Annotated in this window: 38 protein-coding genes (2 of these 38 only partly in view); 20 read left to right on the top strand and 18 right to left on the bottom strand. The window is 65.9% G+C overall.

What is annotated here, in order from left to right:
• On the top strand, positions 1–1700 hold part of the coding region annotated (locus tag ACUXVH_RS14810; protein WP_445495232.1) for an amino acid adenylation domain-containing protein (this coding region is incomplete at its 5' end). Its footprint begins 9222 nt before the window's first position; 1700 of 10922 annotated nt are visible.
• A 508-nt stretch (positions 1701–2208) separates the two neighbouring features.
• On the opposite strand, the gene ACUXVH_RS14805 is transcribed toward ACUXVH_RS14810, so the two are convergent.
• Both ACUXVH_RS14805 and ACUXVH_RS14800 read right to left on the bottom strand, forming a co-directional pair.
• Entirely contained in the window at positions 2209–4683 is a 2475-nt protein-coding gene (locus tag ACUXVH_RS14805) for a TonB-dependent siderophore receptor (protein ID WP_065363172.1), read from the bottom strand.
• 95 nt (positions 4684–4778) lie between these two features.
• A complete protein-coding gene (locus ACUXVH_RS14800) occupies positions 4779–6431 on the bottom strand; it encodes a cyclic peptide export ABC transporter (protein WP_019094654.1) in 1653 nt (550 codons plus the stop codon).
• A gap of 200 nt (positions 6432–6631) precedes the next feature.
• Here ACUXVH_RS14800 and ACUXVH_RS14795 point away from each other — a divergent pair, with 200 nt between their 5' ends.
• Positions 6632–7495 carry a formyltransferase family protein gene (locus tag ACUXVH_RS14795; RefSeq protein ID WP_065363173.1) on the top strand — a complete coding sequence of 288 codons (864 nt, stop codon included), beginning with the start codon at positions 6632–6634 and terminating at the stop codon, positions 7493–7495.
• A 54-nt stretch (positions 7496–7549) separates the two neighbouring features.
• Here ACUXVH_RS14795 and pvdO read toward each other — a convergent pair whose 3' ends face one another.
• The 3 genes from pvdO to pvdM are packed head-to-tail and all read right to left on the bottom strand — an operon-like array spanning position 7550 to position 11181.
• The gene (gene pvdO / locus ACUXVH_RS14790) at positions 7550–8443 is read right to left on the bottom strand and encodes a dihydropyoverdine dehydrogenase (protein WP_011062370.1); all 894 of its coding nucleotides are present in this window, start codon (positions 8441–8443) and stop codon (positions 7550–7552) included.
• A 47-nt stretch (positions 8444–8490) separates the two neighbouring features.
• Positions 8491–9786, bottom strand: coding sequence for a pyoverdine-tailoring periplasmic protein PvdN (gene pvdN, locus ACUXVH_RS14785; protein WP_065363174.1), 1296 nt, complete (start codon positions 9784–9786; stop codon positions 8491–8493).
• Between the two features lie 21 nt (positions 9787–9807).
• Positions 9808–11181 carry a pyoverdine-tailoring dipeptidase-like protein PvdM gene (gene pvdM, locus ACUXVH_RS14780; protein WP_065363175.1) on the bottom strand — a complete coding sequence of 458 codons (1374 nt, stop codon included), beginning with the start codon at positions 11179–11181 and terminating at the stop codon, positions 9808–9810.
• 207 nt (positions 11182–11388) lie between these two features.
• On the opposite strand from pvdM, the gene pvdP reads away from it, so the two are divergent.
• Positions 11389–13017, top strand: coding sequence for a pyoverdine maturation tyrosinase PvdP (pvdP, locus tag ACUXVH_RS14775; RefSeq protein ID WP_065363176.1), 1629 nt, complete (start codon positions 11389–11391; stop codon positions 13015–13017).
• A gap of 10 nt (positions 13018–13027) precedes the next feature.
• Here pvdP and ACUXVH_RS14770 read toward each other — a convergent pair whose 3' ends face one another.
• From ACUXVH_RS14770 to ACUXVH_RS14750, 5 genes are all read right to left on the bottom strand, one after another.
• Positions 13028–13465, bottom strand: coding sequence for an SMI1/KNR4 family protein (locus ACUXVH_RS14770; RefSeq protein ID WP_065363177.1), 438 nt, complete (start codon positions 13463–13465; stop codon positions 13028–13030).
• Positions 13466–13483: 18 nt separating this feature from the next.
• Positions 13484–13783, bottom strand: a complete 300-nt coding sequence (locus tag ACUXVH_RS14765; RefSeq protein WP_011062365.1) for a DUF3349 domain-containing protein — start codon at positions 13781–13783, stop codon at positions 13484–13486.
• Positions 13784–13883: 100 nt separating this feature from the next.
• Positions 13884–15275 (bottom strand): efflux transporter outer membrane subunit, encoded by a 1392-nt coding sequence (locus ACUXVH_RS14760; RefSeq protein WP_065363178.1) that lies wholly within the window; start codon positions 15273–15275, stop codon positions 13884–13886.
• A 7-nt stretch (positions 15276–15282) separates the two neighbouring features.
• A complete protein-coding gene (locus ACUXVH_RS14755; protein ID WP_019094663.1) occupies positions 15283–17256 on the bottom strand; it encodes a MacB family efflux pump subunit in 1974 nt (657 codons plus the stop codon).
• On the bottom strand, positions 17257–18429 hold the full coding sequence (locus ACUXVH_RS14750) for an efflux RND transporter periplasmic adaptor subunit (RefSeq protein ID WP_011062362.1): 1173 nt from the start codon (positions 18427–18429) through the stop codon (positions 17257–17259). It lies immediately after the preceding gene.
• Positions 18430–18754: 325 nt separating this feature from the next.
• Between ACUXVH_RS14750 and ACUXVH_RS14745 the strand changes: the two genes are divergently transcribed.
• From ACUXVH_RS14745 to ACUXVH_RS14725, 5 genes are all read left to right on the top strand, one after another.
• Positions 18755–19237, top strand: coding sequence for a sigma-70 family RNA polymerase sigma factor (locus ACUXVH_RS14745; protein WP_026020154.1), 483 nt, complete (start codon positions 18755–18757; stop codon positions 19235–19237).
• Between the two features lie 149 nt (positions 19238–19386).
• Positions 19387–20724, top strand: a complete 1338-nt coding sequence (locus ACUXVH_RS14740; RefSeq protein ID WP_011062360.1) for a lysine N(6)-hydroxylase/L-ornithine N(5)-oxygenase family protein — start codon at positions 19387–19389, stop codon at positions 20722–20724.
• A 638-nt stretch (positions 20725–21362) separates the two neighbouring features.
• Entirely contained in the window at positions 21363–24128 is a 2766-nt protein-coding gene (gene mgtA, locus ACUXVH_RS14735; RefSeq protein ID WP_011062359.1) for a magnesium-translocating P-type ATPase, read from the top strand.
• A 204-nt stretch (positions 24129–24332) separates the two neighbouring features.
• A complete protein-coding gene (locus ACUXVH_RS14730) occupies positions 24333–25049 on the top strand; it encodes an MgtC/SapB family protein (RefSeq protein ID WP_015636409.1) in 717 nt (238 codons plus the stop codon).
• Between the two features lie 327 nt (positions 25050–25376).
• On the top strand, positions 25377–25823 hold the full coding sequence (locus ACUXVH_RS14725) for a response regulator (protein WP_445495224.1): 447 nt from the start codon (positions 25377–25379) through the stop codon (positions 25821–25823).
• 76 nt (positions 25824–25899) lie between these two features.
• Here the strand turns inward: ACUXVH_RS14725 and dkgB are convergent, their stop codons facing one another.
• Positions 25900–26703, bottom strand: coding sequence for a 2,5-didehydrogluconate reductase DkgB (gene dkgB / locus ACUXVH_RS14720; RefSeq protein WP_065363181.1), 804 nt, complete (start codon positions 26701–26703; stop codon positions 25900–25902).
• Between the two features lie 221 nt (positions 26704–26924).
• A complete protein-coding gene (locus ACUXVH_RS14715; protein WP_174395614.1) occupies positions 26925–27833 on the bottom strand; it encodes a LysR substrate-binding domain-containing protein in 909 nt (302 codons plus the stop codon).
• 97 nt (positions 27834–27930) lie between these two features.
• On the opposite strand from ACUXVH_RS14715, the gene ACUXVH_RS14710 reads away from it, so the two are divergent.
• From ACUXVH_RS14710 to ACUXVH_RS14700, 3 genes are all read left to right on the top strand, one after another.
• Positions 27931–28806, top strand: a complete 876-nt coding sequence (locus tag ACUXVH_RS14710) for a pirin family protein (protein ID WP_103290772.1) — start codon at positions 27931–27933, stop codon at positions 28804–28806.
• A 146-nt stretch (positions 28807–28952) separates the two neighbouring features.
• A complete protein-coding gene (ycaC, locus tag ACUXVH_RS14705) occupies positions 28953–29579 on the top strand; it encodes an isochorismate family cysteine hydrolase YcaC (RefSeq protein ID WP_011062354.1) in 627 nt (208 codons plus the stop codon).
• A gap of 133 nt (positions 29580–29712) precedes the next feature.
• Positions 29713–31155, top strand: coding sequence for a mechanosensitive ion channel family protein (locus tag ACUXVH_RS14700; RefSeq protein ID WP_019094668.1), 1443 nt, complete (start codon positions 29713–29715; stop codon positions 31153–31155).
• Positions 31156–31478: 323 nt separating this feature from the next.
• On the opposite strand, the gene ACUXVH_RS14695 is transcribed toward ACUXVH_RS14700, so the two are convergent.
• Positions 31479–32243, bottom strand: coding sequence for an AraC family transcriptional regulator (locus ACUXVH_RS14695; protein WP_041119235.1), 765 nt, complete (start codon positions 32241–32243; stop codon positions 31479–31481).
• Positions 32244–32342: 99 nt separating this feature from the next.
• Here ACUXVH_RS14695 and ACUXVH_RS14690 point away from each other — a divergent pair, with 99 nt between their 5' ends.
• The 3 genes from ACUXVH_RS14690 to ACUXVH_RS14680 all read left to right on the top strand — a co-directional run bounded on the left by ACUXVH_RS14690 (position 32343) and on the right by ACUXVH_RS14680 (position 35703).
• Positions 32343–33476 (top strand): MFS transporter, encoded by a 1134-nt coding sequence (locus ACUXVH_RS14690; RefSeq protein WP_019094670.1) that lies wholly within the window; start codon positions 32343–32345, stop codon positions 33474–33476.
• A gap of 149 nt (positions 33477–33625) precedes the next feature.
• Positions 33626–34699, top strand: a complete 1074-nt coding sequence (locus tag ACUXVH_RS14685; protein WP_053152835.1) for an NAD(P)-dependent alcohol dehydrogenase — start codon at positions 33626–33628, stop codon at positions 34697–34699.
• A 92-nt stretch (positions 34700–34791) separates the two neighbouring features.
• Positions 34792–35703, top strand: a complete 912-nt coding sequence (locus ACUXVH_RS14680; RefSeq protein ID WP_011062349.1) for a universal stress protein — start codon at positions 34792–34794, stop codon at positions 35701–35703.
• Positions 35704–35717: 14 nt separating this feature from the next.
• On the opposite strand, the gene ACUXVH_RS14675 is transcribed toward ACUXVH_RS14680, so the two are convergent.
• Together ACUXVH_RS14675 and ACUXVH_RS14670 are read right to left on the bottom strand one after the other, a co-directional pair.
• Complete coding sequence (locus ACUXVH_RS14675; protein ID WP_011062348.1) at positions 35718–36455, bottom strand: Crp/Fnr family transcriptional regulator; 738 nt, start codon at positions 36453–36455, stop codon at positions 35718–35720.
• Between the two features lie 68 nt (positions 36456–36523).
• Positions 36524–45211, bottom strand: coding sequence for a GH36-type glycosyl hydrolase domain-containing protein (locus ACUXVH_RS14670; RefSeq protein ID WP_445495218.1), 8688 nt, complete (start codon positions 45209–45211; stop codon positions 36524–36526).
• A 490-nt stretch (positions 45212–45701) separates the two neighbouring features.
• On the opposite strand from ACUXVH_RS14670, the gene ACUXVH_RS14665 reads away from it, so the two are divergent.
• From ACUXVH_RS14665 to ACUXVH_RS14650, 4 genes are all read left to right on the top strand, one after another.
• Positions 45702–46085 carry a DUF2946 family protein gene (locus ACUXVH_RS14665; protein ID WP_053152829.1) on the top strand — a complete coding sequence of 128 codons (384 nt, stop codon included), beginning with the start codon at positions 45702–45704 and terminating at the stop codon, positions 46083–46085.
• A gap of 118 nt (positions 46086–46203) precedes the next feature.
• Entirely contained in the window at positions 46204–48372 is a 2169-nt protein-coding gene (locus ACUXVH_RS14660) for a TonB-dependent receptor (protein WP_053159557.1), read from the top strand.
• A gap of 53 nt (positions 48373–48425) precedes the next feature.
• Entirely contained in the window at positions 48426–49904 is a 1479-nt protein-coding gene (locus tag ACUXVH_RS14655) for a PepSY domain-containing protein (RefSeq protein ID WP_401402958.1), read from the top strand.
• Positions 49905–50038: 134 nt separating this feature from the next.
• Positions 50039–50569 (top strand): DUF3087 domain-containing protein, encoded by a 531-nt coding sequence (locus ACUXVH_RS14650; protein WP_011062343.1) that lies wholly within the window; start codon positions 50039–50041, stop codon positions 50567–50569.
• A 25-nt stretch (positions 50570–50594) separates the two neighbouring features.
• Here the strand turns inward: ACUXVH_RS14650 and ACUXVH_RS14645 are convergent, their stop codons facing one another.
• Complete coding sequence (locus ACUXVH_RS14645) at positions 50595–53195, bottom strand: hypothetical protein (protein ID WP_445495215.1); 2601 nt, start codon at positions 53193–53195, stop codon at positions 50595–50597.
• A 332-nt stretch (positions 53196–53527) separates the two neighbouring features.
• On the opposite strand from ACUXVH_RS14645, the gene ACUXVH_RS14640 reads away from it, so the two are divergent.
• Positions 53528–54310 carry a sulfite exporter TauE/SafE family protein gene (locus tag ACUXVH_RS14640; protein WP_011062341.1) on the top strand — a complete coding sequence of 261 codons (783 nt, stop codon included), beginning with the start codon at positions 53528–53530 and terminating at the stop codon, positions 54308–54310.
• 16 nt (positions 54311–54326) lie between these two features.
• Here ACUXVH_RS14640 and ACUXVH_RS14635 read toward each other — a convergent pair whose 3' ends face one another.
• Positions 54327–54947 (bottom strand): LysE family translocator, encoded by a 621-nt coding sequence (locus ACUXVH_RS14635; protein ID WP_015636393.1) that lies wholly within the window; start codon positions 54945–54947, stop codon positions 54327–54329.
• 203 nt (positions 54948–55150) lie between these two features.
• Between ACUXVH_RS14635 and ACUXVH_RS14630 the strand changes: the two genes are divergently transcribed.
• A complete protein-coding gene (locus tag ACUXVH_RS14630) occupies positions 55151–57598 on the top strand; it encodes a PAS domain-containing protein (RefSeq protein WP_445495212.1) in 2448 nt (815 codons plus the stop codon).
• A 9-nt stretch (positions 57599–57607) separates the two neighbouring features.
• Here ACUXVH_RS14630 and ACUXVH_RS14625 read toward each other — a convergent pair whose 3' ends face one another.
• On the bottom strand, positions 57608–57671 hold the final stretch of the coding sequence (locus ACUXVH_RS14625; RefSeq protein ID WP_011062339.1) for a hypothetical protein. It continues 632 nt past the right edge of the window; 64 of the gene's 696 nt are visible here — the last part of the coding sequence; its start codon lies beyond the right edge, outside the window; the stop codon is at positions 57608–57610.

Here is a 57671-nt window from a genome sequence, read left to right as displayed (position 1 = left end):
TTCCACTGGGCAAGGCCCTGCCGGGCCGTTCCATCTACCTGCTGGACAGCAGCGGCAACCTGCCGCTCAACGGTGTGATTGGCGAGCTGATGATCGGTGGCGACCTGCTGGCCCGGGGTTACCACGACCGCCCAGGCCTGACTGCCGAGCGTTTCATTCCCGATCCGTTCAGCAGCGATGGTGGGCGCCTGTATCGCTCCGGCGATCTGGCCCGCTATGACACCGAAGGCGTGATCGAATACGCCGGGCGCATCGACCACCAGGTGAAGATCCGCGGTTTCCGTATCGAAATGGGCGAGATCGAAGCGCGGCTGCTGGAGCTGACGCCAGTACGCGAGGCGCTTGTACTGGCCCAGGACGGCGCGAGCGGGCCACAACTGGTGGCTTATGTAGTGCCAGCCGCGCAGGTGGCGGCCGATACGCCGCAGGCCCAGGCGCAACTGCGCGAGCAATTGAAAGCGGCCCTCAAGGAGGTGCTGCCGGACTACATGCTGCCGGCGCACCTGCTGTTCCTCGAAGCGCTGCCGTTGAGCCCCAATGGCAAGCTGGACCGCAAGGCCCTGCCCAAGGCCGATGCCAGCCTGTTGCAGCAGGCCTACATCGCTCCACAGAGCGAGCTGGAACAGCAGGTCGCCGCCCTCTGGAGCCAGGTGCTGGGCGTCGACCAGGTGGGCCTGGACGACAACTTCTTCGAGTTGGGTGGGCACTCCCTGGATGCCTTGCGCCTGATCGGCGCCATCAACCAGGCACTGGCTGTGCAACTGAGCATCAATGCGCTGTTCACGGCGCCGACCGTGGGGCAACTGGCTGGTGTGATCGCAGCCGGTCAGCCCGACAGTGCACAGAATGTCATCGCCCTGGGCGGCTCCGGCCAGCCGCTGTTCTGCTTCCACCCGGCGGGGGGCAGCGTGTATGGCTACCTGCCGTTGGCGGCGCAGTTGCGCGACCGTTGCGCGGTGTATGGCGTGCTGCACCAGGCCTACCTGCAAACCGACTGGAGCGAGGTTTCATGGCAGGCCATGATCGAGCGCTATGTCGCCAGCATCCGTCAGGTACAGCCGACAGGTCCTTACTACCTGGCAGGCTGGTCCCTGGGCGGGTCCATTGCCATGGACGTGGCCAGCGAACTGGAGGCGGCGGGAGAGACGGTGCGTTTCCTCGGCCTGCTCGACCCGACACCGCCTCAGGGCGCCGGGGTCGATCAGATCCAGACGCAGGAGATGCCAGTCACTGTGACGGCCGAGTCCGAGTGGCAGGCGATCATCGACAAGCTCTGCCAGCAGTTCCCGGGCAGTGCAGGGATGATCGAGAGCCGCTTGAGGCGCGAAGCCGAGCTCGATTGGCAGAGTATCCATGGCTGGGTGGCTGGCAATATCCCCCTGGCTCCCGGCGAGCTGGATCGGGTGGTGGGGCTGTTCAAGGCCGAGTTCGACGCCTCGCTGGTCAGCGCGGTGTTCAATGACTTGAGCGCCTTGTCTGCGGCCTATGCCTATCGCCCCCTGCGGGTTGCGCCGCGGCTATGGTGGTCCAGTGACTACACCCCGGAGCGGATCCAGGTCATGGAGCAGGCCATGGGTCGCGAGGTGCAGGGTGGCGAGATAGCCGCTTCATATCATATCGAAGCCCGCCATGAAGCCATGGTGGACAGCCGAGCCTTGCTGGAGAGCTTCACAGAGCAGTTGCTGACCTGCTTGAACTGAGACACCGACAAAGGCCTGGACCGGCAACGGTCCAGGCCTTTGTCGTTTTCGTCATAAGCAAATCAACGGCTCGCCCTCGCTCTATAGGAGCTGGCTTGCCAGCGTAGGCGTCACCCGGGGCGCTGCATGACTTGCGGGCCTCTTCGCCGGCAAGCCGGCTCCTACGGGGATCTGCACCGTGCATCTGACTGCTGTAGGAGCTGGCTTGCCAGCGTAGGCGTCACCCGGGGCGCTGCATGACTTGCGGGCGCCTTCGTCGGCAAGCCGGCTCCTACGGGGATCTGCACCGTGTATCTGACTGCTGTAGGAGCTGGCTTGCCAGCGAAGACGTCACCCGGGGCGTTGCATGACTTGCGGGCGCCTTCGTCGGAAAGCCGGCTCCTACGGAAGGGGATGTGGGAGGGGAGGGGAATTCATCGCGTTGCAGGATCTGGCTTGCCAGCGAAGGTGCGCGAGTCTCAAGGGCGCCTTCGCCGGCAAGCCGGCTCCTACAGGGGGAGGGGGTGTTTCACAGAGACCAACTGACCGTGACCATGGCGTTGCGCGGGTCGCCGTAGAGGCTGGTGCCGTAGTCGGTGTTGGTGCCGATGCTCTGGTAGTAGCGCTTGTCGAAGAGGTTGTTGACGTTGAGGCGAATGTTCACATTTTCCGAGGCCTTGTAGCTGGTCATCAGGTCCACCAGGGCGTAGGACTTCTGTTCGATGCGGTAGTCGAAGGTGCTCAGGTAGTCGTTGGTGCCCTTGTTGTAGATGGTGTTCTGGCCATAGATCCCGCCGCCGATGGTCCAGCGGTTCAGGTCGCCGGGCAGTTGGTAGGTGGTGAAGGCCTTGAACACGCTGCGCGGGATGTCGGTGTCGAACAGGCGGCCGACGTTGGCTTCGTTGGAGTCCTTGGTGTACTTGACCGAGGCATAGGTGTAGCCCGCCCCCAGTTCCCAGCCCGGGGCCAGGATGCCGTTGATTTCCAGCTCGATACCTTCACTGCGCACCTGGCCCGCGGCTTCGTAGCAGGTGCTTCCCACCGGGTTGCACTGGTTGGGGTTGAGTACCTTGGCACGGTTTTCCTGGTCGATGCGGAAGATCGCCGCACTGGCATTGAGTTTGCCGTCGAAGTACTCGCCCTTGATGCCCAGTTCGTAGTTCTTGCCTTCGATCGGCTTGAGCGCGCCGTTGGAGGCGTCGAGTTCGGTCTGCGGCTTGAAGATATCGGTGTAGCTGACATAGACCGAGTGGTTCTGGTCCAGGTCATAGATGGCCCCGGCATAGCGGGTCAGGTGCCGTGTCACTTTGTTCGGCAGGCTGGAGGCGGAGGCCTTGCCGTTCCAGGTGGTGGTTACGTCATAGTCGTACCAGTCCAGGCGGCCGCCCAGGATCAGCTTCAGGTCATCGGTGATGCTCAGACGGGTGGTGACGTAGGTGCCTTCCAGCTGGCTGGTACGGCGTTGTGTCCAGGGGTTGGCACTCATGTCCGGCTTGGGAATGCCGCTGGGCTTGTAGATGTTGGTGTGGGTCTCAAGGTCGATGGGCAGGCCCTTGCCTTTGAACGTCAGGTCGCGCCGGCTGGCGCCCACCACCAGTTCATGGGTACGCCCGAACAGGGAGAAGGGACCGGTGACGTAACCGTCGTAGCTGTTTTGCTGGTCTTCGTAGTCGTAGCGACCGATGTTCTGGCCGAACTCATCGTAGTTGGCGCCCATGCGTTCCGGAATGGAGCCGAGCATGTTCAGGTCCGACCAGCTCTTGCTGGCGGACAGGAGCATTTTCCAGCTGTTGGCGAAGCGATACTCCAGGCGGCTGAACGCCGTGGTGTTGTTCTGATCCCAGTACTCCCACTTGCTGCCCAGGTAGGTCGAGCGCTTGAGGTGCAGGTCGCTGCCGTCGGCTGCAACCGGCAGGCCACCCCAGGAAGTGTTGTTTCTGCCGCTCTGGTTGGAGACGCCAAAAGTGAAGGTGGTGTCTTCGTTCAGGTCGGCCTCGGTGATGCCGTAGAACACGTTGCGTTCACTGCTGACGAAGTCCTGGAAGCTGCCCTTGCTCTGATAGGCGGCGACCACCCGGCCGCGCAGGGTGCCGCTTTCGTTGAGGGCGTTGGAGGCGTCGATCTCGGTGCGGTAGTCGTCCCAGCTGCCGGCGCTGCCGGTGACGGTGACCCGCGGTGTGGCGGTGGGGCGCTTGCGCACCATGTTGATCGCTGCCGACGGGTTACCTGCGCCCTGCATCATCCCGGTGGCGCCACGCACCACTTCCACATGGTCGAAGATCGCCATGTCAGCCGAGGAGTTCATGTCCCGGCTCAGGTAGTGGGTCAAATCGTTGGGCAAGCCGTCGGTCATCAGGTTTTCGACGGCAAAACCACGGGAGTAGAAGGTCGGCCGCTGCGGACCGTCCTTGGTGATGGAAATGCCGGGGGTGGCCTTGAGCACATCCTCCAGGGACCTCATGTTCTGGTCATCCATGCGCTGGCGGGTGATGACCGTGACCGACTGCGGGGTTTCCCGGGCCGTCAGCGACAGCTTGCTGGCGGTCTGCATGGCCCCGGTGGTGTAGGAACCTGTGTCCTCGGTGGTGGTGCCCAGGCCCTGGCCGCTGATGGTGCTGGTCCCCAGTTCCAGCGAGCCGTTGCCACCATGGTTGCGGATAGTGACCGAGTTGTCCTTGAGGGTGTAGGCCACCCCCGTGCCATTGAGCATGGCCGCGATGGCCCGCTCCGGCGAATAGCTGCCGCTGAGGGCGTTGCTGCGCTTGCCTTGCACATCGTCAGGGTTGTAGAGCACCTGCATATTGGCCTGGCGCCCGAACTCCTGCAGGGCCGCAGACATGGACTGCGAGACGATGTTGAAATGGATTTCCTGGGCCTGGACCTGAGCCATCAGTGGCAGGGTCAGGGCCAGGCCCAGGGTGCGGGAAGCCAGTTTTGGCGAGAAGGCCTGGCGAAGCAGCGCTTTCGTCAAAGGGGTCAGTCGGTGTTGTGCGGGCATGCTCATATGCTCTTATAGATCCGGCAGATGTAGTGACTGTTAATGGTATTAATTCTCAGTTCTGTCTGTATGACGCATCAGCTGCCATAAACCGGAAACAATCACGCCGGTTGCAGTTCAGTCAGGACTCGTCCGGCCTTCATGCGCACCAACTGGTCGGCAATGTCGAAGTAGCGATCGTCGTGGCTGATCACGATGATGGTCTTGCCCAGGCGCTTGAGATCGGGCAGCAGCTCGGTGTAGAAAATCCGCCGGAAGGCCGGGTCCTGGTCGGCGGCCCATTCGTCGAACACCAGCACCGGGCGCTCTTCCAGCCAGGCATTGACCAGGGCCAGGCGCTTGCGCTGGCCGGTGGACAGGTCGGTGGTGGTGAAGGCGCCATCCTTGACGCTGACCTTGTGGGCGATTTCCAGGCGGTTCAGGTACTGGGTGGCGACGTCCAGCGACTTGCCGGCATTGCCCTGGACCAGGTCGTCGAACAGGTAGTAGTCGGCAAATACCGTGGTGAACAGCTGCCGGTAGTCATCCCGGGCCCGGTCGGTCACCGCTTCGCCATTGAGACGGATCTCCCCGGACTGGGGCTGGTACAGGCCCAGCAACAGCTTGATCAGGGTGGTCTTGCCGCAGCCGTTCTCGCCGACGATGAAGACGATGTCGCCCTGCTTGATGTTCAGGTTGATCGGGCCCAGGTGGAACGGTTCGCTGCCTTCCACCGGCGGCGGGCTGTAGCGCACCTCGCGCAGTTCCAGGCTGTGCACCACCGCTTGCGGCGCTTCGCTGTCGTCCATCAGCAGGTGCGGCTCGGGAGAAGAGAAGCGTTCGGACAGTTCGCTGATCCGGGCGAAGGCGATCTTGGCCTTGCCGACGATGGGCAGGTAGCCGACCACGTGTTCCAGCGGGCCCTTCATGTACAGCAGCACCAGCACGAAACCGGTGATCACCGCGGGGTCCGGGTTCGGGTAGTAGGCCTGCATGGCCAGGGCCAGGCCGATGACCACGAAGAACAGCATCGAGCCGAAGCTCTTGGCCAGGATGTAGATGTTCACCGAGCGCACCTGGATATCGCTGATGCGATCCGCGGTTTTCTGGATGCGCTGGGTATTCATGCGAAAGCGTCGGGGCCGGTGGATACGCAGTTCCTTGGCACCGGAGGCGATCGCGTTGTAGTAGCGCTGCAGCTCGTCCTCATGGTCGCGAGCCTCATCGAAGCCCTTGATGCCCTTGCCGCCGGCCACCAGCTGCACACTGGTGCCGATGATGATGGCCACCACCATCATCAGGAACATCGGCACCGAGAGGTACGCCAGGTAGCCCAGGCAGCCCAGGGTGACGGTGGTGGCGATGGCCAGGGGAGTGAAGGCGAAAGAGAAGTCGCTGATGGTGTCGACGTCGTGGGTCAGTACCGGGATCAGGCGGTGGGAGCGATAGCGCTCGATCTGGGTGATGGGCGCCGAGAGTACTTTTTCACCCAGGTCCTTGCGCAGGGCGGCAATGATCCGTTGTCCCACATAGTTGGTGCCGATGTCCGAGACGATGGAACTGATCAGGGCCAGCACGCACAGGGCGGCGAAAGTCAGGACCACGCCCTGGGTCATGCCGGTCGCCGAGTGCAGGGCGTTGTTGATGGTGGCCAGCAACAGGGTGATGGCCAGGCCGCCGGCCATGCCCAGGGCAACGGAGATCACCACGATGGTGCGAAAGGGCCTGAGCAATGCGAGCAGACCGTTGAAGGCGCCGCGCTTGGGGTCGGTCATAAGTACTTCCCAGAGAGTGGATAGAGGGTCGTAGCACGCAGACCCTTACCCCTGACAAACGAAGCGCCGACGCCAGTATTTAGCTCGGCATGCCAGCCCGGCGGGCACTGCGGATAAATTGCCCTGCCTGTGGTTCGTTCTTGTTCTGTGGGCGCACGTGTATCGACGCAGTGCCTGAACCATTGAGCGAGAGCGAGCAAATGACAAAGAAGAATCTGGTGTATGTCTGGTCCCTGCGAAATGCCGCCGCCGACAAGGCCGGGCAGCCGGTGGCTTACAAGGACCACGAGCGCTACATGAAATCGGTGCTGGAATTTCTGGTCCAGACGCTGAACCAGACGCCCCTGGGCGAGGCCTACGAACTGGTGGGCGTGGTCTACGACGATGACGAGCAGTCGCCACGGGACCAGCAGTTGGTCAGTGACTACGGCTTTGCCTACCAGCCGGGCCGCCAGTGGCTGTACCCGGCGGACCTGGAAGTGCAGGGCAAGCGGGTCAACGACTTGCTGCTGAGCGTGCCGTCCACCTATCGCCGCCATCCCCGCGGCAGTGCCGAACACATCGCCGGCAAGCAGGATTTCGAACGCCGCCTGCACGACACCCTGGTGGAGCTCAAAGCCGATATCGTGGTGCTCGACGGCCTGCTGGTGATCCTCGATGAACTGGTGCGCCCGGGAGCGCCTTTCGCCCGGCGGATCATGAACATCCACCCGGGCATCACCCGCATCGAATCGCCCTATGAGCGTCGCGGGGCCTATGCCACCTGGAATGCCCTGTACGGCGCCCGTGGGCAGAAAGTAGTGGATTGGGCGACGAAGGAAACCGAGCCGACCGCGCCGCTATACCTGACCGGGGCGTCGTTCCACTACGTGGACAACGGTATCGACTCCGGCGAGGTGCTGCATGACGTGCTCAACACCGAAATCGGCCCCGAGGACACCATCCTCGAACTGCGTTGGAACAACTTCAACAACAGCCTGTTCCCGGCCTTGCGCCAGGGCCTGTGGCTGATGCTGGAGAACCTTCGCCAGGCTCAGGCCGGCAAGTCCCGGGACGTCGCCTGATACTGCCAGTGGCCCGGTGCGGTTGTTGCCCCGGGCCGCTGTTCATCGGGGTGTCTACTTGTGGCTGGCGCCGGGCTGTTCCAGCTCACGCACGACCCGGAAGCTCAGCCAGTCCCCGCGCACTTCGCGCTTGCGGCTGTTGCGGTTGCCCGAACGCGAGAATACCGGTGCCTCGCCCCAGTCGTTGCCGCGAATCTGGGCATCCAGGCACACCCCTTCCGACTCTTCCATCCAGGCCCGGCCATCGGCAGGCGCGCCCACGTAGTCGGGGTGCCAGCAGTCGGCGACCCATTCATAGACGTTGCCGTGCATGTCATACATGCCGAAGGCATTGGGCGGATAGCTGCCCACCGGGGCGGTGAAACTGAAGCCGTCCTTGGGGCCGTAGGTGTTGGCGTGCTTGGTGATCTGGTACTGGCCTTCCTCGTCGAAAGGGAAGGGGAAGGAACCGGTGCTGCCGGCGCGTGCGGCGTATTCGCGTTCCGCCTCGCTGACCATCCGGTAGTGCTTGCCGGTTTTCTTCGATAGCCACTGGGTATAGGCCTGCACGTCGGCGTAGTCGACGCAGACCGCCGGCTGGCGCGGCCCCTGTTCATAGCGTGGCTTGCTGGCCTGGCACAGGCGGCCGGGGCGGTCGTCGCCGTCCTTGATCACGGTACCGGTTTCGCGGATGTAGGCATCAAGCTCGGCGGCAGTGACATGGAAGCGGCTCATGGCGAAGGCGTTCTTGAAGGTCACGGTGTGCTGCGGGCCTTCATCGGGCTCGCGGCCCACTTCGTCTTCCGGGGTGCCCATGACAAAGCTGCCGGCCGGCAGGACCACCATTTCCGGGCAGTTCTTGCAGTCCTTGAACACGCTGCCGGGCTTGGGCGGTTCTACCGCGTGTGCGTTGAGGCTGATCAGGCAACCGGCCAGGGCGGCCAGGGAGGAACAGGCGATGGGTTTCATCAGTCAATAGCCTTGTGCAATGTGAGTTCAGGGGGCGTGGCAACGGCTCAGGCGGTCTTGCTGCTGCGCAGGCGCTTGCCCAGCAGGTCCATGGTCCGGTCGATATCCGCCTCGCTGTTGAGCAGGCCGGGGGCCATGCGCACTACCGGCCCGGCATCGCGGTCCACCGCGTCCACCAGGATGCGGTTCTCGATCAGCCAGGCGGCGGTGGCGTCGGTGTCCAGGTTCTGGCCGCGGAAGAAGGTGAAGCCGGCGGAGTGCTCCGGGCTCAGGGGCGTGACCAGTTCGATGCCCGGGTGCTCCTGCAGGCGCTGCTTGAGGTAGCTGTTGAGTTCATGGATGCGCGACTGGATGTTGGCCTTGCCCAGCTGCATGTGCAGGTCGAAAGCCTGGTCCACAGCCCAGCGGTGCTCGAAGCTGTGGTAGCCGCCGGGGGTCATGGTGGTGGCGAAGTTCTGGTTTTCGGAGAAGGTCGCCACCATCGGCGTCAGGTGTTCGAGTTGTTCCGAACGTGAGCAGAAGATCCCGGTGCCGCGCGGGCCGAACATCCATTTGTGGGTGCCGGCGACGAAGAAGTCGCAGTTCAGGTCGGCAAAGGTGATGTCCTCCACCCCCAGCCCGTGCACACCATCGACGCAGTAGAGAATCCGCTCGTGCTCATCGCGATTGCGGTTGTGCTGGTCCACCAGCTTGCCGATCTCGCCGATCGGCAGTTTCACGCCGCTGCCCGACTGCACCCAGGTCATGCCCAGTACGCGGGTGTTGGCGCGGATGCTGCGGTCGATGTTGCCCAGCACTTCGTCGGTGGACATCCTGTGGGGCGACTTGAACAGTTCGATGGTGCGCACCTGGGTGCCGTCGCGCTGGGTGCGGTACTTCAGCGCGTTGCGGGTCGAGTAGTGCTCGTGAACCGTGGTCAGGATCTCCTGTCCGGGGCGCACGTGGAGGCCGCCATACATCAGGGCCAGGCCTTCGGTGGTGCTGCCGGTCAGGGCCACCTGGCCGGGCTTGATCTGCAGGTAGCGGCCGACACTTTCGCGCACCTGGGCCTCGCGCTTCCAGGTGTACTGGGTGTCGTAGTCCATGGCCATGGCCGGGTTGCGGTCGAGCACTGCGCGGTATTTTTCGATGGCCTCGCGCACCGGCCTCGGGTGCGAGGTGATGAGGAAATTGGCCAGGTGCACGTAGTCCGGGTCGAGGTCGAACAACTGGCGCAATTGGGTCCACTGCGAAGCACTGGCGGTGGCACTGTCGGCCCGGGCCTGGCTGATGGCGAGGTTGCCCAGGGGCAGGGCGGCGGCCAACAGGCCTGCTTGTTTGAGGAATGTCCGACGGTTGGTCACAGGAAGGCTCGTGGTCATGGGTTAGCCGGCGATGGCGGGTTGAGGGGCGGGTTTTGCAGGCTTGGCCAGTTTCTGCACCTGTTCCCAGACGCGCAGATAGTTCTCGCCCCAGAGCTTGGCGATCTCGATATCGCTGTAGCCACGCTGGATCAGCTCGGCGGTGACGTTGCGGTTGTCCGCCACGCTCATCCAGCCATTGACGCCACCGCCCTCGTTGAAGTCCGAGCTGATGCCGACGTGGTCGATGCCGACTTTCTTCACCGTGTAATCGATGGCGTCGACATAGTCCTTGAGGCTGGCCTTGGGTTCCTCATCGAGGATGCCGTACAGGGAGCTGGCGTATTCGCCAAAGCGCTGTTCCGGCCAGATGGTGATCACGGCGTCGCCGGGCATCAGTGCGTTCTCCAGGCCTTGCAGTGGCCCGAGGTCGAAGCGCTTGCGCAAGGCATTGAGCTTGTCCAGGGTCGGCTGGCTGAGGGGGCGCAGGTAGGTGGAGAAGCCCACGACCTGGATCACCCCGCCGGTGGCCTTGATCTGTTGCATTTCCTGGTCGCTGAGGTTGCGCGGGATATCCACCAGCGCCCTGGGGGCGGAGTGGGAAGCCACCACCGGTGCCCGGGTCAGGCTCGCAACGTCGTCCAGGGCCTTGCTCGACATCTGCGAGACGTCGATCACCACCCCCAGGTCATTGAGCCGCTGCACCGCCTGCTTGCCGACGGGCGAGAGGCCGCCGAGGGCGTCCCGGGTGTCATTGAAGAAGGGCAGCGGGCGCGACGAGTCGGCCCAGTCGTTGTTACCCACATAGCTGAAGCCGAACAGGCGCATGCCCCGTGCGGCCCACTGGTCCAGCTGGTCCAGGTCGTCGCCCATGGCGTAGGCATTGAGCAGGCTGATCACCACCGCCACCTTGCCTTCGGAGGCAATGCGGCGCAGGTCGGCGGGGGTGTAGGCGATGGCGGCCTGGTTGGGGAAGTCACGCACCATGCCCTGGATGATCCGGTAACGGGTCTCGCGCTGGTGGCGGGCTTCCTCGACGAAGCCAGCGGTGGGGCGGTGCGGCGCGTTGGGGCCGTTCCACATTTCCGGCCAGGCCAGGATGCTCAGGGCGGCGCCGGACATGCGGCCGCGACCGGCCTTGACCAGGTCGAACTGGCGAGAGGTGTCCTTGTCCGCTTCGCTGCCTTCGGTGCCGAAATCCAGGGGCACGGTGATGTGGCTGTCGAAGGAAATGATGCGCTCCTGCAGGTCGTTGGCGTGCTTGACGATCTCGTTGGGGTAGGACACCCGATCCTTCCAGTAGTAGTGCCAGGCCGCGCCGGCACCGACGCCGACGGCGGCGATGATAAGTATCAGCAGGCTCAGATAGAGGGTTTTCTTACCAGATATTTTGATCATTGCTATCCCAGTCGCAGGCGGGCTGATGACGGGGTCGGGCCCTGGGGTTCAGTGCTGCCGGGTCCGACCTTTTGTGCACATCTATCCGCGATAAACGAGCTGGCCGAGAGCAAATTTAGCGTCGCGGCAATCGCTGGCCGGTAAATTTCCCTGCAAATCCAACGTTCTAGCTAGATGCGTGACGCGCCACTGGATAAAGGTAGAGCGATGAGGTTTTCGAGAAGAGGATTTTTGACCGGTCTGGCGGTGACGGGAGCGGCTATCCCTGTGGCGTACTACACCCAGAAGGAGTTGCTGCGTCAGGATGTTCGCCGCAAGGAAGAGCAGGAGATCACCCCCGGGGAAGCCAAGCTGGAGGTGGCCCTGGACCCTGGTGTGCGCCTTGCCGATCACCTGCGGGGCATCTGGGATATCGAGTTTCTCGACGCCAACGGACCGCAATCCCTGCCTCGTAAAGGTTGTGAGTTGTTACTGGATGCCGGCCCCACCGGGCGCGGCTTGCGTGGCCTCCTGGGGCGTGCGCAGAGCCTGCGAGGCGACGGCCCGGTGGAGTTCATGGTGCAGGGCGACCTGGCGTCGGTGGACGCCGCCAGGTTGCGCTGGCGCTTGTTTACCGGTGGCCGCATCGCCGGTGCCCCCAGCCATGAATGCCAGGTGGTGCTCGATGAGGTCTGGGCCAGTTGGGGCAATGCCGGCAGCGGCACCCTCAGTGGCAGCCTGCAGTCGCTGCAGGCGTCGCCACTGGCGCCGGTATCCGCGGCGCGTTTTGTGGCGCGCAAGCGAGTCTTTCCTGCCGCCCGGGACCAGAGCGGGCTGAGCCCCGCCTTGCTGGCGTGGCTGGTATCGCCGCAGCACCGCCTGTTCCATCAGCTCTGGCACGCTTCGCGGGACCGTTGGCACACCCTGCCCAAGGACAAGCGCAACAGCCTGCGGGGGCTCGGCTGGCAGCCGGGCCCGGTCAAGCATGAACGTGACGCCCGTGGGCGGCGCAAGCACCGCAATGCCTCGGGCATCGATTTTCTGTTCATGCACCGGCACATGCTCCTGCACGCCCGCTCGTTGCAGCCGGACCTGGTGTCCTGGCAGCAGTTGCCGCTGCCCTGTGCCCGCCTTGAGCAGGATCGGCAGGCCTTTATCCGCTATTACGAAAACCGTGACGGCTGCTCGGTGCCGCCGGCCTGGGTGGCCGACGACGATGAAGAGTTCACCCAATGGCTGCACGGGCTGAAAAGTGATGCGGCGTTCTATGGCAACTTCCAGGTCTGGGAGTCGCAGTACCAGGACCCCGAGTACCTCAGCCGCCTGACCCTGGGCCAGTTCGGGTCCGAGGTCGAGCTGGGCCTGCACGACTGGCTGCACATGCGCTGGGCGGATGTCGCCCGCGATCCTTCCAACGGCATGCCGGTGATGGAAGCGCGCCTGTCCTCGGACTTCGCCGGGCGCTGGTACCAGCCGCAGAATGACTTTCTCGGCGATCCCTTCTCGTCCCACGTGCACCCCATGTTCTGGAAATTCCATGGCTGGATCGATGACCGGATCGACGACTGGTTCCGGGCCCACGAGCGCTACCACCCCGGCGAAGTATTGCGCCGCGAGGTCAATGGCGTGCCCTGGTTCGCCCCCGGGCGTTGGGTCGAGATCGACGACCCGTGGCTGGGGGCCTCGACCCATGGCTGCGGCCCCCTGGGCAATGCCCCGGGAGAAATGTCCCTGGAGATGGATCAGGAGGTCATGAAGCTGGCCTTGCGCATCGCCCTGAGCCGCGACGAAGAGGTGCCGGACCTGCTCAAGCGGGCACCGCGCCGGCCCTGGTATGCCCAGCACTTGAAGCTCTGAGGCGAGGGATTCAGTTGCTCAGGGCCACTTCGGCGAGGAAGCTCAAGAGCCCGTTGTATCGGTTGGTTTGCCATTGCCCGCAGCTGTGGTCGAAAAACTCGACCGGTGCCAGGCAGTGCCGGTTCTCGATCCTGAACCCGTAGAAGTCACCGCAACCGTTCTCTGAAAACAGCAGGTGACGGCCGGTGATGGCCGGGTGCGCCCGGTTGATCTGCACCAGGTGGAAATCACTGCTGCTGTCCAGTGAGTAGAGCGTGCCCAGGGCAAAGTAGCCACCGCCGCACTCCTTTAGGAACCAGGCGTATTCGGCTGGCAGTTGCAGCCCCAAGGCCTGCTGCGCCTCCAGGATCTGGGTTTGGCTGGCAAGGCGGTCCGACGGCAGTTCGAACCAGATCGGATGGCTGCGCTTGCGCTCGTCCAGCAGTTGCTTGAAGTCCTCGACGTTCATTGTTTGCTCCTTGCGCAGTCAGTCGTCCGTCAGGAGGGCCCGGGCGCCGTGCCGCTCCAGTAGCGCCTGCAACGCTTCCAGCTCTGCGGCGGGCGGCGGCTGGCCGGTCACGGCGGCGTAGAGGTCGTTGAGAATGAGGTCCGCGTCCCTGTGGGTGAGCTGCGCCATCAACTGTGCCAGATTGCGGTCGCACAAGTGCGGGTACAGCAGCACCAGAAGGCGCTTGTAGTCGCGGTTGTCGAGCCCGTTGGGGTAGACCTTGCGCAGCAGGGCCAGCAGGTCTGCCAGTGGGTCGTGCGGCACATTTTCGAGGGACATGGGGTTCTGTTGGCGGTGGGGCGGGAGGGGATTCTAAGCGATTTCACGCTCGACCGCTGCGCCGGGCGCGGGAGTGAACGGGCCGGCCACTCCCGCCGTGTCAGTGGCTCCAGCCGCCCCCCAGGGCCTTGTACAGGGCAATGCTCGACTGCAGGCGCGACAGCCGCAGTTGCACGTTCTGGTCCTGGGCGGTGTACAGGGTGCGCTGGGTTTCCAGGACGGTCAGCAGGTCTTCGGCGCCGGCCTGATAGCGGCTCTGGGCGATCTCGAAGGCGCGCTGCGCCTGGTTCAGTTCTTCGCTCTGCCACTGGCGCTGCTGGTCCAGGCCGCGAATGCTGTTGAGGGCTTTCTCCACATCGGCAAAACCATTGATGATCGCCCCGCGATAAGTCTCCAGCAGCTCTTGCTGGCGCGCTGTGGTCCTGTCCCGTTCGGCGCTCAGGCGCCCGTTGTTGAAGATCGGCGCCACCAGCCCGGAGGTGAGGTTGTAGAAGGGATTGCGCAAGACATTGCCCAGCTTGTCGGCGTTCGAACCCAGGTTGGCGGTCAGGGTCAGGGTCGGCAGCATGGCCGCCCGCGCCACTTTGACATCGGCCTGGGCCGCCGCCAGCCGGGCCTCGGCACCGGCGATATCGGGACGGCGGGTCAGCAGTTCGCTGGGCACCCCGGCATCGATGGTCGGCCAGTTCAATTGGGCAAAGGGCTGGTCGTTCAGTTTCAGGCTCTGTACCGGCCGGCCCAGCAGGGTGGCGAGGGTGATCTGCGCCTCTTCGGCCTGCTGTTGTACCAGGGGCACCTGGCGTTGCTGGGCGGCCACCAGGCTTTTCTGCTGGGCCAGTTCCAGGGCGGTGGCCGAGCCGGAGTCATAGCGGGTCTGCACCAGTTGCAACACGTTCTGCGCATTGGCCAGGTTGAGTTCGGCGATACGGCTCTGTTCGCGCAGGGACAGGACCTGGGCATAGCTGTTGGCCACGCCGCTGAGCAGGGTCAGCTCAACGGTGGCCTGGTCGAATTCGCTGGCCTGGACTCCGAGCAGGGCGCTGTCGTAGGCGGCGCGGCGACCACCCCAGAAGTCGACTTCATAGGTGGCGCTCAGGCCCGCGTCGAACGAGTTCGTGACCTTGCTGTTGCTGCTGGAATCGAGCTGGCTGGAGTCGTTGCCCCGCAACTGTTTTCTGCGGCTGGCGTTGAAGGTGCCATTGACGCTGGGCAGCAGCGGTGCCCCGGCGACGATGGCACTGGCCTGGGCCTGGCGGACCCGGGCCATGGCGGCGGCCAGGTCATGGCTGCCGGCCCGGGCTTCGGCGATCAGTTGGTCCAGCTCCGGGCTGCCGAAACGGGTCCACCAGCGCAGGTCTTGCTGCCGGTCGCCCTGGCTGGCGGGAGAGTGCCAGGACGCCGGTGCTTGCAGGCCGCTTTCCGGGCGCGGCGCCGGGCTGCTGCAGGCTGCCAGCAAGACGCTGGCGGCCAGGAGGGTCAGGTGCACTTTCATAGATCGATCATTCACTGGTAAGGGCCGTGACCGGGTCGAGCCGGGCAGCTTTGCGGGCCGGCATGAAGCCGAAGATGACGCCGGTGACCAGGGCGCAGGCGAAGGCGCCGAGCACTGCGGCCAGGGAGAAGGCCACCGCCACCTCGCTGAGAATCAGGATGCCGCCGATGATCAGGGCCACGCCGATGCCGGCCAGGCCGCCGACCACCGAAAGCATCACTGCTTCAGTGAGGAACTGGCGCAGGATGTCGCGCTGGCGGGCGCCGGTGGCCATGCGGATACCGATTTCCCGGGTGCGTTCGCGCACGGTCATGAGCATGATGTTCATCACCCCGATGCCGCCCACCAGCAGCGAGATCGCGGCGATGGCGCCGAGCATCAGCGACAGGGTGTTCTGGGTCCGGGCCTCGGCCTGGATCATCGCGGCGTTGTTGGTCAGTTCGAAATCGCGCTTGCCGCCGTGCATGCGTAGCATCAGTTCATCGATCTCCTGTTCGGTCTGCTTGACCCGGCTGGCATCGGCGGCGGCGATCGCCACGTATTGCGGGTTGTGGTCGCCGAACAGGCGGATGCTGGCGGCGGAGTAGGGCACGGCGATGCGGTCGTCACTGTCGCTGTCGCCGGAGCTGGCGCCTTTTTCCGAGAGTACGCCGACCACCTGGAACGGCACGTTTTCGATGAGGATGTACTGGCCGATGGGGTTGGCCACGTCCTTGAGGAGCTTTTCCCGGACCTTGTGGCCAATCACCGCCACTGCCGCCGCCGAGCGTTCGTCGGCCTCGCTGAAGTAGCTGCCCTGGGCCACGGGCCAGTTGAAGATTTCCGGGAAGTTGGTGTCGTTGCCGCCCACGTAGCTCATGTAGTCGGCGTTGCCGAAACGCACCCCGGCCTTGGCGCCGTTGACCGCCATGATCCGTTTCACCTGGGGCAGGTTGGCCAGGGCGGCGACGTCATCCAGGGTGACGATGCCTTCCGGGGTGCGCGGGTTGGGCGAGTAGCCGCTCAGGTAAATGATGTTCGAGCCAAACGCCCCCATCTGCGCCATCACCTGGCGCTTGCTGCCTTCGCCCACCGCCAGCATCACCACCACCGAGGCCACGCCGATGATGATCCCCAGCAGGGTCAGGGCGGTGCGGAAGCGGTTGATCCACATCACCCGCCAGGCGGCCTGTATGGCTTCCAGCAGTTCGCCTTTCCAGGCACCGGTGGGCTCGCTGCCGTCGGCCAGGCGCTGGCGCAGGTCCACGGCTTGCAGGGCGCCGGCGTTGGCGCTCAGTTGTACCGAGGGATCGCTGGTGGCGGTGTCGCTGATGATCTCGCCGTCGCGGATCTCGATGATGCGCTTGGCCCGGGCCGCCACTTCGCGGTCGTGGGTGATGAGGATCACCACGTGGCCCTGGCTGGCCAGTTCGTCCAGCAGGGCCATGACTTCGGCGCCGCTGTGGCTGTCCAGGGCGCCGGTGGGTTCGTCGGCGAGGATGATGTGGCCGCCGTTCATCAGGGCGCGGGCGATGGACACTCGCTGCTGCTGGCCACCGGACAATTGATGCGGGCGGTTGCCGCTGCGGCTGGCCAGGCCCAGGCGCTCCAGCAGGGCGGCGGCGCGGGTGTGACGTTCGGCGGTCGGGGTGCCGGCGTAGATGGCCGGCATCTCGACGTTTTCCTGGGCCGAAGCCGAGGGGATCAGGTGGTAGCCCTGGAACACGAAGCCGAAGGCCTCGCGGCGCAGCCAGGCCAGTTCGTCGCTGTCCAGGTGAGCCACGTTCTCCCCGGCGAACAGGTACTCGCCCGAGGTCGGGCGGTCCAGGCAGCCGAGGATGTTCATCAGCGTCGACTTGCCGGAGCCCGAGGCACCGACGATGGCGACGAACTCGCCGGCGTGGATCGACAGGTCGATGCCCCGCAGGACATCGACCTGCGGGCTGTCGCCGCCGCCGTAGGATTTGCGGATGTTCCTGAGGTCGATCAGAGGCGTCTGCATTCAACCCCCGCTGCTGTTGGCCGGGCCGATCAGCAGATGATCACCTTCGTTCAAGCCGTCGAGGATCTGGATGCGCAGGCGGTCGCTGATGCCGACCCGGACCTTGCGTTCGTCGATCGAGCCGTTCTTGGCCACTACCCGAGCCATCTGCAGGTCCGGCTCGGTACTGCCGTGCAGGGCGGCGATGGGGGCGGTGAGCACATTTTTTGCCTGATTGGCGACGAAGAACACCTGGGTGGTCATTTCCGCCATCAGGGCGTTGTCGGCGTTGTCCACGTCCAGCAGCACGGTGTAGAGCACCACCCGGCCGCTGCCGCTCTTGCTGGTGCTGTTGGGGCTGCCGCTGCCCTGGCTGGATTCGTTGAGGGGCTTGGGCGGGATCGGCAGGATCTGCCGCACAGTGCTGGTCCAGCGTCGGTTGCCGCCGCTCAGGGTGGTGAAGTAGGCGTGCATGCCGGGTTTGACGTGGCCGATATCGGCTTCCGAGACTTCGGCCCAGACGGTCATGGGCGAGAGCTTGGCGATGCGCAGGATCAACGGGGTCTGCTGTTGGGCGTTGAGGGTCTGGCCTTCGCGGGCGTCCACCGCGACCACGGTGCCGGACATGGGCGCATAGATGCGCGTGTAGCCCAGTTCGGCCTGGTCGCTGCGCAGGCTGGCCTGGGCCTGGCGGATCTGCGCCTTGTACATGTCGATCCGCGCCTGGGTGGCCTTGAGTTCGGCCTGGGCGGTCTGTACGTCTTCCTCGCGGGTGGCGCCGCCGGCCTTGAGGTTCTGCTGGCGCTGGTACTTCTGCCGGGCCAGCTGGTTCTGGGCGTACTGCTCCTGCAACTGGGCCTGCAGGTTCTCGATGGAGAAACGGCTGGCGTCGAGTTTTGCCTGTTGGGTGGAGGGGTCGATCTCCACCAGCAACTGGCCTTCCTTGACCTGATCACCGGATTCGACGTGGATCTTGCGGATCTGCCCGGACGCCTGGGCGCCCACATCCACGTAGCGTCGTGGCTGCAAGGTGCCCAGGGCGGTGACGCTGCTTTCTATATCGCCGCGGCTCACTTGCACGGTGGTGAACTGGTCACGGCCTGCCGGGATGAACTTCCAGGCAGCGATGGCAACAACGGGGATCACACACAGTGCGGCAAGCAGGGCGCGTCGGGTAGGGCGAGGACGTTTCATGCAGGGTTCCGGCCAGGGGATATCGGCCCGTCACAACGGCCAGCTGCACAAGGAGCAGCCAGCTTGCGGCTGCCGCAGGAACGGCAGAGACGGGGAGCTGTCAGGTAAACGAGATGCCGGGGGGGGAATTTAACTGCCGACACATGGCGTTACAGCTGTCGGAACACTGAAAATAAACCCACCGCGGTGCTGCGCTACTTTAAATCTATATGAGAATTACTATAAATTACGCCGCTACTAAACAGCCATCACGAATTACCGGGTGCAATCGGCCATGGCCGGACTTGCTCAAGGACAGAACCGCCCCAGTGGGCGCTCGGGAGCCCTGTTGGAAAACTACTATCGCGAGCTGATGTGCTTCCTCAACGCCAAGCTGGGCAATCGCCAGGTGGCCGAGGATGTGGTGCATGACGCTTATGTGCGGGTCCTGGAGCGCTCCAGCGATACCCCCATCGAGCAGCCGCGGGCGTTTCTCTATCGCACGGCCCTGAACCTGGTGATCGACGGCCATCGGCGCAATGCCTTGCGCCAGTCCGAGCCCCTGGAGGTGCTGGACAACGAAGAGCGCTACTTCAACCCTTCGCCGCAGACCAGCCTGGATCACGGCCAGCGCCTGGAAATGCTGCAACGGGCCCTGGCCGAGCTGCCCCGGCTGTGTCGCGAGAGCTTCCTGCTGCGCAAGCTCGAAGGCCTGTCCCACCCGCAGATCGCCGAACAGCTGGGGATTTCCCGCAGCCTGGTGGAGAAACACATCGTCAATGCCATGAAGCATTGCCGGTCGCGCCTGCGCCAGTGGGATGCTCAATAACGCGTTGCCGTTGAGACGTATTTAGTTAAATTTTTTTTCATTGTCCTCGTCCCTACTCAACAGACGATCCGCTGTCCTGCATGGGCCAGTCGGGTCACCGTGACACTTTATCCCCCGCGTTGAGGCGGTTTATCCAGAGGACACTGGAAATGACACAGGCAATTGCATCGGCCCACGTTCACGATTTGATCGGTATCGGTTTCGGCCCCTCGAACCTGGCGCTGGCCATTGCGCTGGAGGAGCGCGGGCAGGAGCACGGTCCGCTGGACGCGTTGTTCCTCGACAAGCAGGCTGACTATCGCTGGCACGGCAACACCCTGGTAACCCAGAGCGAACTGCAGATTTCCTTCCTCAAGGACCTGGTGACCCTGCGCAACCCCACCAGCCCCTATTCCTTCGTCAACTACCTCAAGCACCACGGGCGCCTGGTGGACTTCATCAACCTGGGCACCTTCTATCCATGCCGCATGGAGTTCAACGACTACCTGCGCTGGGTGGCCGGGCATTTCCAGGAACACAGCCGCTACGGCGAAGAAGTGCTGGCCATCGAGCCAGTGCTGCACAACCAGCAGGTCGAGGCGTTGCGGGTGATTTCCCGGGATGCCCAGGGCAGCGAACTGGTGCGCACCACCCGTTCGGTGGTGGTCAGTGCCGGCGGCACGGCGCGGGTTCCGGAAACCTTCAAGGGGCTCAAGGGCGATGCGCGGGTGTTCCACCATTCCCAGTACCTGGAACGCATGGCCAGCCAGCCCTGTGTCAGTGGCAAACCGATGAACATCGCCATCATCGGCGGCGGGCAGAGCGCGGCAGAAGCCTTCATCGACCTCAACGACAGTTTCCCTTCGGTGCAGGCCGACATCATCATGCGCGGTTCGGCACTCAAGCCGGCGGATGACAGCCCGTTCGTCAACGAAGTGTTCTCCCCGGCCTTCACCGACCTGGTGTTCCAGCAGACCGGCAGTGAGCGCGAGCGCCTGGTCAGCGAGTACCAGAACACCAACTACTCGGTGGTGGACATCGACCTGATCGAGCGCATCTACGGGATCTTCTACCGGCAGAAGGTTTCCGGCATCGCGCGCCACACCTTCCGCACCATGACCACGGTGGAGAAGGCCACCGCTACCGACCTGGGCATCGAGCTGATCCTGCGCAACAGTGCCAGCGGCGAGCGCGAAGTGCGTCACTACGATGCGGTGGTGCTGGCCACCGGCTACGAGCGGCAGATGCATCGTCAACTGCTGGCGCCGCTGCAGGCCTACCTGGGTGACTTCGAGGTGGACCGCAATTACCGCCTGGTGACCGACGAGCGCTGCAAGGCCGGCGTCTACATGCAGGGCTTCAGCCAGGCCAGCCATGGCCTGAGCGACACCTTGCTGTCGGTGCTGCCGATCCGTGCCCAGGAGATTGCCGATTCGCTCTACGAACACGGCAAGAGCCGCGGTCACAGCCGTTCGGTGCGTGACATGCTGCTGGCCACCGCCAGCTGATCGGCGCCACCTCCGTTCTTGCGGACCTCTTCGCCGGCAAGCCGGCTCCTGCCATTCGGGGCTATCCCGGGTGTTTTTTGTAGGAGCCGGCTTGCCGGCGAAGGCGATCTATCGGGCCCTTTCGCTGGCAAGCCAGCTCCTACGGTTGTCAGTGACAGTGTGGGGAACCGTAGAAGCCGGCTTGCCGGCGAAGGCATTCCTGAACCTTGGCTGAAGAACTTTTCGATTCCCTCTGCCAGGGTTTCCCTCCGGTTTACTCTGCAAATAGTGCGGCGTAAGCTGCGCGCGTTTTCAATCAGTGGAGGCCCAGTGTGGGTACTTGTTCGAGTGACAGGAGTCGGCCGGTTTCAGTAACCGGCGCAGTCCCGGCAAGATAGCGCGCAGCCTTTTTCCTGCCGCTGTCTCGCCGTCCAGCGAGATGCGGCATCCCGATCGCGAACTTCTATGGTTCGCTTCCCGACGCCACTTCCTGGCGACTTCTATTTCCCCTTCGACCCGGCCGGCTGCCGTGTCGTGGTGGCATCGACGCGCAGGTCCAGGACCTGCGGATCAGGCATGCATGAAGGATTACACTCCGGCAACGCCCGATCGTACCTGCCTGCGGTTTTCCCTACGCCGTTGCTGCAGGAGTCATCACCATGAAGCTCACCCTGTTGAAAGAGTTCTTTGCCGGCTTCCTGCGGACCCGGCATTTCGCCCGGCACTTCCGCCGCCTGGCACTGCTGGAAAGTTTCAGCGATGCCAGCGTCAGCCGCGACGTGCCGCCGACCCTGGCGCAAACCCTGGTGGCGGCGGCCAACAGCGATGCCGCGCAACTGCTGGACCAGCTCGGCAGCCACACCGACGGCCTGAGCACCGAGGAGGCCGATGCCCTGCGTGAGCGTCACGGCCTCAACGAGGTCGAGCACGAGCAGGCGCTGCCCTGGTGGACCCACCTGTGGCACTGCTACAAGAACCCCTTCAACCTGCTGCTGACCCTGCTGGCGGTGATTTCCTGGCTGACCGAAGACATGAAGGCGGCCACGGTGATCTTCTCCATGGTGGTGCTTTCGACCCTGCTGCGCTTCTGGCAGGAGGCCAAGTCGAACAAGGCCGCCGATGCCCTCAAGGCCATGGTCAGCAACACCGCCACGGTCATGCGCCCAGGGTCGGCGCCCCAGGCCGCGCCGATGCTCGGCCGCCTGCTGGGGGCCGCCGCCGAGGTCAAGGGCGCTCAGCGCATCGAGTTGCCGATCAAGCAACTGGTGCCCGGCGACCTGATCGTGCTCTCGGCCGGCGACATGATTCCCGCCGACTGCCGGGTGCTCAGCGCCAAGGACTTGTTCGTCAGCCAGGCGGCCATGACCGGCGAATCCATGCCGGTGGAGAAATTCCCCCGCCAGCAGGACGCCGACACCAGCAACCCCCTGGACCTGGACAACATCCTGTTCATGGGCACCAACGTGGTCTCCGGTTCCGCCACGGCAGTGATCCTGACCACCGGCAACAGCACCTATTTCGGCGCCCTGGCCCAGCGTGTCAGCGCCACCGACCGCGCGCCCACCTCGTTCCAGAGCGGGGTCAACAAGGTCAGCTGGCTGCTGATCCGCTTCATGTTCGTCATGGCGCCCCTGGTGCTGTTCATCAACGGCTTCACCAAGGGCGACTGGATGGAGGCGCTGCTGTTCGCCCTGTCGATTGCCGTGGGCCTGACCCCGGAAATGCTGCCGATGATCGTCACCTCGACCCTGGCCAAGGGCGCGGTGTTCCTGTCGCGCAAGAAGGTCATCGTCAAGCGCCTGGACGCGATCCAGAACTTCGGCGCCATGGACGTGCTGTGCACCGACAAGACCGGCACCCTGACCCAGGACAAGATCTTCCTGGCGCGGCACGTGGACGTCTGGGGCGAGGATTCCGACGACGTGCTGGAAATGGCCTACCTCAACAGCTACTACCAGACCGGGCTGAAGAACCTGCTGGACGTGGCGGTACTGGAGCACGTCGAGGTGCACCGCGAGCTCAAGGTCGGCACGGCATTCCAGAAGGTCGATGAAATCCCCTTCGATTTCACCCGTCGGCGCATGTCGGTAGTGGTGGCGGAACAGGACCGGCCGCACCTGCTGATCTGCAAGGGGGCGGTGGAGGAAGTGCTGGCGGTGTGCCGCAACGTACGCCATGGCGAAGCCGAGGAAGCCCTGACCGAGAGCCTGCTGGCGCGGATCCGCCAGGTGACCGCCGACCTCAACGAAGAGGGGCTGCGGGTGGTGGCGGTGGCCGCGCGGCCGATGATCGACGGGCGCGATACCTACAGCCTGGCGGACGAGTGCGAGCTGACCCTGATCGGCTACGTGGCATTCCTCGACCCGCCCAAGGAAAGTACCGCGCCGGCCCTCAAGGCCCTGGCCGAACATGGCGTTGCGGTGAAAGTGCTGACCGGTGACAACGAACTGGTGACGGCGAAGATCTGCCGCGAAGTGGGCCTGGAGCAGCAGGGCCTGCTGATGGGCAACGACATCGAGCGCATGAGCGACGAGCAACTGGCCCAGGCGGTGGAAACCACCAACGTGTTCGCCAAGCTGACCCCGACCCACAAGGAGCGCATTGTCCGCCTGCTCAAGGCCAACGGCCACGTGGTGGGCTTCATGGGCGACGGCATCAACGACGCCCCGGCGTTGCGCACCGCCGACATCGGCATTTCCGTGGACAGCGCGGTGGACATCGCCAAGGAAGCGGCGGACATCATCCTCCTGGAAAAGAGCCTGATGGTGCTGGAGGAGGGCGTGCTGGAAGGGCGCCGGACCTTCGCCAACATGCTCAAGTACATCAAGATGACCGCCAGCTCGAACTTCGGCAACGTGTTCTCGGTGCTGGTGGCCAGTGCCTTCATTCCGTTCCTGCCGATGCTGCCGATGCACCTGCTGGTGCAGAACCTGCTGTACGACATTTCCCAGATCGCCATTCCCTTCGATAACGTCGATGAGGAAATGCTGAAAAAACCGCAGCGCTGGCAGCCGGCGGATGTGGGGCGGTTCATGCTGTTCTTCGGGCCTATCAGCTCGATCTTCGACATCACCACCTTTGCCCTGATGTGGTACGTGTTCGACGCCAATACCCCGGACCACCAGACGCTGTTCCAGTCCGGCTGGTTCGTGGTGGGGCTGCTGACCCAGACCCTGATCGTGCACATGATCCGCACGCCGAAGATTCCGTTTTTGCAGAGCCGCGCGGCCATGCCGTTGATGGTGATGACCGGCGTCATCATGGCGGTGGGGATCTTCCTGCCGATGGGCCCGCTGGCGCACTACTTCAAGCTGCAGGCGCTGCCGTCGCTGTACTTCGTGTTCCTGCCGCTGATCCTGCTGGCCTACATGGCCCTGACCCAGGCGGTGAAGGGCTTCTACGTGCGGCGCTTCGGCTGGCAGTAATGCTGCCCTGTAGGAGCCAGCTCGCTGGCGAAGGCTGTGTTGCCAGCGAAAGCTCCCCGGCGGGCTAAGGCGTCCTCACGGGCCTCTTCGCTGGCAAGCCAGCTCCTACGGTCAGCCGTGCATCACGGCAGGCCATGAGACGTTCATGGACCGCTGCTAGAGTCCTCTGGTGCCATTCATGCCCCTCGCTCAAGGACAGTCGCCATGCAAGCCCTGCACAACATCAACCTGGACTCGCTGATCGATACCCTGGTCAGCCTCAGCGCCGCCTTTATCCTCGGTGGCCTGATCGGCTTCGAACGCCAGTACCGCCAGCGCACCGCGGGTTTGCGCACCAATGTGCTGGTGGCGGTGGGGGCCGCGATCTTCGTCGACATGGCCAACCGCCTGGGGGGCGCCGAAGGGGCGGTGCGGGTGGTGGCCTACGTGGTCTCCGGCATCGGCTTTCTCGGCGCCGGGGTGATCATGCGCGAGGAGGGTAATGTCCGTGGGCTGAATACCGCCGCCACCCTCTGGGCCTCGGCTGCGGTGGGGGCCTGCGCCGGTGCCGACCTGATCCTCGAGGCACTGCTGGGCACCCTGTTCGTGCTGGCCGCCAATACCCTGCTGCGGCCCATCGTCAACAACATCAACCGCCAGCCCCTGGACGTGGTGTCCGCCGAGGTCACCAATATCGTCTACGTGATCGCCCACCGCTCGAAGCAGAAGGCAGTGTTCGCCCTGCTGGAAGCGGAGCTGGCGCGCTGCAACTACCCCGCCAGCGACGTTGATGTGCACGCCTTCGGTACGGAGGATGTGGAGATCGAGGCGACCCTGGCGACCACCTCGGTGGACGGTGACGAACTGGATGCGCTGGTGGCCCGGCTGTCCACATCGCCCTGGGTGCAGCAGGCGTTCTGGAGCCCGAGCACCACCGAATGAGCATTTTTCGCCTCCGCCAGGGGAGGCATGAGATACGGCTCGGCTTCTCTCGGAAGGGGCTTACCGGACAACAAGACTTTTCCGCGGGCTGGCCCCTGCTAAAAACCGTGGCCGGTGGTTATGGTAGGGCACGGTTGCACAGCGGGGCTGGAGGACGCGCCGCGAGCGCCAGGCGGCCGGGGTAGAGCGCCGTCCGCCGGGGCGCCCTCGGCAGCGACTTTCAGGTTGTTCCTAGAGCCAACCTCCACGCACTGGCTTAGCCTTCCAGCGGCCCGGGAGTAGGGCCGGTATTCGCAGTGCCGAAGTCTTGTCAGCAGGATCAGAAAAATGTCCAACAGAGCATTGCGCATATTGATTGCCGATGATCAGCACTTTCGTCGCATGCAGATCGAAAGAGCCCTGAATCAACTGAACTATTACCGAGTGGCCCCGGTGCACAGGCTGGAGGAACTGCTGACGCTGGTGGAGTATTCCTGCGAGTCGTTCGACCTGCTGATCATCAACGCCAACCTGGCTGTCCGCAGCGATTTCGACCTGCTGGCTTTCTGCCTGGACCACCCGCATATCGAGCAAGCCCTGATCTACGGCAGCCAGCATCTTGCCGCCACTTCCGGCAGCCGGCGGTGCACGGTGCATGTCAGCCCGGCCGAATGGCCGGACAGCGCGGCGATCAAGCGCCTGATGCTGTGGGTGGACCCGCCATTGCCCGATGCCGCCGGGCCTTCCCGGCAGCGGCTGGCGCAATTGCATGGCCATTGGGGCAGCCCGAACTGACCGAGGTTTGCGCACCCCACGCCAAACGGCATCCCCAGGGATGCCGTTTGGCGTTTTTGTCAGCGCCGTTCGCGCTTCAGTCCCATTGCGGGGCAATGCCTGCCGGGCTGGTCAGGCGTTGGCCGCGCTCCAGGCCGGCGATGCTCTCAAGCTCCGCGCGGCTCAGGGTCAAGGCGCAGGCTGCGAGGTTGCCTTGCAGGTTGGCCCGGCGGGTGGAGGAGGGGATCACCGCATAGCCCGACTGCATGGCCCAGGCCAGCACCACCTGGGCCGGGGTGGCCTGGCGTGCCTGGGCGATCTGCAGGATCAGTGGGTCCTTGAGCACTTCGCCATATGCCAGGGTCATGTAGGAGGTGATGTGAATGCCCTGGCTGCGGGCGAATTCCACCACCTTGCGGTTCTGCAGGTAGGGGTGCAATTCCACCTGGTGGCTGGCGATCTGCTCGGCCCCGACGGCATCAATGGCTTGCTGCAGCAAGGCATTGCTGAAGTTGGACACGCCGATCTGCCGGGTCAGGCCCTGGGTCTTGGCTTCCAGCAGGGCCTGCATGAACTCCGCCACCGGCACCTGGTTGTCTGGCGAGGGCCAGTGGATCAGGGTCAGGTCCAGGTAATCGGTGCGCAGCTTGTGCAGGCTTTCCTTGAGGCTGGGGATCAGGCGCTCCCGGGACAGGTTGGCGATCCAGATCTTGCTGGTGATGAACAGCTGGTCGCGGGGAATGCCGCTGGCGGCCACCGCGGCGCCGACATCGGCTTCGTTGTCGTAGATCTGCGCGGTATCGATGGCGCGATAGCCCAGTTCCAGGGCGCTGCTCAGGGAATCGATGAGCACCTGGCCCTGAAGGCGGAAGGTGCCGAGGCCAAAGGCGGGTACAGACATGGGTCACTCCGGGCATTGCAGTGGGATTGGCCGGCAGTATCCGTACCTGCGTCGCTGCGAAAAACCGCCGCCGGCACAAAGGAATATTGCCCCGCGTTCACGAATCCACCTGCCCCTGTAGGAACCCGCTTGCCGGCGAATCGTGCAACCCAGGCACGAACCCCACAGGGAGGCTGCCCAACCGCCACCGCCTGGCCGCTCCAGGCGCTTGCTTCTGAGCCTCAGGCCATGTCGCTGTGGCTGAATTCCTCCCCGAGAAAGTCGATCAGGCTGCGTACCGAAGGCAGCAGCCCTCGGCGCGAGGGGAAGATCGCATGCACGATGCCGCACCTTGGCGCCCAGTCGGGCACCAGTTCCAGCAGTCGCCCGGCCTCCAGGTCTTCACGCACCACCACCTTGGGCAGGTGGGCGATGCCGATGCCCGCCAGCACTGCATGGCGCAGCGCCAGCAGGTCGTCGGTGACCATCCGCGGTCGGTGGCGGATCAGTGCCTCGGCGCCGTCCGGACCCAGCAATTGCCATTGATATTCACGTTGCGCCGCACCCCAGTGCACGCTCGGCAAACCGCTGAGGTCGGCCGGTGTTGCCGGGCCCGACAGGCGCTGGAGAAAACCCGGGTGGCCCACCAGGCACTGGGTGCTGTTGCCCAGCACCTTCATCACCAGGTCGGTGTTTTCCAGGGGCGGGAAGCGCACCCGCAGGGCGATGTCGAAGCCCTCGTGGATCAGGTCGACCCGGCGGTTGGTGCTCTCGATGAACAGTTCCACCAGGGGGTACTTGAGCATGAAGCGGGTAAGCATCGGCCCCACCCAGGAATTGAGCAGGGCGGTGGGGCAAGCCACGCGTACCAGCCCCTGGGGTTCGGAGCGGTTGCGTTCTATGACTTCCGCCGCGCCCTCGGCTTCCACCCGCATGGCCAGGCAGCGCTGGTAGTACTCCTGGCCGATCTCGGTCAGCGAACAGTGGCGGCTGGTGCGATGGATCAGGCGCACTCCAAGGCGTTCCTCCAACTGGGAAATCCGCCGGCTGAGCTTGGACTTGGGCATGTCCAGGGCCCGTCCCGCGGCGGCAAAGCCACGGTGCTCCACCACCTGGGTGAAGTAGTAGAGGGTGTTCAGATCTTCCAAGATCGTTCTCCAGATAGAACGCTAAGGGTGATTTTTGCAGTCTAGCGCGGCAAAGGTCTGAGTTTTAAGGTGTGTCCATCAGATAGTTCTGGAGGACGACATGAAAAACATCATCGGCATCTACACCAGTCCACGGCCCCATTGGGTCGGTGACGGCTTCCCGGTCCGTACCCTGTTTTCCTACGACAACCTGGGCCAGCACATCAGCCCGTTCCTGCTGCTGGATCACGCCGGCCCCGCGCAGTTCAGCCCCACCAGCGCCCGACGCGGCGTCGGCCAGCACCCCCATCGCGGTTTCGAAACCGTAACCATCGTCTATGACGGCGAGGTGGAACACCGGGATTCCACCGGCAGCGGCGGCAAGATCGGCCCTGGCGATGTGCAGTGGATGACCGCGGCCTCGGGGATCCTCCATGAGGAGTTCCATTCCACGGACTTCGCCCGGCGTGGCGGCAACCTGGAAATGGTCCAGTTGTGGGTCAACCTGCCGGCGAAGGACAAGCTCGCGGCGCCCGGTTACCAGACCATCGTTGCGGCGGACATCCCGCAGGTCCCGCTGCCGGGCAATGCCGGCAGCCTGCGCCTGATCGCCGGCGAGTTCGATGGCCACCAGGGCCCTGCACGGACCTTCACCCCGATCGACGTCTGGGACATCCGCCTGCAAGCCGGCAAGCACCTGGACCTGCCTCTGCATTCGGGGCGTAACAGCGCCCTGGTGGTATTGCGCGGCACGGTGCAGGTCAATGGCCAGGAGCTGGTGCGCGAAGGTCAGCTGGCGCTGCTGGAGCGTGACGGCCAGGACATCAGCCTGGAGGCCAACAACGACGCGATCGTGCTGTTGCTCAGCGGCGAGCCCATCGACGAACCCATCGTCGGCCACGGCCCGTTCGTGATGAACAGCGAAGAAGAGATTCATCAGGCCTTCGTCGATTTCCAATCGGGACGCTTCGGCCAGATGGACGCAACCGGTCACTGACCGGTTGCACTGGCGCGGCGGGCATCGGCCACCAGGCTTTGCCAGTCGCGTGCTACTCCCCGACGCCCGCCGTTACCCCGGCGGAGCGTGCCACGGGTTTCATCCAAGCCGGGTCTTCCGGCATCGATCATTAGCGAGGACTTCACATGACCACTGCATACAAGCGTCTGGACAAGGATAACGCCGCCGTTCTGCTGGTAGACCACCAGGCCGGCCTGCTGTCGCTGGTCCGCGATATCGAGCCCGATCGTTTCAAGAACAACGTGCTGGCCCTGGCCGACCTGGCCAAGTACTTCAAGTTGCCGACCATCCTCACCACCAGTTTCGAAACCGGCCCCAACGGCCCCCTGGTGCCGGAGCTCAAGGCGCTCTTCCCCGATGCGCCGTACATCGCCCGCCCGGGCCAGATCAATGCCTGGGACAACGAGGACTTCGTCAAGGCGATCAAGGCCACCGGCAAGAAGCAACTGATCATCGCCGGCGTGGTTACCGAAGTGTGCGTGGCGTTCCCGGCGCTCTCGGCCCTGGAAGAAGGCTTTGAAGTTTTCGTGGTTACCGACGCTTCCGGCACCTTCAATGCCCTGACTCGCGATTCGGCCTGGAACCGCATGTCCAATGCCGGCGCCCAGTTGATGACCTGGTTCGGCCTGGCCTGCGAGCTGCACCGCGACTGGCGCAACGACATCGAAGGCCTGGGCACCCTGTTCTCCAACCACATCCCCGACTACCGCAACCTGATGACCAGCTACAACACCCTGACCCAGGGCCAGTAATCCCTGAGTCGCGGCGGGCCCTGCGCCCGTCGCCCGATCCCGGCCCGGGGCGCACGCCCCGGGCTTTTCCAGCTATACCTGCTCCTGCGTCTTTCGTGCGATCGTGCCGTCTTCGTCATGCCGGAGTGCCTCGATGTCTTCCCTGTTCAGCGATCATCCGTTGTTGGCCGCGCTGTTCCTGCTGTTCCTGGATATGCTGCTCTGGCGCCTGATCGGCAGCCGTGGCGACTACTGGAAGCTGGCGGTACGGGTGCTGATCTTTTCCCTCTACAGCCTGATGCTGTTCAACCAGGGCATGAACCCGATGCAGGCCGCGCCCTGGCCCGACGACGTGCCCCTGCACCTGGCCGCCACCGGCCTGGAAATTGGCTGGTGGCTGTTTGGCGCGCGGACCCTGACGGTGTTGCTGGGCACCCTGATGATGCAGCGGGTGGGGCATACCGGGCGCCTGCTGCAGGACCTGATGGGCGCGGTGATCTTCCTCATCGCCATCATCGCCGCCCTGGCCTATGTGCTGGAACTGCCGGTCAAGGGGGTGCTGGCCACCTCCGGGGCCTTGGCGATCATCGTCGGCCTGGCGCTGCAAAGCACCCTCAGCGACCTGTTTTCCGGGATCGTCCTCAACACCACCAAGCCCTACCAGATCGATGACTGGATCGCCATCGACGGCACCGAGGGGCGGGTGCTGGACATCGACTGGCGCGCCACCCGGCTGCAGACCTCCCAGGGCAGCATGGTGGTGATCCCCAACTCCCTGGCGTCCAAGGCCAAGATCACCAATTTCAGCCGGCCGGTGGATGTTCATGGCCTGTCGGTGAGCGTGCAGGTCAGCCCCCACGCGCGCCCGCAGAAAGTCATCGAGGCCCTGGAACGGGCCACCCTGGGCTGCCGCCTGCTGTTGAGTACCCCGGCGGCCAGCGTGGCGATGAAGAGCACCAGCAGCAGTGGCGCGGAATACGAGATCAGCGGTTTTGTCGCCGACATGGGGCACAAGCGCGAGGTGCGCAACCAGCTGTTCGACCTGGCCTTCCGCCATTTGCAGGCCAGCGGCATCGGCCTGCTGTCCGCCGCCGAGCCGGCCCAGGCGGCGACCCTGTCGCGGCCCCGGGCACTGCTGGACGCCTCGAGCATCTTTTCCACCCTGCGCCAGGATGAGAAGGACACCTTCAGCCAGAACATGCACCTGCAGACCTACCGTGCCGGCGAGACCATCCTGGCCCAGGGCGAGGTCAGCGATCACCTGTTCATCATCGAATCCGGGGTGGTTTCGGTGACCATGCAACGCGACGGCAAGCCCTTCGAGGCCGGGCGCATGGGGCCGGGGGAGGTCATCGGCGAAGCCGGCGTGGTGGCCGATCAAGCCACAGTGGCGCAGTTTGCGGCCAAGACCTTCTGCAGCCTCTACCGCATCGACAACGAGTTCCTCAAGCCCTGCCTGGATGCGCGCCACGACATCAACGAGGCCATGAAGAACCTCCTGGATTTTCGCCGGCACATGGCCCAGACCCTGTCCCAGGCTGCGCCCAAGCCAGTGCCCAGGAAGGGTTTCCTGCAATGGCTGCGCAGCCGCACCTGAGGCGCCGGCCACAATATCCCTGACATCGCCGCGTCTGCGCGTAGCCGTTCGCAGCCTGCAACAGTGGCTACAAAAATCGCCGATCGGCCCTGGCCCTGTAGCCGCTGCTGAGCCTGCGAAGCTGCGCAAAGGCCCGCAGGGCCTTGCCTGGCGATCTCCCGCCCTGCCTCGCCAAGGCGCTGGGCCGCGACGGCATTGGTCTCCTCAAGCTCCCCGATAGCGGTCATGGGCCTGGGTGCGTGCGGCACGTAACGTAGCCCCACCTCGACCCGTGCTGTAGCGGTGGGCTTTCGCCACATCCCCCAGGAATGAAACGTGCGGCCTTACTTGAAATACGCCCGTGGCGTGGTGCCGGTCATGGCCTTGAAGAAGGCGATGAAGATGCTGTCGCTGGCAAAGCCCAGTGCGCAGGCGCTGTAGCCGATGCCGCGGCCTGTGGCGAGCAGTTCGATGGCGCGCATCAGCCGCCACTGCTGGCGCCATTGCTGGTAGCTCAGGCCGGTTTCACGCTGGAAGATCCGGCCGATGGTGCGGCTGCTGGCGCCGACCCGGGTGGCCAGTACCTGCAATTGCGGCGGCAGTTGCTCCAGGTCCGCCAGCAGCGGTTGCAGGCGTTTGTCCCGGGGCAGGGGCAGCGACAGGGGCTGGTGCAGGGCCTGGCGGATTTCCTCGATGCACAGGCCCAGCAGGTGCGGGTAGCGGCCCTGGCTCCAGTCGCAGTCGAAGGCGGCCTGGGCCATGGGTTCCAGCACGGCCTGGAGCAACGGGCTGACTTCGATCACCGCCACTTCGGCCGGCAGGCGCCGGCTCAGTTCGGCGCTGAAGTACAGCGAACGGTAGTCCACGCTCTGCTGCATTTGCGCGCGGTGCGTGACCCCCGGGGGAATCCACGCCGCCCGCGAGGGCGGCAGCAGGCACAGGCGATGGTCCAGGGTGATCCGCGTGCAGCCCTGGCGGGTGTACAGCAATTGCCCGCGGCGGTGGCGGTGCAGGCCGGAGTCGTGGTCGCCGAGGGTCGCGGCGATGCCCAGCAGGGGGGCGTCGAAGCGGTCGGGGTCGAAGAGTGCCTGTGGTTCGAGCCAGGCCATGATTGGCGTACTTCCGATGTTTGTTGGCAGGGTTGCGATAATACGCCAGGCGCCGCTGCCTAGAATCGCCGGCATGTTTTTTTTGCCAAGCACTGCCTGATGAATCCCCGTTCCCTGCTGCCCCTGGCCCTGGCTCTGCTGATGTTCCCGCAGCTCGCCCAGACCCTCTACAGCCCGGCCCTGGCCGATCTTGGCCGGGCCTTTGGCGTGGCCCCCGCGCAAGCGGCCCAGAGCCTTTCGGTGTTTGTCCTGGGGTTTGCCCCGGGGGTGCTGCTGTGGGGGCGCTTGAGCGATCTTTGGGGCCGGCGCCCGGCCTTGCTGGGTGGCCTGACGCTGTACGTCCTGGCCATCGGGCTGCAATTGCAGGTGCAGAGTTTTACCGCGCTGTTGCTGTGCCAGGCCCTCGCCGCCCTGGGCGTGGCGGCGGGCTCGGTGGTGACCCAGACCCTGCTGCGCGATCTGTTTCGCGGCAGTGAACTGGTGCGGGTGTTTTCCCTGGTGGGCATGGTCCTGGCGGCCAGCCCGGCCATTGGCCTGTTCAGTGGGGCCGGGCTGGTGCGGGCCTGGGGCTACCAGGGCGCGCTGGCCGGGTTGCTGGTGCTGGCCCTGGCCTTGCTCGGCTGGTGCGCCCGGGCCTTGCCGGAAACCCGTGCGCCGGCGCCGCACCTGGCGCCCCTGGCCGGGACCTTGTGGCAGATGCTCAGGGACCCGGGCATCTGGCGCTCGGCGCTGCTGGTGGCGCTGTTCAATGTGGCCTTGCTCAGCTACTACAGCCTCGGGCCGTTCCTGTTTCGCGACCTGGGGTGGGGCGAGCAGGGCTTTGGTTACAGCGGTGCGGGCCTGGCCCTGGCTTCGGGGCTGGGGGCCTGGCTCAATCGTCGGCTGCTGGGGCGGGGCTGGTCCGGTGACACCCTGCTGCGGCTGGCGGCCCTGGCGGTGACCCTGGGTGGCCTCGGGGTGACAGCGCTTGGGCACAGCCTGTGGTTGCTGCTGCCCATGCTCGGCGTGGTGCTGGGCTTCGGCCTGGCCATCCCCAATATCCTCGGCTCGGCGCTGGCGGCCTACAGCGACCGGCTGGGCAGCGCCGGGGCCGGGTTCGGCCTGTTCTACTACCTGCTGATTGGCGCCGGGTTGCTGCTGGTGGGCTGGGGCCAGGCCCTGGGGCCGACCCTGGGCCTGTGCGGGGTTGCGGCGCTGTTGTTGTGCCTGGTGCGGCGCCGGCAGCAGGGCTGAAGGGCGAGTTTGCGACACACGGTCGCCCCAGCGGCCGCCAAGGGGCCATTGTTTGACCATGATCAAGCCCTTCCTCGGGGTATCCGCGCAGTCTGTCAGCAGACCTGCGGATTCGCGCAGACCCCTTCCCGGCAATGGAGATCGGCAACATGGCCAAGATGAAAGCAGCGGTATTCGTGGAGAAGAACCGCATCGTGCTGGAAGACAAGGACATCCCCGAAATCGGTCCGCTGGACGCCCTGGTGCGGATCACCACCACCACCATCTGCGGCACCGACGTGCACATCCTGCGGGGTGAATACCCGGTGGCCAAGGGCCTGACCATCGGCCACGAGCCGGTGGGGGTGATCGAGCGCCTGGGCTCCCAGGTGCGCGGCTTCCACGAGGGCCAGCGAGTGATCGCCGGGGCCATCACCCCCAGCGGCCAGAGCTACGCCTGCCTCTGCGGCTGCGGCTCCCAGGACGGCCCGGACACCCGCCACGGCTTCCGCGCCACGGGCGGCTGGAAGTTCGGCAACACCATCGATGGCTGCCAGGCCGAATACGTGCGTGTGCCGGACGCCCTGGCCAACCTGTGCCCGATCCCCGACGGCCTGAGCGATGAAGAAGTGCTGATGTGCCCGGACATCATGTCCACCGGTTTCTCCGGCGCCGAGCGTGCCGAGGTGAACATCGGCGACAGCGTGGCGGTGTTCGCCCTGGGCCCCATCGGCCTGTGCGCGGTGGCCGGAGCCAGGCTCAAGGGTGCCACCACCATCATTGGCGTCGACACCGTGGCCGCGCGCATGAGCGTGGCGCGCGGGCTGGGGGCGACCCATGTGGTGGACTTCAAGCAGGGCGACGTGGTCAAGCAGATCATGGACCTCACCGACGGTCGCGGGGTCGATGTGTCGATCGAGGCCCTGGGCACCCAGGGCACCTTCGAGTCGGCGCTGCGGGTGCTGCGCCCGGGGGGCAAGCTGTCGAGCCTGGGGGTCTATTCCAGCGACCTGCGCATTCCCCTGGATGCCTATGCCGCCGGCCTGGGCGACCTGAGCATCCTCAGCACCCTGTGCCCGGGCGGCAAGGAACGCATGCGCCGGCTGATGGAGGTGGTCGCCAGTGGCCAGGTGGACCTCAAGCCGCTGGTGACCCACCGCTTCAAGCTCGACGATATCGAGGCCGCCTACGAGCTGTTCGCCAGCCAGCGCGACGGCGTGATGAAGATCGCCATCACCCCATGACCCGTGCCACCGGGCGCCCTTGATACCGGTCAAGGCGCCCGGTAGCACGGCATTCCACACTCAAGCTCACGTATCGCCCAAGGAGGAGCACCATGAGCCAGTACCAGCGTCTGTTGCTGATCGCCGATCCACAGCAGCACCAATCCCCCGCGGCGCGCCGTGCCGTTGCCCTGGCCCGGGCCAGCGGCGCGGCGCTGCACGCCCTGGTGTTCGTCGAACCGCCGGCGCGCACCTACCTGTGGGAAGAACACCTGGAAGACAGCGAGCGCGAAGCCTACCTGCAGCGCCACGAGCGCTGGTTGCAGGTGGAAGCGCAGTGGATGGCCGAGGAGGGCGTGCAGGTCACCACCCAGGTGATCTGGAGCACCCAGGTGCTCAAGGACATGCTCGCCTACATCGACGAGTTCCGGCCTGACCTGCTGATCAAGGACGTGACCCTGGAGTCGGCCCTCAAGCGCGTGTTCGTCACCCCGCTGGATTGCCACCTGCTGCGCGAGGCGCCGGTGCCGGTGCACCTGGTCAACGACGCGCCGCACAAGCTGCCCCGGCGGATTGTCGCCGCGGTGGACCCGGCCCAGTCCGACACCCAGATCCGCGGGCTCAATACGCAGATCATCCAGACCGCCCACGCCCTGGCCCTGCAATGCGACGCCCAGTTGCACCTGCTGTACGCCTACGACCTGATGCCGATGCTCGATGGCGTGGCGCCGGTGGCGTCCACCGCCTGGAGCGTCAACTGCCTGGACGAGCTGCGCGACTCCCTGCACAAGGAATTCGAACGCCTGGGGGATGAGCACAACGTGCCCCAGGAATTCCGCCACTTCATCATGGGCCCGCCGGTGCCGGGCATCGCCCAGTTCGTTGACGAATACCTGGTGGACGTGGTGGTGATGGGCACGGTGCACCGCACCGGCTTTGGCCGCTTGATCGGCAGCACCACCGAACGCGCCTTGTACTCGATGCCGGGGAGCATCCTGGCGGTGAAGGCGTCTGGCGCGGCCTGACACCCACGCCCGTTTCAGTCCGGATCGGCGCGCTTGCTGCCAGGCAGGTACGGCAGCAAGCGCTCGGTTTCCTTGCGCACCACCCCATAGCACTCGCAGCTGTGCTGCTCCAGCCGCGGCCGGTCAAGCACATTGATCCGGCCGCGGCTGTATTCGATGATGCCCTGGCGCTGCAGTTTGCCCGCGGCTTCGGTCACGCCTTCGCGACGCACCCCGAGCATGTTGGCGATCAGTTCCTGGGTCATCACCAGCTGGTTGCCCGGCAGCCGGTCCAAAGACAGCAGCAGCCAGCGGCACAGTTGCTGGTCGATGGAGTGGTGGCGGTTGCACACCGCGGTCTGGGCCATCTGGGTGATCAGCGACTGGGTGTAGCGCAGCATCAGCAGGAGCATTTCGCCGTGGCGGTTGAACTCGTCCTTGAGGCGCTGGCCGGGCAGGCGCAAGGCGTGCCCGGCGCTCTGCACGATGGCCCGGCTGGTGGTGCTTTCGCCGCCCATGACCAGGGCCACCCCCACCAGCCCTTCGTTGCCCACCACGGCGATTTCCGCCGAGGCGCCGTTTTCCATCAGGTACAGCAGCGACACCACTGCATCGGTGGGGAAGTACACGTGGCGCGGTATGTCCCCGGACTCGTAGAGCACCTGGCCCAGGCTCAGGGCCACCGGCTTGAGGTGGGGCAGCAGGCGCTCCTGCACCGCCGCCGGCAGTGCATTGAGCAAGTGATTGGGCCCGTGCCCAAGGTTGTCGAACATCTCAGAACCACCGGATGGCAAGGCGTCAGCGCTCACTCAGGGTAGTCCAGGGTGTGGCCGGGTGTCTGTCATGGTGCCGGCTCCGTATGGGTCGCTGTCGGGGTATGCCCGGCCTGGGCGGGCAGGGCCGCGGGCCAGGTGAGCAGCACCCGGCGCGTACTGCCGTCATCCAGCAGCGGTATGGCCAGCCCCACCAGTGGCCGGCCGTCCAGGCTCAGGCTGAGGGTGGCGCCGGGGTTCTGCCGCACTTCAATACGGTAGAGCGTCTCGCCGAACCGATAGTCCAGGCTGTAGCCCGGCCAATGCGCCGGGATCACCGGTTCGATGTACAGGCTCTGGCCTTCGCGGCGCAGGCCCAGCAGCGACTCGACGATCAGCCGGTAAGTCCAGCCCGCCGAACCGGTGTACCAGCTCCAGCCGCCGCGCCCGGTGTGGGGCGCCACGCCATAGACGTCGGCGGCCATCACGTAGGGCTCGACCCGGTAGGTGGCGACCTGTTCGGCACTGCGCCGGCTTACCGGGTTGATCATGTGCAGCAGCTCCCAGGCCCGGGCACTGTCCCCCAGGCGGGCGAAGGCCATGCTCGCCCAGACCGCGGCATGAGTGTACTGGCCGCCATTTTCCCGCACCCCGGGCACGTAGCCCTTGATGTAGCCCGGGTCCAGGGAGCTGTGGGCGAAAGGTGGGTCGAGCAGCAGCACCACGCCGCTGTCGCGACGCACCAGGTGCTGGTCCAGGGAGGCCATGGCCTGGTGCTGGCGGGCATCGCTGGCGGCGCCGGACAGCACCGACCAGCTCTGGGCGATGGAGTCGATGCGGCACTCCTGGTTGCTGGCGCTGCCCAGGATCTGGCCATCGTCGAACCAGGCGCGGCGATACCACTGGCCGTCCCAGGCCTGGCTGTCGAGGGCGGCGCGCAAGGCCAGGGCCTGGGCGCGGCACTCTCGGGCGAAGTCCGGGTCCTGGTGCTGCTCGGCGGTGACGGCAAAGCGTTGCAGCACTTCATGGCCGAAGAAGCCCAGCCACACGCTTTCCCCCAGGCCGTGTTCACCGACTCGGTTCATGCCGTCGTTCCAGTCCCCGGTGCCCATTAGCGGCAAGCCGTGGACCCCGCGCCGCTGGCCGTGCTCGATGGCGCGCCGGCAGTGCAGGTAGAGGCTTTCCCGCAGCCCGCTGGCCTGGGGCAGGTCGTAGTAGGACTCTTCCCCGGAATTGAGCAGGCGGCCTTCCAGGTAACCCACTTCGACCTCCAGCACGCTGTGGTCGCCGGTGATCTGTACATAGCGGCTGGTGGCCAGGGGCAGCCACAGGAAGTCATCGGAGCAGCCGGTGCGCACCCCGCGATTCTGTGGCGGGTGCCACCAGTGCTGGACGTCGCCCTCGGGATACTGGTGGGCGGCGCACAGCAACAGGTGCTCGCGGGCCAGGGCCGGCTCGGCGTGGATCATCGCCATGCTGTCCTGCAACTGGTCGCGAAAGCCGATGGCTCCGCCGGACTGGTAGAAACCGCTGCGGGCCCAGAAGCGGCAGGCAATGGTCTGGTACATCAGCCAGCCGTTGGCCATGACGTCGATGGCCGGGTCCGGTGTGCGCACCTGTACCGCGCCGAGGCTGCGCTGCCAATGCTGGTGCACGGCCGCAAGCTCGGCCTGCGCCATCTGGCTGCCGCGGTACTGCAGGACCCGGCGGGTGGCGGCCTTGGCATCCACTTCGGCCCCCAGGCGAAACAGCACCTCCCGGCTCTGGCCGTCCTCCAGTTCCAGGCTCACCTGCATCGCCGCGCAGGGGTCGAAACCGGCACCGGAGCGCCCGGACAGGCGCCCCCGAGTCAACGCTGCCGGCGCCGCGAGGCTGCCGTTGCGGCCGATGAACTCACTGCGATCGCCGGTGAAGCTGCTGACCTCGGCGTCCGTATCGAGAAACGCCACGTGCCCGGAAAACTCCATGTTGTAGGGGTTGCGGGCGAGCAGTGCGCCGCTCACCGGGTCGCTTTCGCTGACCACGTGCATGGCCGAGCGGCTGCGGGACTCTCCCAGCACCCATTCCACATAGCAGGTGGCCGACAAGCGCCGTGGCCGACCGCTGAGGTTGCGGATCTTCAGCCGCGAGAACTTGATCGGCGCCTGCAGCGCCACATAAACCGTGAGCTCGCTGTGGATGCCGTCCTCTTCATGCTCGAAGACGCTGTAGCCGAAGCCGTGGCGGGTGCGGTAGCTGCCGCTTCCGGGGCAGGGCTGGGGAGTGGGCGACCAGACCCGCCCGCTGTCTTCGTCGCGCAGGTACAGGGCCTCGCCGCTGGGGTCACTGACCGGGTCGTCGTGCCACGGGCTGAGGCGGTATTCGTGGGCGTTCTCACGCCAGCTGTAGGCGCCGCCGGTTTCCGAAATCACCGTGCCGAACAGCGGGTTGGCGAGCACGTTGGCCCAGGGCGCGGGCGTCGGCTGCCCGGGGTTGAGGGTGATCAGGTATTCACGGCCGTCGCTGCTGAAACCGCCGTAGGGGGTTTCCAGGATCAGCTCTGGCGCTGCAGCGGTGCTGGCTCGGCTGGCGGGTGGTGGCAGGCGTACCAGGGGCGCTTCCAGGCGCGGCAGCGAAGGGTCGGCGCGGCGCCGGTGGACTTGTTCGGCGAGGCTGCCGCGGCTGTCGCTGACCACCAGGCGCGCCACCGCCAGCATCAGCGTGCGGTCCTCGCCGGACAGTTGCTGGGCCGGGCGCACGAAGATGCCCCCCGGGCGGTCGATCAGGCTGGCTTCGCTGCCGGAGGTCACCAGGCCCATGATCAGGTCCTGGAGCTGCTGGCGGTAACCCGCCTGGTCCTCGTTCCAGATCACCAGGTCCACCGCCAGGCCTTTTTGCCTCCAGTAGGCGTGGGCCTTGATCAACTGCTGCACCAGGGCAATGTTGGCCAGGTCGCCCACTTGCAGCAGGACGATCGGCAGGTCTCCGGAAATGCCCTGGCCCCAGAGCCCGGACTGGCTGCGCCGGTTGGCCTGCAGCAGGCTGTTGTCGGCGCGCAGGGTGGCGTTGGCGTAGAGCAGCGAGGCCGCCATCTGCTGGAACAGCCGGGCCTCGGCCAGGGATGCGTTGAGCTGGCGCAACAGCACCTGGCTGTGGGTCCAGGCCAGGTCGAAGACCCGGTCCGCCAGGTGTCGGTCGCGGTATTTGTGGATCAGTTGCAGGCAGTGTTCACGGCTTTCGGCGACCCCGGTCACCAGGTCGATGGTGGCGCTCTGGCCGGGGTCGAGGGTGATCCGGCAGCGGATCGCCACGATCGGGTCGAGCACCGGCCCGGCGCTGCCCGAGAGCCGTTCGGTCTGTGGGTCCAGGGCCTGGGGCGCGGCCAGGTCGCGGCCACGGCCGATAAAGCGCGCGCGGTCGGTTTCGTAGGAAATCGCGTCGATGTCCACGCCGTGGGCCGCCAGCAGGTGGCACATCCAGGGCACCGGCTGCTCCTGGGAACGTGGACGGCGGCTGCAGACGATGGCCTGCCAATCGGGCAGCAGCTCGGTCTCGATGAACAGGTTGCTGAAGGCCGGGTGGGCGGCATCGCTTGGAGCCGGGGCCAGCACCACTTCGGCGTAGCTGGTGAGCTCGATGCTGCGGCGTACCCGGGCGCGGTTGCAGATGTGCAGGCGGCGCAGCTCGATGGGGTCTTCGGGGGACACGACGATTTCCGTGTGGCTGTCGAAGTCCTGTTCACGCACGCGGAATTCGGCCCGGGCGTCGGTGAAGATCGCCTCGAAGCTTGAAGGGCGGCCTCGGGTCGGCTGGTAGGCGGCGGACCAGAACGTGCCGCTGGCCACGTCCCGCAGGTAGCAGAACTGGCCCCAGTGATCGCGGGTCGGGTCTTCGTGCCAGCGGGTCACCGCCAGCTCGTTGCAGCGGCTGTAGCCGCCGCCGGCGCTGCTGAGCATGACGTGGTAGTGGCCGTTGGAAAGCAGTTGCACCGCCGGGCGCTTGCGGTCCGGGTCGGCGAACACCCGCAGTTTGTTCTCGTGGGCCCGGGCGGCTTCGTCGGCCGCCGGAGCACCGGCGGCATGCAGGTACTGGGCGGCGGTTTTCGGCACTCGTTCCTGCAACAGCAGGGCGATGGCCTGGAACTGCGGGTCGGATTCGAAGCGCCGCTGCATGGGCTGGTCCAGCAGCAGCCATGCCAGGGACAGCAGGCTCATGCCCTGGTGGTGGGCCATGAACGATTGCACCACGGCATGGTTCTGGCCCCGGGGCAGGCGCGACTCGGTGTAGTCCACGGCTTCATAGAGGCCGAAGCGGCCCTGCAGGCCCAGCTGGGCCAGTCGCTGCAGGTTCTGGCAGGCTGCCTGGGGCGCCACCATCAGCGCCAGGACGCTGGCGTAGGGCGCCACCACCCGTTCCGCGCCGAGGCCACGCTTGAGCCCCAGCCCCGGCACGCCGAACGCCCGGTACTGGTAGTTGAACTGGCTGTCGAGGGTGTTGTAGCCCGACTCGGACACGCCCCAGGGCAGGCCCAGTTGCTGGCCGTGCTCGATCTGCAGGGCCACGGCGGCGTGGCAGGTCTGGTCCAGCAGGGTGCCCTGGTAACTGGGCATCACCAGCATCGGCATCAGGTATTCGAACATCGAACCGGTCCAGGACAGCAGCACCGGGGTACCGGCGCTGCTGGTGAGCAGGCGGCCGAGGGCGAACCAGCTTTCCTGGGGCAACTGCCCCTGGGCGATGGCGACAAAATGGGTCAGGCGCACTTCCGAGGCCAAGAGGTCGTAGTAGCCGGTATCCAGGCGGTGCTCGTCGGCGTTGTAGCCGATCACCAGCAGATGGCGCCGGGTGTCGTAGAGGAAGCCGAAATCCATCTGCGCCATGCCGGTCACCTGCTCCAGCAACTGGTTCACCGCGGTGCAGCGTTCCAGCGCCAGTTCCCGTAGCGCGGCGATCCGCCCATGGTGCCGGGGCAGCCAATAGTCGGTGTCCAGCTCGGCCAGCTGGCGCCAACTGAGGAGGCCGAAGCGGCGACCGTCGGCCATGGGCGGTGGGGTGCGCCAGAGCAATTCGTCATGCAGGTCGCGACATTGCGCGGTCAGCGCCTGGTGCCAGAAGGCGCTGTCATCGGATGCCTCGCCGTGGGAGTCGACGGCGCTCTCGCCAATGCGTTGCAACAGGCCCAGCAGGCCCTCGGCGCTGACCCCGGCATGCAGGCTCAGGTGTTCATGCACGGCGCGGGTTTCCAGGCGCCAGCGCAGCACAGCCGCGGTGTCCTGACCCGCTGCGGTGAGGGCGTCCTGGAGCACGTCGAGGCAGTCCAGCAGGCCGTTGGCGATCTGCACCGGGGACGGCGGGCTGTCCCTCAGGCCCTGCAAGCCCGGGCGCAGGGTCAGCAGCATCCCGGCCAGGTTGCCGCTGTCCACCGTGGACACATAGCGCGGTGGCAAAGGCTCCAGGCTCTGGGTGTCGTACCAGTTGTAGAAGTGCCCGCGATAGCGCTCCAGCCGGCCCATGCTGGCGAGCATCCGTTCCAGGCGCTGCAGCAGCCGGCTGCTGCTCAGGTAGCCGAAGTCATGGGCCGCCAGGTGCGCCAGCAGGGCCAGGCCCAGGTTGGTGGGGGACGTGCGATGGGCTACCCGCTGCTGGGGTTGCTCCTGCAGGTTGTCCGGGGCCAGCCAGTTGTCCTGGGGGCCGACGTACTGGTCGAAAAAGGCCCAGGTGCGGCGGGCCAGGCTCTGCAGGAAACGCCGCTGGCCCGTGTTGGGCACGAAGGCCACCTGGCTGGCGGGGCGGCTCAGCCACCAGGCCAGGGCCGGGCCGGCCAGCCAGGCCAGCAGCAGGGGCACGGCCACCAGCAACTGTGGGCGCGGCCACGACAGCCCGGCCAGGAGCAACGCCAGGGCCGGGCCGACCCACATCCGCCGGTAGAGCTCCAGCAGGCTGTCATCGGGGCCGCGTTCGGCTTCCCGGGACGGTTGCCATTGCAGGCGATACTCCTTGCTGATGCTCATGCGCCATAGCGCGCGTCCCAGGGCACCCAGGCTGTAGGCCACCTCATGGGGCAGCCAGGCCAGGGGCAGCAGCGCCCGGCACAGGTGCTGGCCGGCTGTGCCCAAGGCGGCCACCAAGTGTTGTTGCAGGGGCACATCCGGGGTCTTTTCCAGCAGCTCGCGAAAGGCCGCCGACAGCGGCAGCACCAGCAGCAGAATCAGCACCGCCAGGGTCCAGGCCACGGGGTGGGTGGCCCCCAGCCAGCCCCACAGCAGCATGCCCAGCAGGGCCATGGGCTCCAGGCTGCGGCGCAGGTTGTCGAGGATCTTCCAGCGCGCCAGGGGGCTCAGGCGATTGCTTTCCAGGCCTCCACCGGCCTTGGGCGACCAGGGCAGGAGCCACGGCAGCAGTTGCCAGTCACCGCGGATCCAGCGCTGGCGGCGCTTGACGTCGGCGCTGTAGCGGGCCGGGTATTCCTCGAACAGCTGCACATCGCTGAGCAGCCCGGAGCGGGCGTAGCAGCCCTCGATCAGGTCATGGCTGAGGATCCGGTTGTCGGCGAAGCGCCCGCCCAGGGTCTGCTCGAAGGTGTCTACGGCATAGATGCCCTTGCCGACGAAGGAGCCTTCCTGGAACAGGTCCTGATAGACGTCCGATACGGCGCGGGTATAGGGGTCGATCCCGGCGTCGCTGGCGAACAGCCGGGCATAGGCCGAACGGGCGGTGCTCGACAGGCTGATGCCGACCCGCGGCTGGAGAATCCCGTAGCCGCTGACGATGCGCCCGCTCAACGGGTCGGCCAGGGGCCGGTTCAGGGGGTGGTCCATGGCCCCCACGCATTGCTGGGCCACGTCCCGGGGCAACTGGGTGTCGCTGTCCAGGGTGATCACGTAGGTGATTTCAGGCAGTGCCTGGATATCGCCGACGATCAGCGAAAAACGCTCCCGACCCCGGCCGCGCAGCAGGGCATTGAGGTCTTCGAGCTTGCCGCGCTTGCGTTCGTGGCCCATCCAGCAATGTTCCGCCGGGTTCCACAGGCGTGGCCGGTGCAGCAGGTAGAAGCGCTCCACGGCTTCTTCGGGGTACTTCAGGTTCAGCGCCTCGATCCGTTGCCGGGCCAGCATCAGCAGGCCGGCATCGGCGTCCAGGGTTTCGCTGGGGGCGTCGAGAAAGTCGCTGAGCAGGGCGAAATACAGCTGGGCGTCGCGGTTGGCCAGGAAGCGCACTTCCAGCCCTTCCACCAGCTCCTCGACATCCGCCGTGCAGCCGATCAGGCAGGGCACTGCTACCAGGGTCCGGGCTCGGGGAGCAATGCCTTCGCTGTAATCCAGGCGCGGCAGGATGCCGGGGGCCACGGTCAGGGTCACCAGGCCGTTGATCAGGCCGATGGCCAGCCGGCTGGCGAGCAGCAGCGCCGGCACCGCCAACAGCCCCAGCCAGTAGTGGCCGGAAGTCGCTTCCTGATACAGGGCACTGAGGAAGGGCCAGGCGAACAGGGCCGAGAGCAGGATCACCGGCACCAGGAAAAAGCCCAGGGGCGCCTGGGTCAGCAGGCGGCGGCCACGTTCAGCCAGGGGGACTCGGGCGCCGATCTGCTGTTCCAGGGTGCGCCGGCCAGCGCCGATCAGGTAGTGACCGACGTGGCCGGCCACGGCTTCCGGCGCCTCGGCGCGGTACTGGGCGCGGGCCAGCTCGATGCACTGGCGGGCCACCTGTTCTTCACTGTGGCGGCAGTGCCGGGCCAGGCGTTCGAGCACATGGCGGTAATGGTCGCGGGTGGCGAAATCCATGCGTCGGTAGACCCCCGCGGGGTCCTGTTCCAGTACCTGTTCGACCCGGCTCATCAGCTCGACGAACTCGCGCCAGTTGCTGGCCGAGAGCAGGCGCAAGCTGGAGATGCTGTTGCTGATGGAGACCTGGTCGGCGGCCTGCTGCTGGGCGTCGAGCTGCACCAGGCGCTCGATGTTCAGCCCGGTTTCCCCCAGCAGTTGCTCGATCCAGGCCAGGGGCAGCACCAGGGCCGCGTTCTGTCCTTGCAGGCGACGCGCCAGCTCGGCGACGAAGGCGGCGGTCATGGGCGGTGCCGAGCGGGCCATGTCGGCCACCGCCAGCACCACGCTCTTGGCGTCCTGCTCGGCGGTTTCCATCAGGCGGTCGGCCCAGTCGTTGGCCAGGTTGCGTTCGCTCCAGTTGGCCATGACCCGGAAGGCCACCCGGCGCAGGTTCTCGATCAGGGCCAGGCGCAGCATGATGGGGATTGCCCATAGCTCGCCGAGCATCAGCGGGGTGACGCTCTGGTAGCTGTCGACGAAGCGCCCCAGGCTGTCGGTGTCGACCCGGCCGTCGCCGTGGGAAATGGTTTCCAGGGCGATGTCATAGACCCGCGGCAGGCCCGCCGACTGGCCGTTGGCCAGGCGCGGCAACTGCCGGCTGTAGCCCCGGGGCAGGTGGGTGCGGGTGATGCGGATCTGTTCTTCCAGCAGGTAGTAGTTGTCCAGCAGCCATTCCGCGGCGGGGGTGGCCCGGGGTGAGGCGTGGGTGGCGGCGGTCAGGCTCTTGCAGCAACTGGCCAGGGCGCTGGCGTTGTCCGCCAGGCGGGCCAGCAGCCAGTCCGGGGTGCGGCTCGGGCTCAGGCGATGCTGTTGCGCCAGCAGGGTGCCGTGGCGGGCCATCTGTTCAGTGCTGAACAGCTCCGAGCGCAGCGGCGCCTGGTATTCGACGCTGTTGCGCGAGGCCTTCCATTGGCCGTATCGGGCGGCGGGCAGCCGCCAGAACCTCAGGAATGCGTGGGTCCAATGACTGTCCATGTTTTCCTTGGCATAACAGAGCCGTCCCTCGGCACGGGGTGCGAGGGAGGGCCGGGAGCGGGGCGTGCGGTCAAATCGAGGCACCGTCGCGACGAGCGTGTCAGGCAAAAATCTGCAACCTTGAGGTTGCCGGGCAGAGGCGAGGGTTGTCTGTGCGCTGGGGCACATAGCCTGACGATAAGGATGAAGGGTGACGCTGCTTGTAACCGCTGCCGAGCTTGCGAGGCTGCGACAAGGGCCGCAGGACCTTCAGCGCTCTCAAGAGCGGCGCCTGCTTCGCAGCCTGCGGCAGCGGCTACAGGGACCGCATGGGCTGGGAGCTGCTTTGAAGGTGAGGCGATGCGCTTTCTTTTTAGTTCTGGTCCGACACTGCACTCTTCGAGAGTCGGCTATAAAGCTCGCCACAACCTCACCGCTGGCAGGCCCATGAGTCTCGCTTGCCTTGCATGGGTGATTTTCCGCCGCTTTTTTCACTGTTAATCTTGCCGCCATGACCCATGCCTCCCCCCATCGCCCCCACATTGCCTGGACGCTGTATTTCTGCGTGCTGTTCAACGTGTTCGTCTGTGGCCTGGGCCACGGGCAGATGGCCGGGCTGGAGCTCAATGGCGTCGGCGGGCAATTCTGTTCCGCCATGGGCAACCCGGGCCCGGCCCTGGACGGCGACTTCAGCGATCAGGCCGCCGCCGGTGGGTTGAGCACGTTCATGTGCCCATTGTGCTCGGCCGTGAGCCTGGGCATTGCGCTGCTGTTTTGCCTGGGCTGGATGCTGCGCCGCCAACGCCCGCCACGGCTGGGGGGCGAGCAGCGCAGCAAGGCACCGCCGCGCTCTTGCTGGCCTGCGCTCAATCCCCGGGCACCTCCTCTGGGCTGACTCGCTCCGGCGACCGTCATCGGCGGTCGCGCTTTCTCGTCCTCCGGCACTAGCTGCACGGTCGCTCCGGCGACTGCTGCCGGACGCTGTTCGATGATTTTTTTTCGAGTCCGAGTCCATGAAACACCTCAATCGCTCCCCCCACTGCGCGGCGCTGTGCTGCGCCCTGTCGTTCAATGCCCTGGCCGACTCCCCGCTGGAGTTGCCGCAGATGCGCATCAGCACCGACGAAGAACGCAAGGTCGGCCTGCAACTCGATACCCAGGGCAGCACCGGCTCGCGCCTGGGCCTGACGCCCCGGGAAACCCCGGCTTCGGTCAGTGTGGTCAACCGCCAGCAGATCGAGCAGCGCGGCGCCGCCAATACCCAGGACATCCTGGCCAGCGTGCCGGGGATGAACGCGGCCTCGTCCCCCGGGGTGCCGGGCTTCGTGTCCTATCGCGGCTTCTCAGGGGCGCAGATCACCCAATTGTTCAATGGCATCAGCGTGCAGTACGACTCCATCGCCGCGCGCCCGGTGGACAGCTGGATCTACGACCGGGTCGAGGCCGTCGGCGGGCCGTCGAGCTTTCTCTACGGCGCCGGCGCGGTGGGCGGTTCGATCAACTACATCACCAAGCTGCCGTCGCGCACCGAATCGTTCAATGAAGGGCGGGTCAGCTACGGCTCCTACGACAGCACTGAAACCTCCTTCGGCTTCAACCACGCGCTGAACGAGGGGGCCGGCCCGCGGCATTACGCGCGCCTGGACCTCAGCCACACCACCAGCAACGGTTATGTCGACCGTGAACAGCGCGACGCCTGGACCACGGCCTTCTCCCTGCTGACGGACTTCAACGACCAGCTGTCCCACACCCTGGCCTACGAGTACCAGGACGAGCGCGTCGACAGCCCCTACTGGGGCACCCCGGCGCTGAACCCGTTGGGGGGCAAGATGGAGGTGGACAAGAGCCGGCGCTTCGAGAACTACAACGTCCGTGATGGCCGTTACGAACAGCGGGTGCAGTGGTTGCGCTCGATCATCGACTATCAGGTCGATGACCGTACTTCGCTGCGCAACACCCTGTACCACTACAACGCCGACCGCGAATACCGCAACCTGGAGACCTACGCCTACAACAGCGACAACAGCCAGGTGGTGCGTTCCGGCATCCTGCTCCAGCGCCACGCCCAGGAACTCAATGGCAACCGCTTCGAGCTGCTGCATCACAACACGCTGTTCGGCCTGGACAGCCAATGGTCGGCGGGCATCGACTACAGCCACAACGTGATGAGCAACTTCCCGCGCTCGGTGTCGGGCTCACTGCCCGGCGTTGATCCGGGCGATTTCGACCCGGGAAGCTTCTGGGACTTGCCCGGCATGCAGCGCGGCTTCGACAAGAACCGCCGCAACCAGGTGGACACCTGGGCCCTGTTCCTGGAAAACCGCCTGCAACTGAGCGAGCGCCTGTCCCTGCTCAGCGGCCTGCGCCACGACCAGATCGACCTGCAGGTGACCAACTACCGCGCCGTCACCGAGGCCAACCCGGCGTTTTTCCAGCGTAAATACCGCCCGACCACCGGGCGCCTGGGGCTGGTCTACGAGCTGACCCCGGCGGCCAACGTGTACGTGCAATACAGCACCGCCGCCGACCCGCCGGCGGGCATCCTGACCACCGCCAGCTATGGCCAGGTGCGCGACTTCGACCTGAGCACCGGCAACCAGTGGGAGGTCGGCAGCAAGTTCGATTTCCTCGACGGCCGCGGCTCGGCGACCCTGGCCGCCTACCGCATCGAGCGCAAGAACCTGTCCACCGCCGACCCGAGCAACCCCGGCAGCAGCCAACCGGTGGGGCAGCAGTCTTCCCGGGGCGTGGAACTGGCGGCATCGCTGCGGGTGACGCCCAGGCTGCTGGCCGAAGGCAACTTCGCCTACGTCGATGCCCAATACGACGAGTTCTATGAAAACGTCGGCGGGCGCCCGGTATCGCGCAAGGGCAACAGGCCCACCAATACCCCGGACAAGGTCGGCAACCTGTGGCTGACCTATGACCTGGCGCCGTCCTGGCAGGTGGGCAGCGACGCCCGCTACGTGTCTTCGATGTACGCCAATGCGGCCAACAGCCGCTACGCGCCGGCCTACACGATCTTCGGTGCCTTTGTCGGCTATCAGGTGAACGCCGATACGCGGATCACCGGGCGGGTGCGCAACCTCACCGATCAGGTCTACGCCCGCACCACCGCGCCGAGCCAGCTGTACCTGGGGGCGCCGCGGACCTTCGAACTGGCGCTGCAAACGCGCTTTTAACCTGAGCCAGCGGGGCGCCCTGTGGCGCCCCGCGCATCTGCGAGTTGCCCGTGATGAAGCGTTACCTGTACCTCTGGCACCGTTGGCTGGGCATCGTTGCCTGCCTGTTCATGGCCCTGTGGTTTATCTCCGGGGTGGTGATGCTGTATGTCGGCTACCCCAAGCTGACCCCGGCCGAGCACCTGGCCCACCTGCCGGTGCTGCAACTGGAGCCTGCCCCAGCCGACCTGGGGCAGGTGCTGCACGCCGCCGATCCGCACCAGCCGCCCACCCGCATCCGCCTGACCACGGTGGCGGGGCAGCCGCGCTACATCCTGGAATACCCCGGGTCGCGCAAGGTGGCGGTCGACTCCCACAGCGGCCTGCCGGCGGCGCCCCCCGATAGGGTCGAAGCCCTGGCCGCGGCCCGCCAGTTCGCCCCCGAAGCGGTGGCGCGTGATCGTGGCGTAGTGCAGGAAGACATGTGGAGCCTGTCCCGGGCCCTGGATGCCGACCGGCCGCTGCACCGGGTGGCCATTGCCGATGCCGAACTGCGCCTGCTGTATATCTCCGGCACCACCGGCGAGGTGGTGCGTGACGCTACCGCCAGCGAACGCGGCTGGAACTGGATCGGCGCCTGGCTGCACTGGCTGTACCCGTTGCGGGGCATCGGCATCGATGGCGCCTGGGGGCCGATCGTCACCTACCTGTCCCTGGCCGCCACCCTGATGGCGGTGCTCGGCCTGGCGGTGGGCGTGCTGCGCTGGCGCTTCAAGCGCACCTACCGCAACGGCTCGCACTCGCCGTACCAGGGTTTTGCCCGCTGGCATCACCTGGGGGGCATGCTGTTCGGCGTGCTGCTGATCACCTGGATCTTCAGTGGCCTGATGTCGATGAACCCGTGGAAGCTCTTCAGCAGCGCCCAGCCCTTGTCGGTGGCGGCGTACCAGGGTGGTCCACTGGGCGCCCTGGCCTTCCCGCTGAATGCCGGGCAGGTCCTGCAACGCTTTGCCGATGACGGCCTGCAGGCCCGGGAACTGGAGTGGCGGATGATCGCCGGCAAGGGGTATGTGATTGGCTATGACGGCGCCGGGCGTACGCGGATCTTCGACATGGCCGGGGATCGGGTCCAGCGCCGGTTCCACCCCGGCACCTTGCAGCAGGCGGCCTGGGCCATCCGGCCAGGGCAACCGATGCTCGTCGAGCAACTTGCCGCCTACGACTTCTATTACTACGCCCGGGAACCGCAAAGCATGATGGGCCACCTGCAGCAGCGCCTGCCGGTGCTGCGGGTGCGTTTCGACGACCCGGCGCAGACCTGGCTGCACCTGGACCTGCACACCGGCGCCATCGTCGGCCAACTGGACCAGCCGCGCCGCGCCTCGCGCTGGCTGTTCGCCCTGCTGCACAGTTGGGACTGGCTGCCGCTGCTGGCCAACCGGCCGTTGTGGGATCTGTGGATGATCGCCTTCAGCGCCGGAGGTTTGCTGGTCAGCGCCAGCGGGGTGGTGCTGGGCTGGCGGCGCCTGGGGCGGTCGTTGCAGCGGCGTTGACGCGGGGGCAGGGGAATACACCGACCTGGATCAGCCTAATGGGATATTTTTCCCGTTTAACCCACCGGCGGCCGGTCCAGCGGTGATAATGCGCGCCAGCCACTCACGTTCAGCCATTGGAGCCCGTCGCGCCCATGTTCGTCATCACCCCGCAGGACCCTGAGACTTACCGTCGGCAAACCCGGCGCAGCACCTTGATCATCGCGCTGGTGTTCATTGCCCTGGCCATGCTGTTTTCCAGCGCGGCGGTGGCGCTGTTCGGCCAGCCCGGCGGGGACAACCTGCTGTGGAACGCGGCAGGTGTATTCACCGGCCTGCTGATCAGCGCGGCGTTGTTGCGCAGTGTGTTCTGGAGCAAGCCGTGGATGGCGGCGGCGGTCTATGGCTGGCGCCTCAAGCGCAGCCTGATGCGGGTGACCAACGTCATGCACCAGGTCACCGCCGGGGTTGCGGCGGGTGATCCTGCGGCCCTCAAGCTGCTGCGCTTCTATCACCTGGGGCTGATCCAGATGCACCAGCTGGACGCCAACTCCAGCGCCCACGGGCAGATGCACGGTGAGGTGGAGCGGCATCTGGCGCTGCTGGCCGAGCATGGCATCGACCCGCACCAGGAACGCCTTGAAGCGCAATGGCTGGAAGCGGTGAAGCGGCACAAGACCCCTTGACCGGCAGGCCCCGGTGCTGCCGGGGCTATTGCAGATACCGCCACAACGCCTGGGCAATCTCGCTGGGCTGGCACTGGGTGCCGAAGACTGCCTGGCCAATGCTCAGGCCCAGTTGCCGGTAACTCTCGAACTGCGCCTCGTCGAAAAACTGATCCACGGTGCTCTGGTTGGGAAAGCCCGGATTGGTCCGGGCGTAGTTCAGCACGTCCGGCGTCAGCCCGGCGATCAGCCGAGGCTTGAGCACCAGGATCCGGCAGTGGGGCGTCTGGCACAGGTCATCGTCACTGCCCGGGGAGTGGGCATGGACGTTGAGCAGCAGGGCGCATTTCTGGTTCTCGGCGCTCGGTGGCTGGCGGAATTCCTCAAGGCTGGCAAACACCGTCTTGAGCTGCGGATGGCTCAGAACCCCCTGGTCTTCGCGGATCTCCAGCGCCTGGTCGATGCGCGCCAGGCGCACCAGGTTGGCCAGGTCGTCGAACTGGTAGTCGGGGTCGCAGCCGGCGTCGCAGGTGACGATCAATTCCACCTTGCGCTCCTTGCGCAGCAGTTCGTAGGTACCGGTGTTTTCGAAGTGCCCGCCGTCTGACAGGTACTGGTAGTCGCGGCGGTAGCCGTGAAAGCGCGCGGTCAGTTCATAGAACAGGTAGGCCTGGGTGCCGTAGCGGGTCCAGGGCTTGAGGTCCCGGGGCACCCAGTGCTGTTGACCGGGGTCGAGGAAGTGGCTGGGCCACCAGATGCCCAGGCGCACGTTGGCCAGCCCCAGCACCAGCGACATGCCGAGGCTGGTGGCGCGACCCAGGCCGGTGCTGAAGGCGGCGCCGGAGACGCCGATCCACTGGCCCAGGGTCAGCGGGCTCATGATCTCCGAGGCCGGGCCATGGTCGAGGTCGCGACGATAGGCCGTGCCATCGAGAATGTAGCGTTCTGCCGGGCATTCGGCGCTGGGGGCCGGGCTGTCGGGTGCCCAGTTCGGCGCGATGCACAGCGGCTTGCCCTTGCGGTCGCGCTGCACCAGTTGTTCGGCCGGGTCGACGGTCAGGTTCATGGTGACGTTGATCAAGTGCACCGGGCCGGCACTGGGGCTGGCGTAGTACTGCTGCAGCGACAGGTCGTCGCTGGACATGGGCTCGGCCACGCTCATGTAGGTGCGGCGCTGTGCGGCCGGGCCGTTGAAGCGCCGGCCATTGGAAGCGCCCAGGTAGGCGCGGATCAGCCGCGCCGAGTAGAAGGCCTGCAGCGATGAGGTATTAAGGAAACCGATGAAGCGCCCGCTGATGTGGGTCAGCACGGCCGCCAGCAGGCTCAGCGCCGCCAGCCGCCAGGCCACCGCGTGGTCGCCGGACACCACCCCGCCGTCGTGGGCGATCCACTGCACCAGCAAGCCCCAGCACAGGCACAGCAGGCTCAGCAGCAGGCCGCCGGCAATCAGCGCGAGCACGTCCAGCGGCAGCTTGTGCATCCAGCCCGGCAGGCGTTTTTCATCCTTGAGCAGGGCCAGGCGCCGCACCAGCCACACCAGGCCCACCAGCAACAGCAGGCTGCCCAGGGCCCTCAGGTCGTGCAGGTAGCTGTACAGCGCCTGGGCCGCAGTCACCAGCAGGGCGAGAAAACCCAGCACCGCCACCGCGGCCATCGCCCGGCCCAGGGCGCGGGTGATCTGCACCCGATAGTTGCGCACGCTGTTGGCGCAGGCGTTGTCCTTGGCCGGGTCGCGGTTGTCGGCCAGGCGCCGCACCAGTTGCCGGGTGATCAGCAAGGCGCAGCTGCCCACCAGGGCACAGCCCAGGGTCAGGGCGCCCACGGCCTGCCACTGGGCCAGCCAGTAGGCCAAGGCGCCGCTGAGCCACAGGCCGATGACTATGCCGAGCATGATCCGGTACGCCGCGTTGCCCATGCTCGGCGGCCGGTCCAGGTCGCCCTGGGGAATGACCAGCCAGTACGCCACGGCGCAGGGCAGGGCGAACAGCGCACTGGCCATCAGCGGCCAGAGCAGCAGGCTGGCCTGGCTCAGGACCTGGAACAGGCTCAGCAGGCTGAGCAGCAGCACGATGGGCAGGCCGATCATGGCCTGCAGCGACAGCCAGTTGCGCCAGGTCATGGCCAGGGCGTAGAGCATGTCACCGGAGCCGGTGGGGGTCAGGTAGCGGCCGTTTTCCCGCAGCCAGGCCGCGGGGCCCTGGCCCGGTGGCCGGGTGGCGTAGTCGACGCCGGTGCTGATGCGCCCCGGCGGCTCGAAGCGCAGGGCCTGGTAGGCGTTGTGGGCGGCATGGGCCACCGGGTCCTGGGGAGCCTGCGGCTGCAGGCGCCCGGGGAGGAACAGGCTGCTGAAGAAACTGCCGATATAGCCACCGCCGCTGACCGTGGACAGGTAGTCGATGCGCGACAGCAGGCTGTGTTCGCGTGCGCCCGCAGGCTGTGGTTGCGCCACGACGGGGGCCGGAGCCCGGGCCATGGCCTGCAGCACCCCAAGGCCGAAGGTTGCACTGCGAATGCCGCCACCGGACAGTGCCAGCCCCCAGTTGCCCCGGCCGGGTGCGCCGGTTTCGGGGGCTTCCTGTTGCAGGCTCTGGCGCCTGAAGCGGATGCGTTGGTGCTCGATCTGGTACGAGGTGTCGGCAGAGGTCATGGGCCTTCCTTGGAATCGGGTGTGGGGCACGAGCCAGGGGGAGTGCCAGGCCGGGTGCCCCGGCAAGCGTCAGGCAGAATACCGGATGCCGCGGCCCAGATGTGCAGCGCAGAGCGTTCGGCGTCTGTCGGCAAGTGTTTTTTTTAGCCGAGTGCCAGGGGCGCCGTGGCATGTGGCGGCTGCAATTGCGCAGGGGCTGCCATGCGCCTTGTGCATGAAAAAAATGGTCCTGGTTATAACGTTAGATTTTATTCATATAAATGGACATAAGCTTTAGCCGCTATGCTGCCGCCAGTTTTTGACCTGGCCGCGTGATTTGTAGGGCTTTATTGATGGATGTGGGTAACTTCGGTTTTGTAGTCGCGGGCCTGGTAGTGGGTTTCATCGTAGGCATGACGGGTGTGGGGGGCGGTTCGCTGATGACCCCGATCCTGCTCTGGTTCGGCATCAACCCGGCCACGGCCGTGGGCACCGACCTGCTGTACGCGGCCATCACCAAATCCGGTGGGGTGCTGGTGCACCAGAAGAACCGCAACATCGACTGGCGCATCACCGGCTGGCTGACCCTGGGCAGCGTGCCGGCGGTGGCGCTGACCCTGTGGTTCCTGAAGAATCTCGACACCGACCCCCAGGCCCTGAACGCGGTGATCAAGCAGGGTCTGGGGTTTGTCCTGCTGCTCACGGCCCTGGCCATTGTCTTCAAGAAGAAACTCATGGCCTTCGCCCAGCGCCATGGCAGCGACTACCAGCCCAGCCCCGGCGGGCTCAATGGCCTGACCGTGGTCACCGGGGTGATCCTGGGCACCATGGTCGCCTTGACCTCCATCGGCGCCGGTGCTTTGGGCACCGTGGCGCTGTTCATCCTCTATCCGTTCCTGGCCACCAAGCGCCTGGTGGGCACTGAAATCGCCCACGCCGTGCCCCTGACCCTGGTGGCAGGACTGGGCCACGCCAGCATGGGCAACATGGACTGGCACCTGCTGGGTTTCCTGCTGATGGGCTCGTTGCCCGGGATCTGGATCGGCAGCCACATGACCGGGCGCATTTCCGACGAGATCCTGCGCCCGTGCCTGGCGGTCATGCTGTTTTCCATCGGTTACAAGCTGGCCTTCTGAAACCTGGCGCGGCGTTTCAGCTGCGCCGATACAGCGCTAGAAACCCCGCCAGCGCCAGCATCGCCGCACCGCAGCATTGATTGAGCCGGCGCATGCCGCTGGCGGTCAGGAACTTCGCTGCCTGCACGCCACCCGCGGCGTACAGCCCCATCACCAGCACCTCCACCACCGCAGTGACCAGCGCCAGAGTGGCGTACTGGATGAGGACCGGCTGGGCGGGGTCGACGAACTGCGGCAGGAACGCGGTGAAGAACAGCAGCACCTTGGGGTTGGTCATGGCCACCGAGAAGCTGCGCCGGAACACCTCGACGCGCCGTGACCCGGCCTGCACCTGCTGGGCTCCGAGGGCCTGGGGCGCACTGCGCCAGAGCTGGATGCCGAGCCAGGCCAGGTAGCACACCCCGAGCCATTTCAAGGCCATGAACAACTGCTGCGAGGCCATCAGCATGGCCCCCAGCCCGAGGCCCACGGCAGCGATGATCAGCACATCCGAGAGTGCCGCACCGGCCATGCCTACCGCCACCAGCTGGCGATTGCGCGAGGTGCCGTTGGCCATGGCCAGGAGTGAGGTCGGCCCGGGAATCAGGGCACCGATAAAACAGCTGGAGGTGTAGAGCAGCAAGGTGGTGGTATTCATCGCGCGGTTCTCGGCGGGCAGGTGGCAATGCCGGTGCAGAATGCCCCAGGCCGGCGCGGGTTTAAAGGCATTCGCCGGGCACTTTGGCCGCCGTTGTCGAATCAGCGTTGCCGCTTGCCAACTTCTGCGGATCCACGGGGTCAGTTATCCTGCGCTGGCCATTGGATGGCAGTGTTGCCTTTTTCCTTTTCTGTGATGTGTTCATGACTACTTCCCCACCTCGTGGTGCAGCGCCCAAGACCTCCCGCGGCGGCGAGATCGGTGCTGCAATCCGTCGCTTCGACTGGTCGCAGACCGCGGTGGGCCCTCGTGAAGGCTGGCCCGGCCTGCTGCGCAGTACCTTGAGCCAGATGCTCGAGTCCCCGGAGAGCCTGTACCTGCTGTGGGGGCCGCAGATGCAGTTCTTCTTCAACGATGCCTACCGCCCGGTCCTCGGCCCGCGCCTGGCCAATGCCCTGGGGCAGACCATCCAGACCCTCTGGGCCGATGCCTGGCCGGATGTCCAGCCGATGGTGGAGCAGGCGTTTCTCGGTTACTCCTGCCGCCACGAAGACCTGCCGGTGAACATGCAGCGCTACCCTGGCGAAGAGCTGACCTGGTGGTCGTTCTCCATGAGCCCGGTGTATGACGAGGACGACGAACAGGTGCTCGGAGTGCTGTGCCACACCGTGGAGACCACCGATCGCGTGCTGCTGGCCCGGCACGCCCGGCAGACCGAGGCGCATCTGCGCGAAACCCGCGAGCTCAATACCCGGGTGCTGGCCGCCAGCAACGACTGCATCAAGGTGCTGGACCTCGATGGCCAGCTGTCGTTCATGAGCGAAGGTGGCCTGCGGGTCATGGAGGTCAGTGATTTCAATGCGGTGCGGGGCTGTCCCTGGCCGGACTTCTGGCAGGGCCAGGGCCACCAGGAGGCCCGGGATGCCATTGCCGCCGCGCGCCAGGGTCGCTCGGCGCGGTTCCAGGGCGCCGCCGATACCCTCCAGGGGCGCACCAAGTGGTGGGATGTGCAGGTTACGCCGATGCTCGACGCGGCCGGCCAGCCGGAGAAGATCCTCTGCATTTCCCGGGACATCAGCGCCACCCGCGAGGCGCAGGAGGAACTGCGGCGGCTCAATGAGTCTCTGGAGCAGCGGGTCCAGGAGCGTACCCAGGAGCGCGACCGGATCTGGCAGCTGTCCACGGACCTGATGCTGGTGGCGGACTTCAATGGCCGCATCGTCGCCGTCAACCCGGCCTGGACCCAGCTCCTGGGCTGGGAGCGCGAGGAACTGGAAGGCAGCAGTTTCTACGATTTCATCCACCCCCAGGACAGCCTGGCCGCAGCGGGGGCGGCGGCCGATCTGTCCCGGGGCGAGAGCTTTTCGCGCTTCGAGAACCGCTTTCGCCACCGCGACGGTTCCTATCGCTGGATGGCCTGGAGCGCCGTGCCGGACCCGCGCCACATTCACGCCGTGGGCCGTGACATGCAGGCCGAGCGCGAGGCCGCCCAGGCGCTGCGCAAGACCGAGGACATCCTGCGCCAGGCGCAGAAGATGGAGGCGGTGGGGCAACTGACCGGTGGCGTGGCCCACGACTTCAACAACCTGCTGACGGTGATCCGCTCTTCCACCGACCTGTTGCGCCGCAACCTCAGCGAAGAGCGCCGGCAGCTGTACATCAAGGCGATTTCCGACACCGTCGACCGCGCCAGCAAGCTCACCGGCCAGCTCCTGGCGTATGCCCGCCAGCAGAACCTGCGCCCGGAGACCTTCGACGTCGGCGCCAGCGTGCAGTTGCTGGCGCAGATGATCAATCCACTGATCGGCGCCTGCATCGAACTGCGTATCGAGTTGCCGCAGCAGCCTTGCTACATCCACGCCGATGCCGGCCAGTTCGACACGGCGCTGATCAATATGGCGGTCAATGCCCGGGACGCCATGCAGGGCGAAGGCTTGCTGGTGGTGGCTGTGGAGCGGGTGGCGCAGATTCCCCCCAGTGCCAGCCAGGGTGCCCAGGCCGGGGACTTTGTCGCGGTATCCCTGACTGATACCGGCGCCGGCATCGACCCCCAGCAGATCGAACGGATCTTCGAACCCTTCTTCACCACCAAGGAGGTGGGCAAGGGCACCGGCCTGGGCTTGTCCCAGGTGTTCGGTTTCGCCCAGCAATCGGGCGGCGGCCTGGCGGTGCACAGCCAGCCGGGGCAGGGCACGTGCTTTACCCTGTACCTGCCGCGCGCGGAGGCCCTGGCCGGCTTGCCGACGCCAACCCAGGCGGTGGTGCCCATGATCGACGGCCAGGGCATGACCCTGCTGGTGGTGGAGGACAATCCCGAAGTCGGCGTGCTGCTGGCCCAGTCCCTGAACGAGCTGGGCTACCAGACCGAATGGGCCACCAGCGCGGCGGAGGCCCTGCGCCGCCTGAGCGAGGAGCGGACCCGATTCCAGGCGGTGTTTTCCGATGTGGTGATGCCGGGCATGAGCGGTATCGAACTGGCCAGCCGGATCCGTTGCGACTATCCGCGGTTGCCGGTCATCCTCACCAGCGGCTACAGCCCGGCCCTGGCCCAGGGCCAGACCCGGGAATTCGTATTCCTGCAAAAGCCCTACTCGGTGGCGGAACTGGCCCTGGCCCTGAGCGCGGCGATCGGCCAGCCCGAGGTGCCGTAGGCACCCGTTTCAACTCAGGCTGGCTTCGATCACCAGGACATTGGCGCTGGCGGTGCGCACGTTGAAGCAACGC

Source organism: Pseudomonas sp. 8(2025), assembly GCF_052665325.1.
The sequence above is the reverse complement of the archived record's forward strand: the minus strand, read 5'-3'. Positions and strand labels throughout refer to the sequence as shown.

Bases quoted from the DNA above. Each gene is read 5' to 3' on its own strand.
- ACUXVH_RS14805 (WP_065363172.1), bottom strand. From the start codon at position 4,683: ATGAGCATGCCCGCACAACACCGACTGACCCCTTTGACGAAAGCGCTG.
- ACUXVH_RS14800 (WP_019094654.1), bottom strand. From the start codon at position 6,431: ATGACCGACCCCAAGCGCGGCGCCTTCAACGGTCTGCTCGCATTGCTC.
- ACUXVH_RS14795 (WP_065363173.1), top strand. From the start codon at position 6,632: ATGACAAAGAAGAATCTGGTGTATGTCTGGTCCCTGCGAAATGCCGCC.
- pvdO (WP_011062370.1), bottom strand. From the start codon at position 8,443: ATGAAACCCATCGCCTGTTCCTCCCTGGCCGCCCTGGCCGGTTGCCTG.
- pvdM (WP_065363175.1), bottom strand. From the start codon at position 11,181: ATGATCAAAATATCTGGTAAGAAAACCCTCTATCTGAGCCTGCTGATA.
- pvdP (WP_065363176.1), top strand. From the start codon at position 11,389: ATGAGGTTTTCGAGAAGAGGATTTTTGACCGGTCTGGCGGTGACGGGA.
- ACUXVH_RS14770 (WP_065363177.1), bottom strand. From the start codon at position 13,465: ATGAACGTCGAGGACTTCAAGCAACTGCTGGACGAGCGCAAGCGCAGC.
- ACUXVH_RS14765 (WP_011062365.1), bottom strand. From the start codon at position 13,783: ATGTCCCTCGAAAATGTGCCGCACGACCCACTGGCAGACCTGCTGGCC.
- ACUXVH_RS14760 (WP_065363178.1), bottom strand. From the start codon at position 15,275: ATGAAAGTGCACCTGACCCTCCTGGCCGCCAGCGTCTTGCTGGCAGCC.
- ACUXVH_RS14755 (WP_019094663.1), bottom strand. From the start codon at position 17,256: ATGCAGACGCCTCTGATCGACCTCAGGAACATCCGCAAATCCTACGGC.
- ACUXVH_RS14750 (WP_011062362.1), bottom strand. From the start codon at position 18,429: ATGAAACGTCCTCGCCCTACCCGACGCGCCCTGCTTGCCGCACTGTGT.
- ACUXVH_RS14740 (WP_011062360.1), top strand. From the start codon at position 19,387: ATGACACAGGCAATTGCATCGGCCCACGTTCACGATTTGATCGGTATC.
- mgtA (WP_011062359.1), top strand. From the start codon at position 21,363: ATGAAGCTCACCCTGTTGAAAGAGTTCTTTGCCGGCTTCCTGCGGACC.
- ACUXVH_RS14730 (WP_015636409.1), top strand. From the start codon at position 24,333: ATGCAAGCCCTGCACAACATCAACCTGGACTCGCTGATCGATACCCTG.
- ACUXVH_RS14725 (WP_445495224.1), top strand. From the start codon at position 25,377: ATGTCCAACAGAGCATTGCGCATATTGATTGCCGATGATCAGCACTTT.
- dkgB (WP_065363181.1), bottom strand. From the start codon at position 26,703: ATGTCTGTACCCGCCTTTGGCCTCGGCACCTTCCGCCTTCAGGGCCAG.
- ACUXVH_RS14710 (WP_103290772.1), top strand. From the start codon at position 27,931: ATGAAAAACATCATCGGCATCTACACCAGTCCACGGCCCCATTGGGTC.
- ycaC (WP_011062354.1), top strand. From the start codon at position 28,953: ATGACCACTGCATACAAGCGTCTGGACAAGGATAACGCCGCCGTTCTG.
- ACUXVH_RS14700 (WP_019094668.1), top strand. From the start codon at position 29,713: ATGTCTTCCCTGTTCAGCGATCATCCGTTGTTGGCCGCGCTGTTCCTG.
- ACUXVH_RS14695 (WP_041119235.1), bottom strand. From the start codon at position 32,243: ATGGCCTGGCTCGAACCACAGGCACTCTTCGACCCCGACCGCTTCGAC.
- ACUXVH_RS14690 (WP_019094670.1), top strand. From the start codon at position 32,343: ATGAATCCCCGTTCCCTGCTGCCCCTGGCCCTGGCTCTGCTGATGTTC.
- ACUXVH_RS14685 (WP_053152835.1), top strand. From the start codon at position 33,626: ATGGCCAAGATGAAAGCAGCGGTATTCGTGGAGAAGAACCGCATCGTG.
- ACUXVH_RS14680 (WP_011062349.1), top strand. From the start codon at position 34,792: ATGAGCCAGTACCAGCGTCTGTTGCTGATCGCCGATCCACAGCAGCAC.
- ACUXVH_RS14675 (WP_011062348.1), bottom strand. From the start codon at position 36,455: ATGTTCGACAACCTTGGGCACGGGCCCAATCACTTGCTCAATGCACTG.
- ACUXVH_RS14670 (WP_445495218.1), bottom strand. From the start codon at position 45,211: ATGGACAGTCATTGGACCCACGCATTCCTGAGGTTCTGGCGGCTGCCC.
- ACUXVH_RS14665 (WP_053152829.1), top strand. From the start codon at position 45,702: ATGACCCATGCCTCCCCCCATCGCCCCCACATTGCCTGGACGCTGTAT.
- ACUXVH_RS14660 (WP_053159557.1), top strand. From the start codon at position 46,204: ATGAAACACCTCAATCGCTCCCCCCACTGCGCGGCGCTGTGCTGCGCC.
- ACUXVH_RS14655 (WP_401402958.1), top strand. From the start codon at position 48,426: ATGAAGCGTTACCTGTACCTCTGGCACCGTTGGCTGGGCATCGTTGCC.
- ACUXVH_RS14650 (WP_011062343.1), top strand. From the start codon at position 50,039: ATGTTCGTCATCACCCCGCAGGACCCTGAGACTTACCGTCGGCAAACC.
- ACUXVH_RS14645 (WP_445495215.1), bottom strand. From the start codon at position 53,195: ATGACCTCTGCCGACACCTCGTACCAGATCGAGCACCAACGCATCCGC.
- ACUXVH_RS14640 (WP_011062341.1), top strand. From the start codon at position 53,528: ATGGATGTGGGTAACTTCGGTTTTGTAGTCGCGGGCCTGGTAGTGGGT.
- ACUXVH_RS14635 (WP_015636393.1), bottom strand. From the start codon at position 54,947: ATGAATACCACCACCTTGCTGCTCTACACCTCCAGCTGTTTTATCGGT.
- ACUXVH_RS14630 (WP_445495212.1), top strand. From the start codon at position 55,151: ATGACTACTTCCCCACCTCGTGGTGCAGCGCCCAAGACCTCCCGCGGC.